This window comes from Tateyamaria sp., from assembly GCF_039940735.1.
In the GTDB taxonomy this organism is placed as follows: domain Bacteria; phylum Pseudomonadota; class Alphaproteobacteria; order Rhodobacterales; family Rhodobacteraceae; genus Tateyamaria.
In genome coordinates, this window is the sequence record NZ_JBDVGB010000004.1 from 1 (window position 1) to 55,904 (window position 55,904).

The following is a 55,904-nucleotide window of genomic DNA, read 5'->3' on the forward strand; positions in this document are numbered from 1 at the left end:
GGATTTCAACCTTGCCAAAGGGTCATTGCCAGTGCGCGGTGACGTTGATTTGTCGGCCGCAAATGGTTGCATGCAAAAAGGTTTGCAGATCTTGGCAGACGGCGGCGTGTTGCCATCGTCTGATCTGTCGTTCTCTCAGGATACCACGTTGCAGATCGAAGACCTGATGGCGCAGTTCTGGTCTGGCGATATGTCGGCGGCGGATGCGCAAGAATCTTATGCGCAGCTGATCGAAGACGCCGACTAAGCGCTCGGACGATACGGCCCGGCGGTGTGCTGCCGGGCCAACCTTTGCACAGAATTTCCCTGATTTGGAGCCTACACGATGACCGTGGCCTCAGACCATTTGCCAAAACACGGCAAACGCCCCAATCGCTTATTCAAGAACGTGATGGCCAAACTGGCGTCGATCCCGATGATCTTGACGGCGCTTGTGGTGTTTGTGGGTGGCACCGGTTGGACGGTTGTCTATTCTTTTACCGGATCGCGCATGTTGCCGCGTGAACGTTGGGTCGGGTTTGATCAATACGAACGTCTTTGGGATTCTGATCGCTGGATCATTTCGATAAAGAACCTTGGGATTTATGGGTTTTTCTGCATGATCCTGACGCTGGTGCTTGGTTTTGCGCTGGCCGCTTGCTTGGATCGTAAAATCCGTTTTGAAAGCGCGTTTCGCACGATTTTTCTGTATCCGTTTGCCTTGTCGTTTGTGGTCACGGGCCTTGCGTGGCAGTGGATTTTGAACCCTGACTTTGGGGTGCAAAGTGTCGTGCGTGGCTGGGGCTTTGAAACCTTTGAATTCAACCCTTTGAATGACCCTGATACCGTGCTTTTGGGCTTGCTGATCGCGGGTCTGTGGCAAGGCACTGGCCTGATTATGTGTATCATGCTGGCCGGTTTGCGCGGGATTGACGAAGACATCTGGAAAGCTGCCCGCGTTGACGGGATTGGCACCATCAAAACCTATGTTGTTGTGATTATCCCGATGATGCGCCCGGTGTTTGTGACGGCCCTTGTGCTGATCGCCGCAAGCATTATCAAACTTTACGATCTGGTTGTGGCGATGACAGGGGGCGGGCCGGGGCTTGCCTCGGAAGTGCCTGCAAAATACGTGATCGAGTTTATGTTCCGCGCTCAGAATTTGGGGCAGGGGTTTGCGGCCTCGACCATGATGCTGTGCTCGGTTGTGATCATTCTGATCCCTTGGGCGTTCCTTGAATTCGGAGGGCGCAAACGTGGTTGATATCATCACTAACCCAGATGCCGGGCCGCGTGGGCCCAAACCGAAAAAAGCGTTCTCGCGCAATAATATTTTCCTTTATGGCACGCTCATCGTGGTTTCCATGTATTACCTGCTGCCGCTTTACGTAATGATTGTGACGTCGCTGAAAGGCATGCCCGAAATCAGATTGGGCAATGTGTTTGGCCCACCGATGGAGGTCACGTTTCAGCCGTGGGTCAAAGCATGGGCCGAGGCCTGCACAGGAATCAATTGCGACGGGCTGTCGCGTGGTTTTGGCAATTCGGTGCGCATCCTAATCCCGTCGATTATCCTGTCGATCTTGATTGCGTCGATCAACGGCTATGCGCTGTCGAACTGGAAGTTCAAAGGATCCGAAACCTTCTTTACCATCCTGATCATCGGTGCGTTCATTCCTTATCAAACGATGCTTTATCCCATCGTGATCCTGCTGCGCGAGATTGGTTTGATGGGGTCAATTGGCGGCTTGGTGTTGGTGCATACAGTGTTCGGCATGCCAATTCTGACGCTGCTGTTTCGCAACTACTTTGCGTCAATCCCCGAAGAATTATTCAAAGCCGCACGCGTGGACGGCGCTGGGTTCTGGCAAATCTATTTCCAGATCATGGTGCCCATGGCGCTGCCGATCTTTGTGGTGGCGATCATCCTGCAAGTCACTGGAATCTGGAATGATTTCCTATTTGGCGTGATCTATACCAAGCCAGCGACGTACCCCATGACGGTGCAGCTGAATAACATCGTGAATTCGGTGCAAGGCGTCAAAGAATACAACGTCAATATGGCGGCCACTTTGCTGACCGGTCTGGTCCCTCTCATCATCTATTTTGCCTCTGGCAAACTCTTTGTGCGCGGCATTGCTGCGGGCGCAGTCAAGGGCTGATTACTTATGACACACTCTGTCGAAATCAAAAATCTGGACCTGAGCTTTGGCGCGGTGAACGTGCTTAAGAACCTCAACCTTGATATTGCCGAGGGCGAATTTTTGGTGTTGCTGGGGTCATCGGGCTGCGGCAAATCCACCTTGCTGAATTGCATCGCCGGGCTTTTGGAAGTGTCCGACGGGCAGATTTTTATCAAGGGTCAGAATGTCACTTGGGCCGAACCGTCTGAACGCGGCATTGGCATGGTGTTTCAATCCTACGCGCTTTATCCGCAGATGACCGTGCGCGGAAATCTGTCGTTTGGGTTGAAAAACGCCAAGGTGCCCAAGGCTGAAATTGCCGAACGTGTGAACCGCGCCGCTGAAATTTTGCAAATCACCAATCTGCTTGATCGCAAACCCGGTGCTTTGTCAGGCGGGCAGCGTCAACGCGTCGCCATTGGGCGTGCTTTGGTGCGCGATGTGGATGTGTTTTTGTTTGATGAACCGCTGTCGAACTTGGATGCCAAGCTGCGCACGGATCTGCGGGTGGAACTGAAACGTCTGCACAAGCAGTTAAAAAACACCATGATCTACGTGACCCACGATCAGGTCGAGGCCATGACATTGGCCGACCGGATTTCGATCATGAAAGACGGCATGATCCAGCAATTGGATACCCCCGAAGTGATCTATGCCAAACCGTGCAACAAGTACGTGGCTGATTTTATCGGCTCACCCGCGATGAACTTGTTTACGGGGCAGCTGGCGGGATCGCAGTTTTCTTGTGACGGCTTTGCATTGGATGTTGCGGGTTATGAATTTGCCCAACCGACGCGCCCGGACGGTGCCGCATGGCTGGGTATTCGCCCTGAACACATCTTGACGGGCGAGGCGGCCAATGGGGCCACTTATACCGGCACGGCGGAAATCGACATTGTTGAACCCATGGGCTCAGACACTTTGGTTTGGGTCAACTTTGCAGGCCAATCCGTACGGGTGCGCACGGCCGGGCAATCAGGCCTTGAATCTGGTGACACGCTCACCATCGGCTTTGATGCCACGCGGCTGCATCTGTTTGATGTCGCTAGTGAAATACGCCTTTAACTTCGAAAGAAAATGACATGACTTTGGCTCTGCAACTTTATTCGATGCGCGAATGCGCTGACCAAATCGGCCTTTTGGCGCAATTGCCCGGCATGGGGATCACCCAAGTTGAAGGGTATGGCGGTGTCTATGGCGATGTGGCTGCCTATCGCTCGGCAATGGATGCCAACGGGGTGTCGATGCCGACCGCTCACATGGCGCTGGCGGATATCGAGGCTGATTTTGATGGCACTATGACCATCATCAAAACCCTTGGGGTAAAACAAGTATTTGCTCCATATCTTGAGGAAAAAGACCGCCCGACAACCTCCGCTGGCTATGTCGAATTGGCTGGTCGCCTGAATGCCGCCGCCAAGGCCTATGCCGCGCATGGCATTCCATTTGGCTGGCACAACCATGACTTTGAATTTGTGGCACTGGCTGATGGCAGCACGCCCATGGATATCCTGTTAGACAATGCGCCCGACATCACGTGGGAGGCCGATCTGGCGTGGATCGTGCGCGGCGGGCGTGACCCGGCAGAGTATATCGAACGCTATGGCAACCGTCTGAGTGTTGTTCACGTCAAAGACATTGCCACCGCTGGCACCAACGAGCACGAGGACGGATGGGCTGATCTTGGGGCAGGGACCATGGATTGGGCTGCCCTGTTGCAAGCCTGCCGCAGCCAGTCTGCGAACCTGATCTATGCGCTGGAACACGACAAGCCCAGCGATCCTGTCGCCTATGCCCGCCATTCGGCTGCTGCGTTCAAAACCCTGTGGGAGAACACGCATGACTAAAGATTTGGGCGTTGGCATCATTGGGTGTGGCAATATCTCGGCAGCGTATTTGCAGCTGGCACCGATGTTCAAAGGCTACGACATCGTGGCAGTGGCCGACATCAACATGGACAACGCGAGTTCACGCGCATCAGAATTTAATGTACGCGCCGAAACGGTTGAGGGATTGCTGGCCGCGACGGACGTTGATCTTGTTATCAACCTCACCATTCCTGCGGCCCATGTCGAGGTGTCGCGCGCCATTCTGAACGCGGGCAAGCACGTCTATTCTGAAAAACCGTTTGTGCTAAGCTTGTCTGAGGCGCAAGAACTTGGCGATCTTGCGCGCTCCAAAGGGCTGCGCATCGGGTCTGCACCGGACACGTTTATGGGCGGCAGCCACCAGCTTGCGCGCGCACTGATCGATGCGGGCACCATTGGGGACGTCATGTCAGGCACCGCCGTGGTGATGGGCAGCGGCATGGAAGACTGGCACCCGAACCCCGATTTCTTTTTCCAAAAGGGCGGGGGGCCGATCCTTGATTTGGGCCCCTATTACATTTGTAATCTGGTGCAGATGCTTGGCCCCGTGTCTAAGGTCACCAGTTTCACCGGTATGGCACGCAAAGAACGCACCATCGCCAATGGTCCGCGCAATGGCGAAACCGTGCCGGTTGAAACGCCTACAACGATCCATTCGGTTCTGGCCTTTGAAAGTGGCGCGATCATCACGTTGCTGGCCAGTTGGGATGTGTGGGCCAACGATCACCCGATCATGGAACTTTACGGCACCGAAGGCACCATGAACGTGCCGGACCCCAACTTTTTTGGCGGAGAACTGACCGTCACGGATCGCGGTAGCGCGGCGGTCGAAAAGTCATGGGATCACCCATTCAACGTCCCAAACTTCGAAGAGGTCAAAGCCAACTATCGAGGCGCCGGCCTGTCCGATATGGCACTGTCGATCACCGCAGGGCGCGCGCATCGCTGTAATGACGCCTTCGCGACCCATGTGGTGGAAGTCATGACGGCCATTCTTGAGGCGGGCGAAACTGGGACAGTCATGAATATGAAGACCACCTGCTCGCGACCCGAAGTGCTTGATCCAGATCAAGCGCGCGATCTACTGGTCTGATATAAAAAGAAAGTTGTACACATGTCGTCTTCTATCAAAGGTCCCGCGCTGTTTCTTGCCCAATTCCTAAGCGATGAGGCCCCGTTTAACTCGCTGCCTACAATCGTGAAATGGGCGGCGGATTTGGGGTATAAAGGCGTGCAAATCCCAACATGGGACGCGCGGGTTTTTGATCTAGAAAAAGCGGCCAGCAGCCAGACCTATTGCGACGAGATCGTAGGCATCTGCGCTGAACACGGCGTTGCGATCACTGAACTGTCTTGCCATTTGCAAGGGCAGCTGGTGGCGGTGCATCCGGCCTATGACACGTCTTTTGACGGCTTTGCGCCCGCGCACGTGCATGGCAACCCTGCGGCACGTCAAGAATGGGCGGTGGATCAGGTGACCAAAGTGGCGAAGGCCTCAAAGAACCTTGGATTGACGGGCGCCGTTGGTTTTACCGGGTCTTTGGCGTTTCCCTATCTCTATCCATGGCCGCAGCGTCCGGCGGGCATGATTGACGAAGCATTCACAGAACTGGCCCGCCGTTGGAAGCCGATCTTGGATGTGTTTGACGAAAACGGTGTGGATATGGGTTTTGAAATCCACCCCGGAGAAGACGTGTTTGACGGCACCACCTTTGATCGATTTCTTACTGCTCTCGACAACCACTCACGGTGCACGATTACCTATGATCCCTCGCATTTTTTATTGCAACAGATGGATTATTTAGGCTTCATCGACGTCTATCACGACCGCATCAGCGCCTTTCACGTCAAGGATGCTGAATTTAATCCAACGGCCAAACAGGGGGTATATTCCGGCTATTCCGATTGGACAGACCGCGCAGCACGTTTCCGATCGCTTGGGGACGGGCAGGTTGATTTCAAAGGTATTTTTTCACGCCTGACCCAATATGGGTTTGACGGCTGGGCAGTGCTGGAATGGGAATGCTGCCTGAAACACCCTGAACAGGGCGCGGCCGAAGGGGCACCTTTCATCGCCGATCATCTGATCCGCCGAACCGAGACGGCCTTTGACGATTTTGCAGGCGGCGCGTCAGATCCGGCGGCGTTACGCAAGATGATGGGGTTTTAAGAAAACGCTGCGGTTTATTGAAAGGCTATGACAAGCGGGTATTTTTAGCCGATAGGTTTGATTGCTGGCCGTAAGCGAAAGGGTGCTTGTTTGCGGCAAGTTTGTATGCTGCTGGAAGGCGAATGGTGCCATTGAATCTAGATTAACCGATGCTGCAAGGTGAACGAAAATGAGCTTTGGCCAATCGAGTGTATCGAGTTAACGGTCGTTTACTTGATACACTTTAGGTAAAATTCGCCAAATACCAAACGTTCTGATAGGTAGGAACCATGAGAGCAATTAGATATTTAGCTTACTTCCTTTTTACCATTCTCGCCATGAAGGCAGGTGTTGCTGCTATGGGAGACAATCGCGGGTTCTTGCGTGATATTTTGCTGCTTGGTGTGCTTTTTTTAGCCGTTCCAATATCAAAAGCTATTGAAAATGAGTATTTTAGGAGGTCAGGTAAATAAACCTTATAGCTTATGGGCTTATTTCAGCGGCTTTCTAAAATTACATAATTTCGCCTATGTGATGTTGACCACACCCAAAAGCCGTCGTTGGCGCAACTGCAACGAATGGCGGCTTTGCCCGACACATCAATCACCAATGCCGTGTGCCATCGTCAACAGTCGTCTTTGATTGGAGCGGGTAACGAGAATCGAACTCGTAACTAAAGCTTGGGAAGCTGCCGTGATACCTTTTCACCATACCCGCCGCTGTCCCGTGAGATAGGGGCGAGGGCGCGTGGCGTCAAGCGGGTTTGCGTGCGCTATAGAGATTGATGCACGCCGGAATGCGCAGCCCTTGGGCCGTGTCATTGGCGGCAAATTGTGCGGCGATTGCGGCCTCAAGGTTGGCGCGATCCTGTGCGGTGGCATCGTGATGCTGCAATGCCGATTGCGCCGGGCCAATGTCGCAACACAAGCGCGCAAGAGTTGCCGCATCGCCCGCCGGGGTCAGCGCAAGATCGACGCTTTGCACTGCGACATCGGTCAAACCCGCGTCGCGCAGCATTGGCAGAATGCGGTCTGCGTCCTCAAATGCAAACGGGCCGGGCAGGGTGCGATCAACCGGCGGCAACGGCCCAAGCATCGTTTTGGCCACTGCCGCTGGTGTCATAAAAAATGGGTTCTTCGGCGCGGGCCCCCATGCGGCCATCGTCAGGCGCGCGCCTTTGCAAAGTCCGCGCGCCATGTTCGCAAAGGCGGCGGTCGTGTCGGAAAAGAACATAACGCCAAAGCGCGAAATTAGCGCGTCAAACTGTTCTAAATCAAAGGGATAAGTCTGGGCATCATTGTTTGCAAACGACACATTTGTTCTATTTGAAAAGGTACGTTCAGCTTGGCCCAGCATAGTTTGTGCGATGTCGATGCCCGTCACGTGACCCGACGCCCCAACACGATCTGCTGCTTGCGCGACGCTGGTGCCAGTTCCGCACCCGACGTCCAGTACACGCATGCCCGCTGTCAGATCGGCGCTGTCCAAGACCAAGTCCAAGACCGGTTGAAACAGGGCGTCCAGTTGACTTTGTCGTGCGATCCATGACGGGCCGGCCCGGTCGCTCCAAAATTCTTGCTGGTCTGTGTTGCTCATGGAATCCCGCGATCTAGAATGGTGGTGACACTTCCGCTTGGGCAGCAGCGAGAGTCGCCGTCCCGGTATTGATATTGGATCAAGAACGCGCCTTGTGGGTGGCTTTGAACCTCTTTGATCCCATTGCCGGGCAAGATAAACGTGTCACCCAAAATGGGCCCCAAGGGCGAGGGCGTCGCAATGCGGAATTCCAGAAACGTCGCATTTCCACCTGATGCATTGGCGTAACTGGTTTGCACCAGTAAATCCATTGGCGCTTGGCGATCCCAATCAAGCGGCCAAGTGACCACGCGGTCCACGATCAGGCCGGGCTGGTATAGTGCCGCGACAAGGGCTGGGTCACCTTGCGATTGCGAGATGATAGATTGCGCAGAGACCGCACTTGCGCAGATGGCAAAAAGAGAGGCGAGGAACCTCATCCGCGCCGCCTTCTGCGCCGCCCGCCTTTTTCGTCGCCGCCTGTGTTAAAGCTAACCTGCGGCAAGGTGACGATAGAATTCAAAATCGGAAACGGTTCGACCGCATTCGGAATGGCCGAGGCGTTTACAAAATGTTCTTGGAAACGCGGCTCAATCGCGGTTTCGATCTTGTGGATGCGGCGCACGGTTTCTTCGATCTCGCCGCGCGCGTCGCGGTTCAGCAATGCAATGCGCGCGCCCGTGCCAGCCGCATTGCCAGCAGAGGTGACCTTGTCCAACGGAGCATCTGGGATCATACCCAGCACCATGGCATGTTTGGGCGAGATATGCGCGCCAAACGCGCCGGCCAGCACCACGCGGTCAACACTTTCGACGCCGAACTTGTCCATCAGCAGACGGGCACCAGAATAAAGCGCGGCCTTGGCCATTTGGATCGCGCGGATATCGGGGTTGGTGATCGTAATTAGCGGCCCGCCATGTTCGGTGCCATCATGCAGGATATAGGAATGCGTCCGCCCGTCCAAAATGCAACGGTCTGTTCCGGTTTGCACAGCACTTCCGATCAAGCCGGATGGGTCAAGCAGGCCGGCCATGCGCATTTCTGCGATGGCTTCGATAATACCGGAACCACAGATACCTGTAATGCCTGATCCGGCAGCCGCCTCGGCAAAACCGTCTTCGTCAGACCATGCGTCAACGCCGATAATGCGGAAACGCGGTTCTTTGGTGGTTGGGTCGATTTCGACCCGCTCAATCGCACCCGGCGCGGCGCGTTGACCCGCTGTAATTTGCGCGCCTTCAAAGGCGGGGCCCGTGGGCGATGAACAGGCCAGTACTTTTTCGCGGTTGCCCAACAGGATTTCGGCATTGGTGCCCACATCGACAACCAACACGAGGTCTTCGGACTTGTCGGGCGCTTCGGACAGCGCCACGGCGGCGGCATCGGCACCCACGTGGCCCGCGATGCACGGCAACAGATAGACCCGCGCCGACGGGTGGATGCCCAGTTGCAGATCGTCTGCGCGCAGGCGCATCGCATTAGAGGTCGCCAGCGCAAAAGGCGCTTGCCCCAATTCGAACGGGTCTATGCCCAGAAACAGATGATGCATGACTGGGTTACAGACAAACACCGCATCCACGATCAACTGCTTGTCGATCTGTCCTTCAGAGGCAACTTGGGTGATCAACGCATTCATGCCTTCGCGCACCGCTTGGGTCATTTCTTGTGCGCCGCCGGTATTCATCATGCCATAGCTGACGCGGCTCATCAGATCTTCGCCAAAGCGGATCTGAGGATTCATGATGCCCGAAGACGCCACAACCTCGCCCGAAATTAGATCGCACAAGTGACCAGCAATGGTGGTCGACCCCAGATCGACGGCGATGCCATAAACGGTCCCGTCGTAATAACCCGGCCAGATGTGCATAATGCGCGGCGGGTTTTCTTCGTCTCCGAGGTGGACGGCGACGGTGACTTTCCATTCGCCCTTGCGCAGGACGGGCTGCATCACATGCAGGATGTGCAGATCTGCGTGAATATTTGTGATGCCCCATTCGGCTTCGATCGCGCGCGCGAGGCGCTCAAGATCGCCTGAAGGCTCGTGCATGTCCGGTTCTTGAACCTCGACATAACACAGTTTGGTTGAAGGGTTCACAGTGATGTCGCGTGCCTCGGCGCGCTTGCGCACGACTTGCTTGTGGACCTGACTTTCAGGGGGCACGTCAATGACCACATCGCCTTGCACGGTGGCCTGACAGCCTAAACGACGCCCCTCAATTAGACCGCGCTTTGATTTGTAACGTTCCTCGACACTATTCCATTCGGACAAAGCGTCAGGCGCGACGGATACACCGTGCTTGGCAAAGTCTCCCAAGCCGGGCGTGATTTGGCACTTGGAACAAATGCCGCGCCCACCGCAGACAGAATCAAGGTCCACACCAAGCTGGCGCGCAGCCGTTAGGATCGGCGTGCCTGTGGGGAAATGCCCGCGCTTGCCAGACGGGGTAAAGACGACAAGGGGATCGGTGCTCATTTGGACCTCGGATTTGTTGGTTGGAGGCAACATAGGGCGCAGACAAAAAAGGGAAAGCCGTCATGCGACAAAGAGCAACGCGAGCGCGTCAATTTTGATCGATGCGAGAGTGGAAAGCGACCCTTCGGGGAGAGTTTATTTAGCAAGATGAAGCAGGGGGGCCGATCCATCTTCATCTTGCAAGAAAAACTCCGGGGGGCCGAAGGCGGGGGCTGGCCCCCTCGGCACCTACTAATCACACACCACGTGCATGGAAAATGAACCCCAGCAGGTTCATCAATATTTGCGCTGCAAGAATGGCGGTGCTGCCGGTCTGATCGTAATCCGGCGCGACCTCGACCAGATCGACGCCGACAATGTCGTGCCGTTTGGCCGCTATCTGCAGTATTTCGAGTACGTCGTAATACAAAAAACCGCCATGGCTGGGTGTGCCCGTTCCAGGTGCGATGGAGGGGCAGAAGGCGTCGATGTCGATGGTGATATAGACGCGCGCACCTTTAGGAATGTGGTCGACCACGGCCTGCGGTCCCATGTCGCGGGCTTGGCGCACGGATATGATGTCCGACCCCATGGCGCGGGCATCTTCATAGCCTTCGCGCGCGGTTGAACTGACGTTTCTGATACCCACTTGGGTCAAGCCAGTCACATTGTCCTGCTCTGCCGCGCGTCGCATCGGGTTGCCGTGGCCGTGGCGCACGCCGTGTCGCTCATCCACAAAGTCGAGATGCGCGTCAATTTGCAAAATATGGATGTCGCCTTGACCATCAAAGGCGCGAATGCAGGGGATGTTGATCGAATGATCGCCGCCGATGGTGACGGGCAGTGCGCCCGCGCTCAAGGCGGCGCGTACGCCAGTTTCGATATTGCGGTGCGAGCCAATCGTGTCCGTGTGGATAATATCGGCATCCCCCATATCCACGATGCGCACGGTGTTTGGCAGGTAGGTCGCGTCGTCTTCGTGATCATAGGCGCCGCCGTGGCCAAAACTGAACAAGGTTGACGCCTCGCGCACTGCCCTTGGACCGAAACGTGCGCCTGATCGCCACTGTGTTCCGGCATCAAAGGGCGCGCCAAGGATCGCGACGTCGGCATCGAGTACCTTCCAATCGTCAACATAGGGGCGTTTGCCGAAGGTCGAAATCCCCACAAAAGGCAAGTTCAATCGGCCGGAATCGTAGGTGTTGCTCATGTGTCGTGGCCCCATCGCATTTGTGTCAAAACACTCGCAGTCGTGGCGCGGCGTTGCAAGTCCAACGGTTTGTCCCAAGATCGGCCAAATTGCCCCTTTTCATCCCAAAAGGGTCATGACATACGAAATCGTCAAACGAACCCTCCCAAGGAGACCCCCATGGAGATTCGCGAGGCGCTTACTTTTGATGATGTTTTGCTTGTTCCAGCCGCGTCCAACGTGCTGCCAAGTACAGCCGACACCCGCACGCATGTGACGCGGTCGATCGCGCTGAATATTCCACTTCTTAGTTCTGCTATGGATACTGTGACCGAAGCGCGGATGGCCATCGCCATGGCGCAGGCGGGTGGCATGGGGGTTGTACATCGCAATCTTGATCTGCTGGCCCAGGCCGAAGAAGTGCGCAGGGTCAAACGGTTCGAATCCGGCATTGTGTATAACCCGATCACGTTGCGGCCCGATCAGACACTTGCTGACGCTAAGGCCTTGCAAGACCATTACCGGGTTACCGGGTTTCCCGTCGTTGATGATCAGGGCCGCGTTGTCGGCATCGTCACCAATCGCGATATGCGTTTTGCCACCGATGATGACACGCCGGTGTCAGTGATGATGAGCACGGAAAACTTGGCCATTTTGACCGAACCTGCGGATCGCGACGAGGCGATTAGCCTTATGAAAGCGCGCCGGATCGAAAAACTGTTGGTGACCGACGGAAAGGGCAAGCTGACGGGCTTGCTGACCCTGAAAGACACCGAACAAGCCGTGCTTAACCCAACGGCCTGCAAGGACGGCTTGGGCCGATTGCGGGTGGCTGCAGCGTCAACCGTTGGCGATGCCGGTTTTGAGCGCTGCGAAGCACTTGTAGACGCCGGCGTCGATATGATCGTGATTGATACGGCTCATGGGCACTCCGAAGGGGTGGCGGCGGCTGTACGTCGCGCCAAATCGCTGTCCAACGAGGTTCAAATCGTGGCAGGCAACGTCGCGACCGGAGATGCGACACGTGCCTTGATCGATGCGGGTGCTGATTCAATCAAAGTGGGCATCGGCCCCGGTTCCATTTGCACGACGCGCATGGTTGCCGGTGTTGGTGTGCCGCAACTGACGGCCGTTATGGACTGCGCAGCTGCGGCGGGTGACGTGCCTGTGATCGCAGATGGTGGCATCAAGTTCTCGGGTGACTTTGTCAAAGCAATCGCTGCGGGCGCAAGCTGCGCGATGGTTGGGTCCATGATTGCAGGAACAGATGAATCCCCCGGTGAGGTTATTCTTTATCAAGGACGTAGCTTCAAAAGCTACCGCGGTATGGGCAGTCTTGGCGCCATGGCGCGCGGTTCTGCGGATCGGTATTTTCAAGCGGACGCAGCCAGCGACAAGTTGGTTCCCGAGGGGATTGAAGGGCAAGTGCCTTACAAAGGTTCCGCCGGGGCTGTCGTGCACCAAATGGTTGGCGGTTTGCGCGCGGCTATGGGGTATACCGGCTGTGCGACCGTGGATGAGATGCGCAAGAACTGTTCGTTCGTCAAGATTACGGGCGCTGGCCTAAAGGAAAGCCATGTGCATGACGTGCAGATCACACGCGAGTCTCCAAATTACAGAATTGGGTGATAGATTAGTATGTTGCGCTTCGTATTTAAAGTGATGTTCGCACAATGACACCTGGCGCCCGCGTTGCGGCGGCTATCGAGATCTTGGATAGCATCAACGATGGTCAACCGGCCGAAGCCGCCTTGACCCGTTGGGCGCGTGGCAGTCGGTTTGCGGGTTCTGGCGATCGTGCGGCAGTGCGGGACTTTGTGTATGACGCCTTGCGCCATTGGCGCAGTGACGCGGTGCGAGGCGGTGGCACGTCTGGCCGCACGCGCATGATTGGTCGTTTGCGCGGCGCTGATCTGGAGAGTGAAACGTTTTTTAACGGTGTCGGCCATGCGCCTGAACCGTTGAGCGAACAAGAAACATCGGCGGGCCAAACCCCTGAAACGATAGGTGATCTTTGGAACCTACCGGATTGGTTGGTCGAGACATTCAAATCCGGCCTTGGTGACGCCGCTGAAACGACGGCGCTGGCTTTGACCCAGCGTGCGCCTGTGACCTTGCGCGTGAACACGACCCGGACAGATCGCGACGCGGTTCAGGCCCAATTGCGCAGCGAAGGCGTCGAAACCGTGCCAAACCCGCGTGCGCCAACAGCTTTGACCGTCACCGAAGGCCCCCGGAGATTGCGCAATGCCTCCAGCTATTTGACCGGTTTGGTTGAGATGCAGGATGCATCTAGCCAAGCAGCGATTCTTGGCATTTCGGGCACGGGGCGTGCTTTGGATTATTGCGCCGGCGGTGGTGGAAAATCACTGGCATTGGCGGCCCTTGGTTGGGCCGTAACGGCGCACGACATCGATGAAGGTCGGATGCGTGATTTGCCGGTGCGTGCCACGCGTGGTGGGCATGATATTAAGCAATGTTCGCCGGACAATGTTGGCACCGCAGGGCTGTTTGATCTGGTGCTGTGCGATGCACCTTGTTCGGGCGCGGGCACTTGGCGGCGCGCCCCCGAGGCGAAATGGGCTTTGACCCCGGATCGGCTTGACGCATTGATTACGTTGCAGGCCGATGTTTTGGATGCGGCCATCAAACATGTCGAACCCGGTGGCCAGCTTATCTATGCCACGTGTTCGGTCTTGCCGCGCGAAAACATGGGGCAGGTCAATGCGTTTTTGACGCGCCACGATGGATGGCGACTTGTGCGCAGCGAAAGCTGGTCGGTCGATGCATCCGGTGATGGTTTCTTTGTTGCCGTGCTCTCGAAAACCTGAGTTGCCGCGCGTCACAACTTTAAGTTTAGATAAAATCGTTTGGGTTGTGCTAGGGTGGTAACGACCTAGGTGTAATTTTGCGTCGATTAAGGGCCGGTTAACCGTTCTTGCTGCAAAACAAGCGGAACGAATCGACAGGTATGAGGTGGCCGGTGACTGACAGCGCGCTTTCCCAAAGTAGGCTAACGTGGCTTTTACAAAACGGTGCGCGCCGTGCTCAGGGCGTATTGGCAGCGGCGGTTTTATTTGGCGTGATGGCTGCACTTGCACCAGAACCTTTGATTCAGTTGTGCTTGAGCGCAGTGGCTTTGGCCTTGATGGGGCTTGGGTTCGCCGTGACTTTGTCGACGCGTAAAATGCGATCTACTCAAGATCATGCAATGGCCGCGATCACCAGTTTCATTGAAAGGGATGTCTCGTCCAGTTTCGTTTGTACCGGGGATGGCGAAATCGTGTGTGCAAACGCCACCGCCCGCAAGGCGTTTGGAACCTGTGCAGGCGAAACGCTCGCGGGCACGTTGCGTAACACATTTGCCAATCCAGGCGGCATTATTTTCCGCCTAAAGGCCACTTCTGAAATGGAAAACGGCGCCGCGCGCGAAGATATTGTAACGCGAAAGGGCTATATGCGCCTCGCTGTTCATGCGCTGAATCCCGAACATTTTTTGTGGCGGTTGGAAGCAATTTCAGACACACGGCAGTCGCGCGGGTCTGATGGGCCGGGGTTGCCGATGGTGATGGTCGGTCGCACTGGTGCTGTGCTTTACATGAATGAAGGCGCGCGTTCACTGATCGGCACACGGTCAAAATCCTTGGACGCTATATTTGACGTCCTTCCTGTGCGGTCGGGCGAGATGAATTTTGTCACGACCTCGGATGGCAAAACACAGGTGCTGGCCAGCAAAGTGGACGCAGGGGCAGGGCGCTCGGCTATCTATTTATTGCCCCCTCCAAGCGACGCCGAAACCACTGGACCATCCAAACCAACATGGTCGTCGTTTCAAGATTTGCCAGTGCCTCTGATCCGGTTTTCGTCACAGGGCGAGGTGCGAAGCTTTAACCGAAAGGGGGCGGATCTTGTTGGCCCAGGGTTGGTTGAGGGGGTGCATATCTCGACGTTGATGGAAGGCCTTGGTCGTCCAATTGCGGACTGGATCGGAGAAACTATATCTGGGCGTGCGGTGCAGCAATCTGAATTCCTACGCCTGAAACGCACCGATAAAGAAATGTTTGTTCAGGTCGCGCTGAACCGTATGGGTGACCAGGATGAAACGTCTATTGTGGCAGTTTTAGCGGATGCGACAGAGTTGAAAACACTAGAAGCGCAGTTTGTCCAAAGCCAAAAAATGCAGGCAATTGGACAACTGGCAGGTGGTGTTGCGCATGATTTCAACAACTTGCTGACAGCGATTTCAGGACACTGCGATCTATTGTTGCTGCGTCATGATCAAGGTGACACGGATTATAGCGATCTCATGCAAATCAACCAAAATGCGAATCGAGCTGCGGCGCTTGTTGGCCAACTGCTCGCCTTTTCGCGCAAACAGATGTTACGTCCAGAGCAATTAGATTTGCGCGATACGATGGCTGACCTCACACATTTGTTGAACCGACTTGTCGGCGAAAAAGTTCGATTAAACCTATCTCATGACCCGGTGCTTAAACCGATCCGTGCCGATAAACGCCAGTTGGAGCAGGTCTTAATGAACCTTGTTGTCAATGCGCGAGATGCGATGCCCGATGGTGGCGAAATTCAAATCGAAACCGAATGTATCACCCTGGGTGATCCGTTGGAACGAGACAGGGTGAGTGTGCCTGTCGGAGATTATGTGTGTCTGCGGGTCATGGATGCCGGTGTGGGGATTCCGGCAGATAAGTTACAAAAGGTGTTTGAACCATTTTACACCACCAAGCGCACTGGTGAAGGGACAGGGCTCGGTTTGTCGACCGCATACGGCATTGTCAAACAAACTGGAGGCTTCATCTTTGTAGACAGCACATTGGGCCGTGGGACGTGTTTTTCCATCATGTTCCCTGTATTGGAATGCGCATCGCCCACACCTAAGAGAGTCCAGAAGGTGGAAACAAACGTTGAGCCTAAACATGGGGAAGGCGTCATTTTATTGGTCGAAGATGAAGCGCCGGTTCGGGCATTTGCGAGCCGGGCGCTGCGGTTAAGAGGCTACACCGTGCTTGAAGCTGATTCCGCAGAGGCAGCGTTGAAGACGTTAGAAGATGACGACCTAAGCGTGGATTTGTTCGTAACGGACGTCGTGATGCCGGGCAAAGACGGTCCAAGTTGGGTCCGCGAAGCGTTGAAAGAACGTCCAGAAGTGCGCGTCGTGTTTGTGTCAGGTTACGCCGAAGATCGGTTGAACGATCAACAGGAGAGCATTCCAAATTCAGTGTTTCTTCCCAAGCCGTTTTCTCTCAATGATTTAGCTGAAACCGTACATAATCAGCTGCATTAGAGCGACGTTATCATGAGGCTGGACTTGGAAAATCAATCATCAGAGATACTGTCATAAAGGTCAAACTCCTCTTTGAATTTGCGCCGGAACCGTTCCTCAACATCTGATGACAATGAAACGGGCACGCTAGGCGAGACATTTTCCCGTTCCAATTCAAAACTGACGCCCAAACGCTCTGTTAAAAAGCGTTGTATGCGCAGTTGATCTTCGTACCGAAAGAGATGAGAGACACTCGTTCCGTTCGGTTGGCCTTCAAGAAATTTGAACTGGCTTCCGACATCCGCAAAACTTGGTTTCTTCCCCTTCATATACGCAAGAACAAACTCGTCAAAACTAATGTCGTGAGTTGCATTCGCTTTACCCAGCATGAAATGCCTTTGGCGATAGCGCCACCAACTTCCCAGCCAACTGATAGGCTCACGCATCACGGCCATTATTTCAAGTTCGGTGTCACATACCTTTAAGAACATCGGGCGTACGAAACGATTATAGCGATAAACCGGTGCATGTTTTAGCATGGTTGGTTCCGAAATTACCAAATCTGCATGATCGCGCAGCGCTGCCTCATAGGCTGTTGTTCCGGTCTTTGGCACCGATAGAAAAGCAAGCTTTGCTTTGTAAAACACCAACATCTGACACGCCTCATCCATTTATTCGCCCAAGCGGCTTATGCGTAAACTACTCTTTAACGACTGTTGGCAAAAGATGGGTTCGTAGAAATTTATTGAAATGTTCTCCTTTTGATCGCATAAGGAACGCAAGGGGAACAAAAAGCAGATACACCAGCGATTGCTGCTCCTCAACGGGTATGACACAAAGGATCGAAACTCATGGCAACGGCAGACCTTTTGACAATGACAGATAAAAAAACAGCAGATAAACAAAAGGCGCTGGACAGTGCGCTGGCCCAAATCGAACGTCAGTTTGGTAAGGGATCGATCATGAAACTGGGCGACAAGGGCGCCGTCATGGACATCACGGCCAGTTCGACCGGTTCACTTGGTTTGGACATTGCTCTTGGCATTGGTGGTCTGCCTATGGGTCGTATTTGTGAGATCTATGGTCCTGAATCTTCGGGTAAAACTACGCTAACACTGCACTGTATTGCTGAGCAACAAAAGGCAGGGGGTGTGTGTGCGTTTGTAGATGCTGAACATGCGCTTGACCCACAATACGCGCGAAAGCTTGGCGTTAACCTTGACGAGTTGCTCATTTCACAGCCCGACACAGGCGAGCAGGCGTTGGAAATTACCGATACCCTCGTGCGTTCTGGGGCCGTAAATATGGTTGTTGTCGATTCGGTCGCTGCCTTGACGCCAAAATCCGAACTCGAAGGTGACATGGGCGACAGTAGCGTTGGCGTTCAAGCCCGTTTGATGAGCCAAGCGATGCGCAAATTGACAGGCTCGATCAGTCGCACAAACTGTATGGTGATTTTCATCAACCAGATTCGGATGAAAATTGGTGTGATGTTTGGTAGCCCTGAAACCACATCCGGTGGGAATGCGCTGAAATTCTATTCCTCGGTGCGTCTTGATATTCGCCGGATTGGGGCTTTGAAGGATCGTGACGAAATTGTTGGCAACGCGACCCGTGTAAAAGTTGTTAAAAACAAAGTTGCGCCGCCCTTTAAACAGGTGGAATTCGACATCATGTATGGTGAAGGCATTTCAAAAATGGGTGAGCTTCTAGACCTTGGTGTGAAGGCAGGCGTGGTCGACAAATCGGGATCGTGGTTCAGTTATGGCGACGAACGGATTGGGCAGGGGCGCGAAAATGCCAAGACCTTCCTGAAGGAAAATACACGCATGTCCCTTGAAATCGAAGACAAAATTCGTGCCGCACATGGTCTGGATTTCGATTTACCTGAGCATGAAAAAATCGCCAACGATGACGATATTTTGGAACCATGATCACGTGCCACTAGGGTCCGTTTGACCACCTCTGCATGTGGGTTCAGTTCGAATTTTTTATAACGGGGTGCCGCGATTGCGGCCCCCCGTTTCGTTTATGGACAGTACGCGCCTGCAACGTTATGTCAGTGTGATCCTTAATTCGCCCGGAAATAAAGCCATGCAATCGCTCAACGACATTCGATCGACTTTCCTGAATTACTTTGAAAAACAAGGGCATGCGATCGTTCCGTCTAGCCCGCTTGTGCCACGCAACGATCCTACTTTGATGTTTGTCAATTCAGGGATGGTTCAGTTTAAAAACCTGTTCACCGGGCTGGAAAAGCGTGACTACCAACGCGCAACAAGTTCCCAAAAATGTGTGCGCGCTGGCGGCAAACATAACGACTTGGATAATGTCGGCTATACGGCACGTCACCACACGTTTTTTGAAATGCTCGGGAACTTTAGCTTTGGTGATTATTTCAAAACCGAAGCGATCCCTTTCGCATGGAATCTGATCACACAAGAATTTGGCATCCCCAAAGACCGCCTGACCGTCACTGTTTATCACACAGATGACGAAGCCTATAACATCTGGAAAAAACTGGGTGTTCCGGAAGAACGTATTATCCGCATCGCCACCTCTGACAACTTTTGGCAGATGGGCCCGACGGGTCCGTGCGGCCCCTGTACTGAAATTTTCTATGATCATGGTGACCACATTTGGGGCGGTCCTCCCGGCAGCCCCGAGGAAGACGGCGACAGGTTTATCGAAATCTGGAATATCGTTTTCATGCAAAACGAACAGTTCGAAGATGGGTCGATGATTGATCTGTCTATGCAATCGATCGACACGGGCATGGGTTTGGAACGCATTGGCGCGCTTTTGCAAGGCAGTCACGATAACTATGATACCGACCTTTTCAAATCGCTGATTGAGGCGTCGGCGGATGCGACCAACGTCGATCCATACGGCGATCAGAATGTACACCATCGGGTGATTGCGGACCATTTGCGGTCGACCTCTTTTCTCATTGCTGATGGGGTGATGCCTTCCAATGATGGCCGTGGTTATGTGCTGCGCCGGATCATGCGCCGCGCCATGCGTCACGCGCATTTGCTTGGCGCCAAAGACCCGGTGATGCATCGCCTTGTGCCTGCCCTTGTTCGCCAAATGGGCGCGGCCTATCCGGAACTTGGCCAAGCCCAAGCGCTGATCACTGAGACGTTGGAAGCCGAAGAAACGCGCTTTAAGCAAACGCTGGACCGGGGTTTGAAATTGCTCGAGGACGAAGTGAGCAATTTGGCTGACGGCGTCGATTTGCCCGGTGATGCTGCCTTTAAGCTGTATGACACTTTCGGCTTTCCTCTAGATTTGACGCAAGATGCATTGCGAGAGCAGGGACGCGGGGTAGATACCGACGGTTTTGACGCTGCTATGGCCGAACAAAAAGCCAAGGCGCGCGCCGCTTGGTCCGGTTCTGGCGAAGCTGCCGATGCCACCGTGTGGTTCGATGTGGCCGAAGCATCAGGGCCGACGGATTTCTTGGGCTACGATACGGAAACGGCCGAGGGGCAGATTGTGGGTTTGGTTGTCGAGGGCGCTTTGGCTGACAAGGTCAGCGAAGGCACTGAAGTGCACATCGCTCTCAACCAATCGCCATTCTACGCCGAAAGCGGCGGGCAGGTCGGTGATAAAGGCGTCATTCGAACCGAAAATGGCACAGCCGAGGTGACGGATACGCGCAAGACTGCTGGTGTATTCATCCACATAGCAAAGATTACAAAAGGCAGTCTTTCCAATGGGGAAGCCGCCGTTCTTGAAGTTAACCACGCGCGCCGCAGCGCTATCCGCGCCAATCACTCGGCGACGCACTTGCTGCACGAAGCATTGCGCGATGCCTTGGGCGATCATGTGGCACAGCGCGGTTCGCTAAACGCGCCGGACCGGTTGCGGTTCGACTTTAGCCATGGAAAAGCGCTCAGCCTGACGGACATTGCGCAGGTTGAAACCGATGTGAACGCTTATATCCGCCAAAACGGCGCTGTTGAAACGCGTATCATGACACCTGACGACGCACGTGCCCTTGGCGCTCAGGCCTTGTTTGGTGAAAAATATGGTGACGAAGTGCGCGTCGTGTCGATGGGGCGTGCAACTGGTTCGGGCAAAGGCGCGGGCGGCGATACCTATTCTTTGGAACTTTGTGGTGGCACCCATGTGCGTCAAACCGGGGATATCGGCGCGTTCGTGGTTTTGGGCGACAGCGCGTCAAGTGCAGGCGTGCGCAGAATAGAGGCGCTCACGGGCCAGGCCGCGATGGACTATCTGCGCGCGCAGGAGGTCCTGTTGAACCAAGTTGCGAATGATCTCAAAACTCAAAGCCAAGACGTTCCTGCCCGCGTGAAAACCTTATTGGACGAACGCAAAGCGTTGACCAACGAAGTGGCGCAATTGCGTCGCGAACTCGCGATGTCCGGTGGCGGGCAGGCCGCTCCTGAGGCTGAAATCGTCAACGGTACTGCCTTTCTGGCGCAAGTATTGAATGGGGTCACGGGAAAAGACCTTCCTTCCCTAATCGATGAACATAAACAACGCCTTGGCAGCGGTGCCATTCTTTTGATCGCCGAAAGCGATGGTAAGGTTGCCGTGGCCGCCGGGGTTAGCGATGATAAATCATCAGCCATCAGTGCCGTCGATTTGGTCAAAGCAGCCGTCGCTGAACTTGGCGGTAAAGGTGGCGGAGGCCGACCTGATTTGGCGCAGGGCGGCGCAAAAGACATTAGCAATGCAGACGGCGCCATTACGGCCGCCAAAGCAGTTTTGGGAGGATAAGATGCCAGCACTTTGGATCGCACACGTTACAGTAACCGACGAAGAGGCCTACAAAAAATACGCTGTTGGCGCGACAGCGGCAATCGCTGAACATGGCGGTGAATTCATCGCGCGCGGCGGGCGTTATGTGCAGCTCGAAGGTAAAGATCGCCCGCGCAATGTGGTCGCTAAGTTTCCAGACGTCGAAACGGCGGAAAAATGCTACCATTCAGCGACCTATCAAGCGGCCCTTGAATATGCGCGAGGCGCGTCTGAGCGCGAACTGATGATTGTCGAAACGACCGACTAAACCCATCTTTGGGTCTTAAATACCTCGGGGGTCTGGGGGCTGGCCCCCAGTGCCGACCGTATCAACCAGCTTTAGACATCCGCTTACGCTCATGCGGGTCCAAATAGCGCTTGCGCAAACGGATCGCATTGGGCGTCACTTCGACCAATTCATCATCGTCGATATAGGCAATCGCCTCTTCCAGTGACAATGTGATCGGCGTGGTCAGTCGGACAGCTTCGTCCGTGCCGCTTGCGCGCACGTTGGTCAGCTTTTTACCCTTCAGCGGGTTCACTTCCAGATCGTTGTTGCGGCTGTGCTCGCCAATGATCATGCCAGTGTAAACGTCGGCTTGTGCACCGATAAACATGCGGCCGCGCTCTTCGAGGTTCCATAGGGCAAAGGCGACAGACTGACCATTTTCCATGGAAATCAATACACCTGCACGGCGTCCGGGAATGGCACCCTTGTGCGGTGCCCAAGCGTGGAACACTCGGTTCAAAACGCCTGTACCGCGCGTGTCGGTCAGGAACTCGCCATGATACCCGATCAGGCCACGTGATGGCACATGCGCGACGATGCGCGTTTTACCCGCACCCGCTGGTTTCATCTCGACCAACTCACCTTTACGCACGCCCGTGATCTTTTCGATCACCGCGCCGGAATATTCGTCGTCCACGTCGATTGTGGCTTCTTCAATCGGTTCATGGCGCACGCCATCGATGTCTTGAAACAGCACCTGAGGGCGCGAAATCGACAGCTCAAATCCTTCGCGGCGCATGTTTTCGATCAACACGCCCATCTGCAATTCGCCACGTCCCGCGACTTCAAAGGCGTCGCCGCCGGGCGTGTCAGAAATTTTGATCGCGACGTTGGATTCGGCTTCCTTCAACAAACGGTCGCGGATCACCCGCGATTGCACTTTTTTGCCGTCACGGCCGGCCAGAGGTGAATCGTTGATGCCAAAAGTTACCGTAATAGTCGGCGGATCAATGGGCTGCGCAGGGATGGCATCGACCACAGCTTGGTCCGCCAATGTGTCAGCCACGGTGGCTTTGTTCATGCCTGCGATGGATACGATGTCGCCAGCTTCGGCCACGTCGATGGCGGTTTGATCCAGGCCACGAAAGGCAAGGATCTTGGTGCAGCGGAAATTTTCGATCAGCGTGCCGTCGCGCGACATCGCTTTGATCGTCTGACCCGCTTTCAACGTACCACTTTCAACGCGGCCCGTCAGCAGACGGCCAAGGAACGGATCACCGCCAAGGGTGGTCGCCAACATGGTAAACGGCTTGTCGGTTTCAGTAACCTGCGCCGGGGCAGGGACGTGATCAAGGATCAGGTCAAACAGCGCATCGAGACCATTGCGTTTGCCATCCAATTCGTGATCCGCCCAGCCTGAACGCCCAGAGGCATACATGGTTGGGAAATCCAGTTGCTCGTCCGTTGCATCCAAGTTTGCAAACAAATCAAAGCACTCGTCCAGCGCACGATCAGGTTCGCCATCGGGCTTGTCGACTTTGTTCACCACAACGATAGGGCGCAGGCCCAGCTTCAACGCTTTGGAGGTCACAAATTTTGTCTGTGGCATCGGCCCTTCGGCGGCATCAACCAGCAAGACAACCCCGTCGACCATGGACAGGATGCGTTCGACCTCACCCCCGAAATCGGCGTGGCCAGGGGTGTCGACGATGTTGATGCGCGTGCCCTTCCATTCCACAGATGTGGGCTTGGCAAAGATGGTGATGCCGCGCTCTCGCTCAAGGTCGTTGCTGTCCATCGCCCGTTCGGTCGTGGCTTGGTTTTCGCGGTAGGTGCCCGACTGTTTCAGCAGCTCGTCCACCAGCGTGGTTTTGCCGTGGTCAACGTGAGCGATGATAGCGATGTTGCGCAGATCCATTTCGGGCCTCTTTATACGTACAAATCCCGGAGAATCCGAGCGTTTGGACGGGCCATATAGCGCTGCGACGCAGAAAGAAAGGTCTGTTGCGCCTTTAGTGCGTTGCGCTGCTCGAGAACATCTGAATGACCACAATTCCGCCGATAATCATGCTCAACCCAACAAGAGCGGCAATGTCCAACACTTGCCCAAATACCGCAAACCCAATCAGCGCAATCAAAACGATGCCCAACCCTGACCACAGCGCATATGCAATGCCGACCGGGATGTATTTCAACGCGATGCCAAGAAAGTAGAATGCAAACCCATAGGCGATCACCACCAGAACCGATGGCCAAACCCGCGTGAATTGATCACTGGCTTGTAACGCTGTTGTCCCGATGGTTTCAGCGATCACCGCGATAATGAGATAGATGTAATGCGCAGGCATGTGGAAATCCTTTCAAAGCGGCAGGGCTGTGGTGTCCTTGATTTCTTCCATCACAAAGCTAGCCGACACATCCGCGATAGGCACAAGGTGGATCAGCTGCTGATAAAGCGCGTCATACCCCGCCATATCCGCCACCCGCGCGCGGATCAGATAATCCAAATCGCCCGTCATGCGATACACGCTTAGGATGCCTGAAATCGTTTGTGTTGCGGTTCGGAATTTGGTTTGCCAATCCGGGTCATGGCTGTGGGTGCGGACTTGCATGAACACCATTAACCCCAGACCAACCGCGCTAGGATCAACCAACGCAACGCGCCCCGTGATGATCCCGGCCTCGTCCATGGCCCGCACACGCCGCCAGCACGCGTTGCGTGACAGTCCGATCGCATCTGCCAGTTGATCCAAAGACAAAGACGCATCTCGTTGCAATTCACGCAGAATTTTGGCGTCTTGATTGTCTAATTTTTCCATTTTACCGGAATATGCGGTATTTCATCCCATCACAAGCCGGATGGGATGTTGAAATAAAGATCGTATCCCAAACCAATGCCCTTAGGTTGGATGCACAAACAATGATCGGAGAACGACATGTTAAAACAGATTTTCCTGACGCACCCACACAGCGTTAACGAAAGCTACGGCGCACATGCCGTCTTTGCTGGGCGTTTTGCATTGCGACTGTTTGCGGCCGCTGGGGCGGCCACTGTGCACGCCATCATTCCCAGCCTGTTTGAAAAGACCGCTGGCAACTTGATCGCTGAAATGAATGCAGACATGCAAAACCGGGGGCATTAATAATGTGTCGTTGGGGAGCATATCTGGGCGCACCCGTCTTTCTATCGGACGAGGTCACAAGCCCATGCAATTCATTGATCCAGCAGGCAAGTGCCGCTGAACAAAGCATTTCAACCATCAATGCCGATGGCTTTGGGCTGGCATGGTATGATCACCGAAGCGAACCGGGGCACTACCGCGATGTGTATCCTGCGTGGTCGGATGCGAACCTTGCCTCGCTCACTCAGCAGGTGCGATCAGGTCTGTTTCTGGCGCATGTGCGTGCCTCAACCGGGACCGCGATCAGCCGCAACAACTGCCATCCCTTTGTGAGCGAAGACTGGTCATTTATGCACAATGGGCAGATTGGTGGTTATGAACGCTTTCGTAAAGCGGCTGACATGGCAATTCCCGATGCGCTTTATGCAAGTCGCAAAGGGGCGACTGACAGCGAGGCGATGTTTTTGATTGCCCTAGGTATGGGGTTAAAAACGGATCCACGTGGTGGGTTGCAACGTGCCACGGGGGCGATGATCGCCATGGGGCGCGAGGCCGAAGGGACGGATCCGCTGGTGCGCATGACGGTCGCGATGTCAGATGGCAAGCGGCTCTTTGCTGCGCGCTATGCGAACGACCCGAATGCGCCGTCCTTATATTACCGTTGGAGTGCGGCATCCAAGGGCTGGTCTGTGGTCAGCGAACCCTACAATCAGGACGAAGACTGGCAAGAAGTACCGTCAGGCAGCTTTTGCACCTTTGACGGCGAAGACTGCAAAATCGAACCCTTTGCCCCGGAATAAAAACGGCGGGCACAGGGCCCGCCGATTTGGTCACATGTAACCGAGGTTACCCGGCCAGTGCTTTGTTCAGGTTTTCGTCGATCTTTTCGAGGAAACCCATGGTGGTCAGCCAGCTTTGATCCGGCCCGACCAGCAGCGCGAGGTCTTTGGTCATGAAACCGCTTTCAACGGTGTCAACGATCACGCGTTCCAGCGTTTCGGCAAAGTTCGTTAGGGCAGCGTTGCTGTCCAACTTGGCGCGGTGCTTGAGGCCGCCGGTCCACGCAAAGATCGACGCGATCGAGTTGGTGGAAGTCTGTTCGCCTTTTTGGTGTTGGCGATAGTGGCGCGTGACAGTCCCGTGCGCGGCTTCGGATTCAACGATTTTGCCATCGGGCGTCATCAGTTGGCTTGTCATCAAACCGAGCGAGCCAAAGCCCTGCGCAACCGTGTCAGATTGCACATCACCGTCGTAGTTTTTACAGGCCCAGACATAGCCACCGGACCATTTCATGGCTGACGCCACCATGTCGTCGATCAGGCGGTGCTGATATTCAAGACCGGCTTCGTCAAACTTGGCTTTATATTCGTCATCAAAGATGCGCTGGAACGTCAGCATGAACTGGCCGTCATACTGTTTTAGGATCGTGTTTTTAGTGGACAGATAGACAGGGAAGTTGCGTTTGAGGCCATATTCAAAAGACGCGCGCGCGAAATCTTCGATAGACTTATCAAGGTTGTACATGCCCATGTAGACGCCGGATGAAGGCGCGTCGAACACCTCTTCTTCCATCACGGTGCCATCTTCGCCGACGAACTTCATGCTAAGTTTGCCCGGTCCGGGGAACTTCATGTCGCTGGCTTTGTATTGATCACCATATGCGTGACGTCCGATCACGATGGGCTGCGTCCAACCGGGCACAAGGCGGGGTACGTTTTTGCAGATGATCGGTTCGCGAAAAATCGTGCCGCCCAGAATGTTGCGGATTGTGCCGTTGGGCGACTTCCACATCTTTTTAAGGCCGAACTCTTCAACCCGACCTTCGTCTGGGGTGATGGTCGCACATTTGACAGCGACACCGATTTCCAGTGTCTTTTCAGCGGCATCGATGGTGATTTGGTCATCGGTCGCATCGCGGCTTTCCATACCAAGATCGTAATACAGCAGGTCAATATCAAGATACGGCAGGATCAGCTTTTTCTTGATAAAATCCCAGATAATCCGGGTCATTTCATCACCGTCCATTTCGACGATGGGGTTCTCCACCTTGATCTTGGTCATGGCAGCATCCTTTTTGGGCTGGGTGTCATGTTGGCACGCGCTTAGCGTGTCTGAGACGTTTTGGGAAGCGGTATACGACGGTATGCCGAAATTGCGGCGCCTTTATTCAGCAGCTTTTAGCCAATGCCTGCAAAAAAAGCCTTAATTCGAGCACGCGCATATTCCCAAAGCCCCGGTGCGCCGCGTGCGATCTTGGTGCCGACGCGGGCTGCGATCATGTCTTCGGTGACGTTGTAATCTGTCCAACTGCCGCCGCCCGACGCAAGGTTCAACATGGGGGGCTGAAAGCGATCAAGCGCCTTGGCGAATTGCGCTGACGGCGTTTCAGCAGCTTCGAATTCTTCCCAGATCGGGCGCAGGGATCCGGCAATGTCGTCGGGAAGCAGGCCAAAGATACGATCCGCCGCGATCTTTTCTTGGGCTTCCATCGCGGCTACATCCACATCGCCAAAGATAGGATTGTCGCCTGCATCGATTTCAACCAGATCATGCAGGATCAGCATTTTGATGACCAGATTGATGTCAACATCAGGGCCCGCTTGGTCCGAAAGGACCAGCGCATAAAGCGTCAAATGCCACGAATGTTCCGCACTGTTTTCAGCGCGGCTGTTGTCGGCCAGCGTGGTGGCGCGCAGGATCGATTTCAGCTTGTCCGCTTCGTTCAGAAACGCGATTTGCTGATCTAGACGGCTCACGCGGGTGGGTTCGCCGCCTGATGGGCCTTTAGTTTTTGCGCTAAAAAGCGACGGCCTGCATCATTGGCCATGCGCGTGCGAACGGCTGTCAAAAATGCTTCTTCCAAGGTTTGTGAGGACGCGCCAAGCACGTCGCCCACAGCCATGAACAAACGGTCATCACCCACTTGGCCTTGAACCGCGAGGCATTCTTCAGCCAGTTTGTTGGCCATTTCGATGACCGCTGGATCAGCCATTAGCGCGACGTCTCGGTGAGGCGGCGTTTAACGTAATCGGTGGTGTGTCCGATCAGCGTATCCATGTGCGGTTGCTCAAAGAAGTGGCCGGCACCTTCGACTTCGGTATGAGTAATGGTGATGCCTTTTTGCTCGTGCAGTTTGTTGACCAGCCCGACAGTGTCGGCCGGAGGTGCGACGCGGTCAGCTGTGCCGTTGATCATCAAACCCGAAGACGGGCAGGGGGCAAGGAAGGAAAAGTCATACATATTCGCCGGCGGCGAAACGCTGATGAACCCAGTGATTTCAGGGCGACGCATCAACAGTTGCATGCCGATCCAAGCACCAAACGAAAAACCAGCAACCCAGCAATGTTTGGAGTTGTTGTTCATCGATTGCAAATAATCGAGCGCGGACGCGGCATCAGACAATTCGCCGATGCCCTGATCATATTCGCCCTGAGAGCGTCCAACGCCGCGGAAGTTAAACCGCAGAACGGTAAAGCCCATGTTAAAGAACGCATAGTGCAGCGCGTGAACCACTTTGTGGTTCATTGTTCCGCCAAACTGCGGGTGCGGGTGCAACACGATCGCAATCGGTGCGTCACGTTCTTTTTGGGGGTGATAGCGGCCTTCGAGGCGGCCTTCGGGTCCGGGAAAAATGACCTCGGGCATGTGTGTCTCTGTCCTGCTTTTCGTCTTTTGGGTTATCCGAATTCTTGACGAATTTGATCGGACACCTTAGAACGGTTCTAATTCCTGTGGCGGGGCGATTGCCGTCGCGGTGCAAAAGCATGTATGGCCTTCGGGCGGTGGCGTCAATCGGGGGCGTTTTTATGAAACTGTCGACTAAAGGGCGTTACGCGATGGTGGCGCTGAGTGATATCGCGCTACAGCCTTCTGACAACTTGGTCAGTTTGGGTGATATTGCGGCACGCCAAGACATTTCGCTGCCTTATCTTGAGCAGTTGTTCGTGAAATTGCGGCGGGCCGAATTGGTCGCATCAGTGCGCGGGCCGGGTGGCGGCTATCGATTGACACGCTCGCCGTCAGATATTCGGGTGTCAGACATTTTGGCGGCCGTCGATGAAAAGGTTGACGCGATGCACAAAGGGGCCGGGGCGTCGGGTGCGGCGTCGGGGTCTAAGGCACAGTCATTGAACAATCGCTTGTGGGAAGGGCTGTCGGCGCATGTTTATGTGTTTTTACATCAGACGCGGTTGTCGGATGTGATCGACAATGAACTTGCCCCGTGTCCGGCTGTTCCGAACTTGATGGCTGTTGTCGATGAAGGGTGATGTTGAATGGGGGCCAGCCCCCGCCGCATGCGCGGCTCCCCCGGAGTTTATTTTGCAAGATGAAAGATGGATCAGGTGAACCGGGTCTATTTAGATCATAATGCGACGACGCCTTTGCGGGGTGAAGCGCGCGATGCGATGTTGGCTGCCATGGATTTGGTGGGCAATCCGTCTTCGGTGCACGCCGAGGGGCGTAGCGCCAAGATGGTGGTTGAGCGTGCGCGTGCGCAGGTGGCGGCGTTGGTGGGGTGTTTGTCGACGCAGGTTGTGTTTACGGGGTCTGCGACTGAGGCGGCTGCTTTGGCTGTGGCGCAGAAGGATCGGCATGGTGGGCGATTTGCTGCGTTTGGCACGGAACATGATTGTCTTGCCATCTGGAGTGATGTCGATTTACCCGCGCCGTATGGTCCGGATGGGGCCATGGAGGGGGGCGGCGCAAAGGGTCTTTTCGCTATGGCGGACTGGGTGATGCAGCCCGTAGAAAAGCAGTGGTCGGCAGATCGCACGGATCAAGCTCTTGTGGCTATGTCGGCAGCAAACAGTGAAACCGGGATCGTTTTTGGCAAAATTCCATCTGACACCAAGGTGAACGCCCTCATCGCGGGAACGATCCCTTTTGCGGTGGTTAGCGATATAACTCAGTTGGCGGGGAAAATGGCGATTGAATACGACGCCGACAAACGCCCTTCTTATGCAATCCTATCCGCTCACAAGCTGGGCGGCCCGAAAGGCGTTGGTGCGTTGATCAATTTCACGGCCGATGACCCTGAACCCATGTTGCGCGGTGGCGGGCAGGAAATGGGGCGGCGATCTGGTACTGAAAACGTTGTTGGAATCGCCGGATTTGGCGCCGCAGCCGCGGCGGCGCAGGCTGATGTCGAGGCAGGTAAATGGGACAAAATCGAGAAACTTAGAAATATTCTAGAAAGTGCTCTTGAGGCTGCTTCAAATACGACTATTTTTGTCGGGAAGGAGTCGCGTCGTCTGCCGAACACATCTTGCTTTGCCACGCCCGGTTGGAAGGGCGAAACGCAAGTGATGCAAATGGATCTGGCGGGGTTTGCGATTTCGGCGGGCTCTGCCTGTTCGTCCGGCAAGGTCAAAGCCAGTCGTGTGCTGAAGGCGATGGGTTTGGGGGACGTGGCAGGCGATGCGGTGCGCGTTTCGCTTGGGCTTGAGACGACAGAAGATGATGTGATGCGCTTTGCCGATATTTGGGCGCAAAAGTTGAAAAAACACGAGGCGCGGGCGGCGTAAGGCTGATCGCAACGAGAGGAATGTCTGAAATGGACAATGTTGTAGACGATGTACAAGTCAAAGAAGGCGTCGACCAAGAGACGGTTGATGCGGTGCGCGAGGTCGGTGGAGCGTACAAACACGGCTGGTCCACAGACATCGAAATGGAATACGCGCCTAAGGGCTTGTCGCCAGACATTGTCAAACTGATCTCTGAGAAAAACGAAGAACCTGAGTGGATGCTTGAGTGGCGTTTGGCCGCTTACGAGCGCTGGTTGCAAAAGGAAGAACCCGATTGGGCGATGGTCGATTATCCTGAAATCGATTTTCAGGATCAGTATTACTATGCCCGCCCCAAATCGATGGAGGTCAAGCCCAAGTCACTGGACGAGGTCGACCCCAAGCTTTTGGAAACATACGCCAAACTTGGCATTCCGCTGAAAGAGCAGATGATTTTGGCGGGCGTCGAGGGGGCCGAAGATTTAACCGATGCACCGCGCAAAGTCGCTGTGGATGCGGTGTTTGATTCTGTGTCTGTGGGTACGACGTTTAAAGCAGAACTGAAAAAGGCCGGCGTGATCTTTTGCTCAATCTCTGAGGCGATCAAGGATCACCCTGAGTTGGTTAAGAAATACCTTGGGTCAGTCGTGCCTGTATCAGACAACTATTATGCCACGCTGAATAGTGCTGTGTTTTCAGATGGTTCGTTTGTTTACATCCCGCCGGGTGTGCGTTGCCCGATGGAATTGTCGACCTATTTTCGCATCAACGCAGAGAACACGGGTCAATTTGAACGCACCCTGATCATCGCCGACAAAGGCAGCTATGTTTCCTACCTTGAAGGCTGCACAGCGCCGCAGCGTGACATCGCGCAGTTGCACGCGGCCGTCGTTGAAATCATCATCGAAGAAGATGCCGAGGTGAAATATTCGACCGTTCAAAACTGGTATCCCGGCGACGAAGACGGCAAGGGCGGCATCTATAACTTTGTGACCAAGCGCGCCGATTGCCGTGGTGATCGTGCCAAGGTGATGTGGACGCAGGTCGAAACCGGATCCGCTGTGACGTGGAAATACCCGTCCTGCATCTTGCGCGGCAATGAAAGCCAAGGCGAGTTCTATTCGATCGCTATTGCCAACAATATGCAGCAGGCCGACACGGGCACCAAGATGATCCACTTGGGCAAAAACACCAAGTCGCGGATTGTGTCCAAGGGCATCAGTGCGGGCAAAGCGCAAAACACTTATCGCGGCCTTGTGTCTATGCACCCCAAGGCGAAAAACTCGCGCAACTATACACAGTGCGACAGCCTGCTGATTGGTGGTAATTGCGGGGCGCATACGGTGCCGTACATCGAGGTCAAGAATAACAGCAGCCGTGTCGAACACGAAGCGACCACATCCAAAGTGGACGACGATCAGCTGTTCTATTGCCGTTCGCGCGGGATGGACGAGGAAGAGGCGGTGGCCTTGGTCGTCAACGGGTTCTGTAAGGACGTGTTGCAAGCATTGCCGATGGAATTTGCTATGGAGGCGCAAGCACTTGTGGCGATTTCTCTGGAAGGTTCGGTGGGCTAGTCCATGGCGGGCATTGAGGACAACAGCATGGTCGGGCGCACGTTTGCGCATCCCAAAGCGGATGCCGCAGCCACGCCTGCGCGCAGCCCGAAAGCGAGTGTCGCGGGCCGCATGTTCTTGGCCATAATTTGCGGTGCGTTTTTTGGCGCGTTGCTGAGCATAATACTCGCACCGGACTTGTTATTGGCCTTTGCTGTCGGCGGGGCGATGAGTTTCGGCGCCGGCACAGTGGCTATTTTTATGTTCAAACTCGACCAACCTGATGAATATTCTCAGGGTAAGTCCCGTACAGAAGAAGAGGTCCGTCAGGCCCTTGCAGACATCGAGAGGCAAGAAAAATGAACGACGCCTCAGATATCAGTTTGCGTTTGAACATGGACCATCGAAATACATGGATGGTGATGCGCGATGGATGATTTCAGTTCGCATACTGAAAGGCACGCCGAAAAGGGGCCTCGGGATCGTTGGGCGCAAAAACAGGCCGGCGGATTATATGGTGTCTTGATCCTTGGGATTTTGGGTGCGTTTGCGTTTGCCTATCTCGGGGGGCTTGTTGCCCCGAACTGGCGGGTGGAATTTTCATTTGTCGGCTTCATCTGTGGTGCGGTTGTTTATGGGCTTTTGGCTGCGCGTGTCGCCCGGTCGTCTAGCAAGGATGAATATGCACAGGGCAATTCCCGCACCGAAGAAGAGGTCCGCCAAGCCCTTGCAGATATCAAGGCGCGTGAAAAATGAACCACGCCTTATTTCCAGATGATGACCCGGCAGAGCGGCGAAAGATCAAGCGCCCTGTGATGTCGGATGCCGATGGCACACGCGAAGGCGGTTTGGTCTTTGTCATCGTGTTTATCGTGGGCTTTGTCGTTGCAAGCATGACGCATCCTGCTGCGGTCACGTCCTTTTGGGTGTGGTTTTTTCTGTTGGTCATGTGCATCGGCGTCGCTGTTGCAGTGCAAAAGGCAGCGGCGCATTTTTACGGCCACGTCGTAGACGGAGAAGGTGAAGACACATGATCGCATTCCTTGCCATCAAATCCGCAGGCATCGGCATCGGCACCTTTATCGGCGTCTGCATCGGCCTGTTTGCGCGTCGCCGTCGCGGCGCTGAACAGTGGTTGCTGGGGGGCTCGATCGTTCTGACAGCCCTTGCGGCGGCTGTGATCGCTTTGGTCATGGCGATGTTAGTGAATTACGTTATCGGAGGTTTCGCATGATTATGACCACAACGCCTTCCGTTGAGGGTCACAAAATCACGGCCTACAAAGGCATTGTCGTGGGCGAGGCGATCATGGGTGCCAATGTGGTGCGCGATTTCTTTGCCGGGATCACGGATATTATTGATGGGCGTTCAGGGGCATATGAATCCAAGCTTCAGGATGCCCGCGACACCGCAATGTATGAATTGGAACAACGCGCCGCCACTGCCGGGGCCAATGCCGTCGTTGGCATTGACCTGGATTACGAAGTGGTAGGCGACAGTATGTTGATGGTCAGTGTCTCGGGCACTGCCGTCGTTTTGGGATAAAGCCGCCCGTTAATGGCGCAATACGTTAAGGAAGAAAAAATGCTGACGATCAAAGACTTGCACGTAAAGCTGGAAGAAGAAGACAAGCAAATTCTGAAGGGTGTGAACCTTTCGGTTGAGGCGGGTAAAGTGCACGCCATCATGGGCCCCAACGGGTCGGGAAAATCGACGTTGTCTTATGTTCTGTCCGGCAAGGACGGCTACGAGGTCACGGGTGGTTCTGCTGCGTTGGGCGACGTTGATTTGCTTGACATCGACCCCGAAGAACGCGCGGCCGCTGGTCTGTTTTTGGCCTTTCAGTACCCTGTTGAAATCCCTGGCGTGGGCAACATGACCTTTTTGCGCACTGCCGTTAACGCGCAGCGCAAAGCGCGCGGCGAAGAAGAAATGTCAGCGGGCGAGTTCCTGAAAGTCGTGCGTGCGCGGGCCAAGGAATTGCACATTGATGCGGACATGTTGAAACGTCCCGTCAACGTTGGCTTCTCGGGCGGCGAGAAAAAGCGCAATGAAATCCTACAGATGGCGATGCTTGAACCAAAGATGTGCATTTTGGATGAAACCGATTCAGGTCTGGATGTGGATGCCATGAAATTGGTTGCAACCGGCGTGAATGCGCTGCGCTCCGAAGGGCGCGGGTTCTTGGTCATCACGCACTATCAGCGTCTGCTTGATCACATCAAACCGGATGTTGTGCACATCATGGCCGATGGTCGCATCGTGAAAACGGGTGGTCCGGAATTGGCACTAGAAGTTGAAAACAACGGTTACGCCGACATTCTGGCAGAGGTGGCGTAATGGCAGCCCCTGCACCACAAACCGACCTGACCGAGGCGCGGATTGCCGAGCTGACTTTGCCCAAAGCTGGCTGGTCTGACGCGGCGCGTAACGGTGCTTTGGCGCGTTTGCGCAGCACCGGATTGCCGCAGCGTCGCGACGAGTATTGGAAATTCACCCGTCCCGATGCGCTGACGCAGGTCGGCGCACAAGCCGCCGTGTTGGCACATGACGAAGCGCCATTGTTTGCCGATACAGACGCGCTGCGCATTGTCTTTGACGATGGTGTGTTCAATGCCGAGGCCTCGGACGATTTGGCGTTGGACCATGTCAGCATTGAACGGCTGGCGACGGCGGACGCTGATATTCATTGGGCGACAAGCGTATACGGCGTGTTGGAAACCGCAGGGCAAAATCCTGTCAAACGGCCGCTGGCTGCCTTGAACACGGCGTTTGCCAGCGATGGCCTGCTGATCCACGTGACAGGTGCCGCGCCCAAGCCGATCAATCTGGTTTATAACCACCGCGAAAGTACTTCGGACGCGATCCTGCACCATGTGATCAAGCTGGATGCAGGTGCGTCGTTAACCATTCTCGAAGACGGACCTGCTGCCGCGCGCTTTAACAATGTGATGGAGGTCGACATTGCCGATGGCGCGTCTTTCCACCACATTCGCGCGCAAGGGCGCGATCACGAACGACTTGCCGCAACGCATACTTTTGCACGTCTTGGCACGGAATCCACGTTCAAATCCTTTACGTTGACGGTGAATGGCCGGTTGACGCGCAATGATTGTGTGATCGAACTGACGGGCGATGATGCGATCGCGCATGTCGCAGGTGCTTGCGTCGGTGACGGCGATTTCCACCACGACGATACCGTATTCATCACCCACGACGCTGAGCGCTGCGAAAGCCGTCAGGTGTTCAAAAAAGTGCTGCGCAACGGTGCGGTTGGCGTGTTCCAAGGCAAGATTCTTGTTAAAAAGGATGCGCAGAAAACCGATGGGTATCAGATCAGCCAATCATTGCTTTTGGACGAAGACGCGCAATTCCTCGCCAAACCCGAACTGGAAATCTATGCGGATGACGTGATTTGTTCGCACGGTTCGACCTCAGGCGCGATCGACGAAGAGGCGCTGTTTTATCTGCGGTCGCGCGGTGTGCCGGCAGGACTTGCCACCGACCTTCTGACGCTTGCCTTTTTGGCCGAAGCGGTGGACGAGATCGAAGACGAGCCGTTGCGCGAAGTCTTGGTTGACCGTTTGCACGGCTGGCTGGAACGGCGTCGGGGATAAGCATCCATGGCCCTAACGCGCAACATTGCCGCGACCTATCGCGGCCCCGGACGGGTTGTGTCTGCGATCCTTAACGGAGAGGCGCGCGAGGATCGGCTACTTTACATCCTGTTGACGGCTTGCGCGGTGATCTTTGTTGCGCAAGCCCCTTATCAAGCCCGCGAGGCGCATTTGGATGAAACCGTGCCGTTACAAGCGCGGCTGTATTGGTCTGCGTTTTTGTGGATCTTTCTGTTCCCGTTGGTGATGTATGTAATTGCTGCATTCGTGTGGTTGGTGAACCGTGTGGTGCCAAGCCCACCTTCAGGTCATGACATCCGGGCCGTGCTGTTTTGGTCGCTCTTGGCCTCAAGCCCGATCATTTTGTTGCTGGGGCTGACGGCCGGGATGATTGGCCCCGGGCCAGCATTACAATCAATTGCCTTGCTGTGGTGTTTGGTGTTCGCGTGGTTTTGGATTGCGGGCACTTTGGCTGCGCGACGTATCAGAGGGCTGGTGACATGAATATCTGGCTAGAATTGGCGCTGGATACGCTGCGCGATCCCAAAGAGACGGCGCAAAAGATCATGGGTTGGAACCTTGATCGATTCACGCTTTATATGGCGCTGTTTGCCGTTGCTGCGATCAATGTGCTGTTGGCTTCGGCTCCGGTGATTTTGGCAACGGGCGAGGTTGACCCGGAACTGCGCGCGGCATTGCCGATCCTTGGATTGCTGGAACGTCCGCTGATCTTTTTCGCGTTGGTTGCAGGCACGTTGGTGGTGATGATCCAAGCGCTGTACTGGGCCGGGCGCGCCATGGGCGGGCAGGGCAGTCTGGGCGAGATGATGGCCCTGCTGATCTGGCTGCAAGCGATGCGGGCGATGGCGCAATTTATCATTTTGGCGCTGGGCTTGATCACACCAGCCTTGTCAATGCTGGCCGCCTTGGTTTTGCAAATTGTCGCGCTGTGGCTGTTCCTACACTTCTTAAGTGCGGCTTTGCGCTTTGACTCTTTGTTTCGCGCGTTCGGGTTGCTGATCGCTGTGGCGGCGGGCCTGGTTTTGGGGTTGATGCTGATCCTGTCCCTTATGGGCGTTTCAGCCGGAGGACTTACACATGTATGACGTCGAACGTATCCGCGCAGATTTTCCAATTTTGTCGCGCGAAGTGAACGGTAAGCCGTTGGTTTACCTTGATAACGGGGCATCTGCACAAAAACCGCAGGTGGTGATTGATGCGATCTCAAAGGCGTATGGCGAAGAATATGCCAACGTGCATCGCGGGCTGCACTTTCTGTCCAACCTTGCCACTGACAACTACGAATCTGTACGTGGCAAGATTGCGCGTTTCCTGAATGCGGGGGATGAGGACGAGATCATCTTTAACTCCGGCACCACCGAAGGCATCAACATGGTCGCCTATGGTTGGGCCATGCCACGCATGCAAGCCGGCGACGAGATCATCCTAAGCGTCATGGAACACCACGCCAACATTGTGCCTTGGCATTTCCTGCGCGAACGCATGGGCATTGTGCTCAAGTGGGTGGACGTGGACATGACAGGCGCGCTTGATCCGCAAGCGGTGATCGACGCGATCACGCCGCGCACCAAATTGGTGGCCGTGACGCATATGTCCAACGTTTTGGGAACCATAGTCGACGTCAAAGCAATCTGCGATGGGGCGCATGCCAAAGGCGTACCGGTACTGGTTGATGGCTCGCAAGCGGCGGTGCACTTGCCTGTTGATGTGCGCGATATTGGTGCTGATTTTTATGCGATCACAGGGCACAAACTGTACGGCCCGTCCGGATCTGGCGCGATCTATGTGCGCAAAGAACGGATGGCCGAAATGCGGCCCTTCATCGGCGGCGGCGACATGATCAAAGAGGTCGCCAAAGATGGCGTGATCTATAACGACGGTCCCATGCGGTTTGAGGCCGGCACCCCCGGCATCGTCCAGATGATTGGGCTTGGCGTTGGTATTGACTACATGATGAGCCACGGAATGGAGGCCATCGCAGCGCACGAAAATACGCTGCGCGACTATGCGGCCCAACGCCTTGCTGGCTTGAATTGGATACAAGTGCAAGGCACGACCGCAGACAAAGGCGCGATCTTTTCCTTTACGATGGACGGGGCAGGGCACCCGCACGACATTTCCACGATCCTTGATAAAAAAGGCGTCGCGGTGCGTGCTGGGCAGCATTGCACGGGGCCATTGATGGAACATTTAGGTCTGAACGCCACGTGCCGTGCGTCTTTTGCGATGTATAACACCAAGGCCGAAGTGGATGTGTTGATCGATGCGCTTGAATTGGCGCACGATCTATTCGCCTAAGCGTTTGTGTTACGACATTTGCAATTGCAGGGACGTGGGTCGCCCGCTATAGGCAATATCAGCGGGACCCTTAGCTCAGCTGGATAGAGCGCTGCCCTCCGAAGGCAGAGGCCAGAGGTTCGAATCCTCTAGGGTCCGCCACTACCACATTTTCGACGATTTGGTCTGGTCGCCTTGGGCGGCTTTTTCTCTCTGTATCGTTAGCTTTAACTCGTTTTGTCGGTTGTCTTAAGTTTCTTTTGTAAGAGCCTATATTCGTTCCTCGAGTGGTACGGAAAATGGTATTTTGAATGGGCCTACTCAACGTCGGTTTGACCGGACAATTAAAGTCACGCGATGAATGCAATAATTTGCGCTGCAGGCAATACCTTACCAAGAGTCTTGCAAGAGCTTGAAAACCTCAGATAGCACCGGGCTTTCCTTTCGGCGATCGAGCGCCACAAAGCAAAGACAAGCAGGCACAGACACGGCATTACAAACGGCGAGGCCGAAGGACTGTTTTTGGTGCAGCGCGATGGAGTCGCGGCAAAGGCTCAGGCCGATGCCAGATCGCACCATCTCAAGCATTGAGGCCTCTTGATCGACACGCGCAACGACCCCTGGACGGTCAGACGGGTTTGTATAGATTTTGGACAGCAGGCGATGGTGTACGGATCGTTCTGGCGTGCCGATCCAAGGCAGCTTTGCCAGTTCAGGCCAATCCGCATTTTCTATTTTGTGCTGCCAACCGACCGGACCGATCACGCGATAGCTGAAATCCGCAAGCTTCATCACATGGAGCGGGTCTTCGCTGTCTACCTCCATTGGTGCCAAATCGTCTGGCCCGCACAAGTAGAACCCTGCATCAATTTGGCCGCGTTTCAGCCATGTCAGGATATCGCCACTGACACCGTGGGTCAGTTCGGTTTCAATGTCAGGATGCTCCGCCCGCAGGCGCGCCAATATTCGTCCAAGCCGGATGAATTCAGGATCTACGATCGTCCCAATCCTAAACTTGCCGCTGATCCGTCCAGACCTTTGACGGGCGCTTCGTCGAAACTCGCTCATTGCCTCAAGAATATGTTCGGCCTTTGACAGCAACGCAGCGCCGTCATGGCTAATCTGTAACCCCTTTGGGGTTCGGTGAAACAGGACGATTCCTGTTTCCTCGCTCAGCCGTTTTAACTGGTGACTGACGGCGGGTTGGGTCAGGTTCAGCATATCAGCCGCGCGCGATACACTGCCTTCGCGGGCGACCGTCACAAATGCCAAGATGCTGTTAATATTCGAAAAACGATCCATATAAAAATACCTAATATTGCCCTTTGGCATTTGTCATTAGGTTTTTTCAACGTTGTCGCCCAAAGGTCAGTGCAATGTACGCTTCTGAAGGGAGAGTATGTCGATGATCCCGTTTTTCCTGCAAAGCCAAAATGCGGTGGGTCGGTCACACATCCCTTCCAAGGTTGCCAAGCACAGAACGAAAGATGGGTTAGGTTGTGAAATGTCCGATGCTTTGAACAAATTTGACTACATCGTCATTGGCGGCGGTTCCGCTGGATGCTTAATGGCCAATCGCCTGAGCGCCGATCCAGCCAACTCAGTTCTGCTTTTGGAAGCTGGCAAGTCGGACACCTATCCGTGGATTCATATCCCCGTCGGGTACTTATATTGCATTGGCAATCCGCGGACTGACTGGATGTATAAGACCGAAGCGGACAAAGGCCTGAACGGGCGAAGCCTGCTTTATCCGCGTGGCAAGGCGCTTGGTGGATGTTCATCGATCAACGGCATGATCTACATGCGCGGGCAAGCGCGTGATTATGACAATTGGGCGCAGCTAACAGGTGAGGATGCGTGGAATTGGGACAACTCCCTTGCCGATTTCAAAGGACACGAAGACCATTACAAGCTTGATGATGGCGCGGATCCCGTCACCGGCAGCAACAGCCGGTTTTCAGACATGCACGGGCACGGTGGCGAATGGCGGATTGAAAAACAGCGGTTGCGCTGGGATGTGTTGGACAGTTTTTCCGATGCCGCGGTGGAAACGGGCATCCAAAAGACCGATGATTTCAACAGCGGCGACAATGCGGGCGTTGGGTATTTCGATGTAAACCAACGATCCGGTTGGCGCTGGAACACCTCCAAAGCATTCCTTCGTCCTGCAAAACAGCGTGATAACCTTACGATCTGGACAGAAGCGCAGGTTGAAAAGCTGTTGTTCGAAACGGGGGCAGATGGCGCGCCCTGTTGCATCGGCGCAAGGGTGCACCGAGAGGGTAAGCCTGTGGATGTGACTGCCAGCAAAGAAGTTGTCCTTTCCGCAGGCGCCATAAACTCCCCGCAGATATTACAGTTATCTGGCATTGGCCCTTCCGCTTTGCTGAAAGAACACGGCATTGGGGTTGTGTTGGATCAACCGTTTGTTGGTGAAAACCTACAAGACCATTTGCAAATCCGCGCGGTGTTTAAGGTGAACGGGACACGCACCATGAACACGCTGGCCAATTCTATGGTCGGTAAGGCCAAGATTGGCCTAGAATATCTGTTCAAACGCTCTGGCCCAATGAGCATGTCGCCGAGCCAATTGGGTGCCTTTACGCGGTCAGACCCTAGCCGTAGCCATGCCAACCTTGAATACCACGTACAGCCCCTAAGCCTTGAGGCGTTCGGAGAAAACTTGCATGATTTTCCGGCGATGACGGTCAGCGTTTGTAACCTGAACCCAACCAGCCGTGGCCATGTGAAAATTGCGTCCAATGATTTTCGTGACGCCCCTAAGATTACGCCAAATTATCTGGACACAGCAGACGACCGCAAAGTCGCAGCCGATAGCCTGCGTCAGGTACGCGAAATCATGTCACAATCTGCAATGCAGCCTTACGAGCCAGAAGAATTCAAACCCGGTATACAGTATCAAAGCGACGACGATTTGGCGCGACTTGCAGGCGACATCGCGAGCACCATTTTCCACCCTGTCGGGACCGTCAAAATGGGCCGCATGGATGACAAAACCGCAGTTCTGGACCCACATCTTCGGTTAAAGGGCGTCGCGGGGCTGCGCGTTGTGGATGCATCGGTCATGCCGGCAATCACGAGCGGAAACACCAATTCACCCACCATCATGATTGCTGAAAAAGCTGCTGCTTGGATTTTGGCTGACCAATAGGCACGCATTGCAAGATATCGACGCAAGCGTGCTTTTAACTGGGTGCGTCGGCGACGTGATTTTTGATTTTGTCGGGATCACACCCGCCTTTTGGGCTGATCCAATTTGCGCAGGTGCGCCATTGCAGACGTACCGGGTATTGCGGAATTTGGTAGGCACAAGAATTGCACGAGCGCCAGGTTATGGAAAGTGCACGCTGGTATGAACTCATGACAGAAGACCCACGCATTGTTGAGCGAGGGTGGGTGGATTCTCAGCCTCGGTATGAAGAGGTCGAAAAGGCGAGAGCCGGAGCCTCACAATTCGCGCCCAGTTTCACTAATGCCATTCAGGCGGAGCTGAGGCTACGTGCGTTGGAACAGTATCCGGCACCATAGGCACACAACTGACTCGGCCATTTGCATGAAAAGCCGCCTAATGTAACTTTGCCCCACAGAGCGGAACTCAGCACACAAAAATTGCGGCGCCTTCAGCCCTTGCCTGCATTGGTGAAGCTACGCCGCAGCAGCGATGATCTGGATCAAGGCCCACAATTGGCGGCCCGCTACGTCTACGATGCCGGTTCATTCAAAAATCTCATTGTTTCGATGTCGTCTGATAGGATGTCATGCATGCGGCCTTGTTTTTCGCGAAGGGAACGTCGGCACCCATGTCTTTTCAAACAGCTTTGCTCTTCTGGGGACGGGCAATCGGGTGACAGGGTTGTCTGAATGGCAGCCAAAGTGATTTGGAATTCCGGTTGGGCTACCGCCGTAATCAAATTTCTTTCGATGATGACTGTTCAATCTCTGGCGAGGGCTTTCACATCGTTTTATACACGTAACCCTTCGCCATAAATTCCAAAAACCTTGGCTGCTTGCACGCTTTTGGTGTTGCGCTTTACCATCTGGCAATCCTGCCTGCCGTACGTTCCACCACTAAGCGGCAGATGGTGTGATAATGGATGCAACCATTTCAACCAATTTAATCTCAAATTACTTACAAACTAAACGGAACGACGATTTTCGAGGTCGGGTGATCAGGTCATGCGGTTGATCTAAGGTTGGCCAATTTTGCCCGCTTTGTCTGAGCTTCATTTCGTCGCCGCGATTGCCAGCCGCATGCTGATCTTTGTTGGCATGAATTCACATACGTGCGCACAACAAAAAAAGGGCGCCGATGGCGCCCAATGGTTTGCATGTGGAATTGCGGGGTAAGTTTAGCCGCCCCAAGTGCGAATGACGCCGCAATCCATGTGCACAAAATTCGATCCGGAATATTTACCGACACCGCCACCACGACAGGATTGCGCGGCACGCGCCATCTGGCCGACGGACCGGCTGGACAAACGCAAATCTGCGGCTTGGCCTTTCATGTGAAGGGAGTTCTTGGCCACGCCACCGCTGCGCGAACGTAGCATCGCGTTGGTTTTCGGGCTGCGATAGCCCGACAGCAACAAGTAAGGTTCGTTCACATCCATCAAGTTGTGGGCTGCGGCCATGATATCGACAGTGCGCAAATCCATTTGCACAGTCTGACCTGTACGCCAGTCGCGCATGAAATGGTTCACTTCTTGCACAGCGTCTTTGATGTATTTGCCTTCGATCCAATAGATCATGTCGATCCGTTCGCCCGTGCGACCGGAATACATCCGCAAGCGCCTGATATCGCCGGAGCCGCGCAACAAACCTGCGGCCTTGGAAAACGTTGGGGCGGCGGCAACTGTTGTTGCCGCAAATGCACCGAGCAAGGCTCGGCGACTCATGCCGGAAGAGGTGGATTCGTTCATTTTACTGCGTAGTCCCAATTGCCTAAGGCCCTCGATATTACGTGGGCTTTTCATCTCATCCCCAGATGCCTGGTTGTTATGGCATAGCACGATTCGTTTACCAAGAACTGAATCTGAGAGATGTACCTTCGCAAGTCTTATCGGCAAAAATTTGCGCAAATTATGACGGATTTAACGAGTCCCGCCGACAACGATGCAGTTGCGCATCACGCAAGTGCTGAATGCATGTCTCATGCCAATGTGAATGGACACGTCTGCGCAGCGTTTGAAATAAGGGAAACCAGCTAGCTAAACGTGTTTTGAAAGGTTGGATACAATGACCGCTGCGGTTTCCAGACGTTGGATTGTAATATTAACTATGGCCTTGGGCCTCATGCTGACAGGGCTGCCTCAAGCGGCGTCCGCTCAGGTAACGGCATTTAAGCAAGCCGTGGCCGAAGCGGCTGCGCGAGATGCCGACATTTCTGCTTTTTATAAAGCTAACGGGTACAAAAGCCTTTGGACGGGTCGCACGGGGCGCGACCGCCAGCGTCGTACGGCTTTGTTCAACGTATTGGCATCTGCCGGTGATCACGGGTTGCCAGTTGGGCGCTATGACGTGAACGGCCTGCAAGCCAAGATGAAGGCGGCCAAAAACGGTCGTGACCGTGGTTTGGTCGAAGTCGAACTAAGCCGTACCTTCTTGCAATATTCACGCGATCTGCAAACCGGCGTTTTGGTGCCCAGCCGCGTCAACAGCGCGATTGTACGCCAAGTTCCATACCGTGATCGCACATCTTATTTGGTGAACTTTTCCAAATCTTCGCCCGTAGGGTTTTTCAAGGCACTGGCCCCAAAAACCACAGAATATAACGCCCTCATGAAAGAAAAGCTGCGCATGGAGCGTATGCTGACCAAAGGCGGTTACGGTGCGCAAGTGCCCGGTAAAGCACTTAATCCCGGCCAATCCGGTGCTTCGGTTGTCGCTTTGCGCAACCGTTTGATCACGATGGGCTTTTTGAAGCGCACCAACAGCCAGACTTATGACGCGGCCATGCAATCGGCCGTTCAGCAGTTTCAAGCTGCCAACGGCCTTTCCGCGGATGGCGTGGCCGGTGCTGGTACGCTGACCGAAATCAACAAGTCCGTGCAGGTGCGGTTGCAATCCGTCATGGTCGCAATGGAGCGTGAGCGTTGGTTCAACCAAGAACGCGGTAAACGCCACGTCCTTGTGAACATTCCTGATTTCACAGCCAAGGTGATCGACAACGGTAAAACCACATTCTCGACTCGGTCGGTTGTGGGGGCCAATCAAGATGATCGCCCGACGCCTGAATTTTCTGATGTGATGGAATTCATGGTCATCAACCCAAGCTGGTACGTGCCACGTTCGATCGTAGTTGGCGAATATCTGCCGGCGTTGAAGCGCAACCGTAACGCGGTGCGCCACATCGAAATCACCGACAACAAGGGCCGTAAGGTGAACCGCAGCAATGTGAACTTCTCGAAGTACACGGAACGCACTTTCCCGTTTTCCATGCGCCAGCCTCCCAGCAAGGGCAACGCGCTGGGTCTGGTAAAGTTCATGTTCCCGAACCAGTACAACATCTATCTGCACGACACGCCCGCCAAGAACCTGTTTGGTCGCGAAGTCCGCGCCTATAGCCATGGTTGCGTACGTCTGGCTGACCCGTTTGATTTTGCCTATGCACTTTTGGCCAAACAAACGAGCGACCCTGAAGGTTTCTTTCAGGCCAAGCTGGCCACCGGTAAAGAAGCCCGTGTTAACCTGAAAAGCCCGGTACCTGTGCACATCATTTACCGCACAGCATTCACCACGCCTAAAGGTCACACACAGTTCCGTCGCGACATTTATGGTCGGGACGCGCAAGTCTGGAACGCACTGTCCAAAGCCGGGGTGGCTCTTCGCGCGGTTCAGGGGTAAATGATCCCCTGACGGCTTCTTGAGGCGCAGGGGAATTTACATGCAGTACACAGTTGGTGAAATCGCGACAGCAATCGGTTTAAAAGCCGTCGGAAACACATCACTGATTATCACCGCGTTGGCCGAGCCGGGCTCGGCCAACGATGGTGATCTGGCCCTAGCGGGCAATCCCAAATATGCAGAAGACCTAAGCAAAGGCGCCGCACGCGCTGCGTTCTTGTGGGACGATGCGGATTGGCAAAGTATGGGCCTAGAAGCGGCCATTCTTTCTGGACGCCCGCGCTTTTCCATGTCGCGCCTGACAGGATTGATGGACCCCGGTCAGGGTTACCCAAATGGCATCCATCCCAGTGCGATTGTTGATGAGACGGCCGAAATCGGGGACGATGTCTCGATCGGGCCGGGTGCGGTCATCGCGGCGGGCGCGCGTATTGGGGCAGGGTCGGTTATTGGGCCGATGGCTTATGTGGGCTGGAATGCATCGCTTGGTGCAAACGCCTATTTACGTGAACACGCCAGCATTGGTGCGTATGTTCGGATCGGCGATCGTTTTATGGCGCAACCCGGCGCGCGCATCGGCGGCGATGGGTTTTCTTATGTGACGCCAGAAAAAAGCAACGTTGAATCTGCCCGCGAAAGCCTAGGTGGTGAAAACGAAACCGAAGGACAAGCCTGGGCGCGCATCGCGAGCCTTGGGGCGGTTCTGATCGGGGACGACGTTGAAGTCGGATCAAACGCAACCATCGACAGCGGCACCATCCGCCCGACCCGCATCGGCGACCGCACCAAAATCGACAGTCTTGTTCACATTGGCCACAACTGCGTGCTGGGCACGGATGGGTTGATCTGTGGCATGGTCGGGCTGGCCGGATCCGTTACGATTGGCGATTTTGTTGTGCTGGCCGGAAAAGTAGGGGTGGCCGACAATCTGTCCATCGGGGACCGTGCCGTGTGCGGTGGGGCTAGCGTTATTTTATCCTCGGTGCGACCCGGCAAAGTCATGCTGGGCTATCCCGCGACCGAAATGAAATCGCAAATCGACAGCTACAAGGCATTGCGCCGCTTGCCGCGTTACATTTCGGACATCGCTGCCCTTAAGAAAGCTGTTTTCAAGTCGGGCGGCAGTGACTAAATCAAGCACAGACAAGTCCAACAGGCAGATGTCATGAGCGTCAAAGACAAGGTCATCGAAATCATCGCAGAACAAGCGGTTCTGGAACCCTCTGACGTGACGCTTGATAGCACGCTTGAGGATCTGGGGATCGACAGCTTAGGGCTGGTCGAAAGTATCTTTGCGATCGAGGAAGAATTCGACGTCTCTGTGCCTTTCAACGCCAATGCGCCCTCGGAAAGCGATTTTGATATCTCGAATGTGGCGTCCATCGTTGCAGGCATAGACAAGCTGATCGCGGATCAAAAAGGCTGATGCACAGGGTTGTCATCACGGGCGCGGGGACGGTTAACGCCCTTGGCCATGATGTTCCCGACACGCTTGACGCCATGCGCGCGGGGCGCTGCGCGATTTGTGCGTTGTCTTTTCAAGATGTTGAACGCCTGTCGATTCAAATTGGTGGGCAAGTGCGCGGATTTGAGGCCGAAGGACGGTATAATCGCCAACAAATAAGCCTATACGACCGTTTTACTCAATTCACCTTGGCAGCCGCCAAAGAAGCGATTGAACAGTCTGGCCTGTCTTTTACCGGCGAACTGGCTGCGAAATCCGGTGTGGTTCTTGGCACGGCCGGTGGCGGGGTTAGTACGTGGGACGCGAATTACCGTTCGGTCTATGAAGAAGGCAAAAACCGCGTTCACCCCTTTGTTGTGCCAAAGCTGATGAACAATGCCGCCGCCAGCCATGTGAGCATGGAACACAATCTAAAGGGGCCATCCTTTACGGTGTCGACGGCTTGTGCATCATCGAACCACGCCATGGCGCAGGCCTTTCAAATGGTGCGCACTGGCATGGCGCCCGCGATGGTCACCGGCGGGTCTGAATCGATGCTGTGCTTTGGTGGCGTAAAGGCCTGGGAAGGGCTGCGCGTCATGTCCAAAGACGCATGCCGCCCGTTTTCAGCCAACCGAAACGGCATGGTGCAGGGCGAAGGCGCAGGGGTCTTTGTCTTCGAAGACTATGAACATGCCCGCAAGCGCGGAGCTGACATCCTGTGCGAAGTTGTCGGTTTCGCCATGTCCTCGGATGCGAGCGATATCGTGACACCATCCAAGAATGGGGCAGCGCGCGCTATGGCCGGAGCGTTGGCAGATGCGCGGGTGAATGCGGATGAAATCGGTTACATCAATGCGCATGGAACAGGCACCGCTGCCAATGACAAAACGGAATGTGCGGCAGTCGCTGATGTGTTTGGCGCGCACGCAGACAAATTGATGATTTCAAGCACCAAGTCGATGCACGGCCACTTGATCGGCGGCACAGGTGCGGTCGAATTGTTGGCTTGCATCATGGCCCTGCGCGACGGCGTGATTGCACCGACCATTGGGTATGAAGAACCTGATCCAGAGTGCGCGCTTGATGTGGTTCCCAATACGGCGCGCGATGCAAAGGTCGATGTGGTGTTGTCCAATGCCTTTGCATTTGGCGGTATGAACGCGGTCTTGGCCTTGGCCAAGGTCTGAACATAAGAAAACCGCCCCCGAAAAAAGGGACGGTTTTCAAAGTCTCACAACATTTAATAAAGATCAGTTCGCGCTGACTGACGTCTTGTTGTAGCTGGCTGTGAAGCCAGTCAAAGACATAGTCAAATCAACCGTTTGATCTGGTGCCAATGCAGGCACGATCACGAGGTTGGCCGAGTTTCCGGCGCGAAAACCTGCGATTTCTTCGGCAACCAGACCAATACGGGCATAACACCCGATTGGGTTGCAAAAGGAGTAAGGATAGCGCCGTGCCGAACCACCGTCGACCTGCATGGTCAATTGTTGGGGCAGGGAGGTCTCAAGCGGAACGATGATCGTGGCACCGGCCACCGCTCGGCCACCTTCGGGCAGGCGGAAAATCGAAATCTCGGCCACAGGCGTGCCTTCGGAATCCGACATCAGCTGGTACATCTGACAGGGCTCGTCGGCCTCGACCTCGGCCTTGATGCAGCGCAGTTCCCAATCTCCATTGGTTTCGCGGGTATAGGTTTCGCCGGTCGTCGGCGCGCTAGCGTCTTCACCAAGGCTAAGCTGATCCGCGATACTGGGCGCGGCTGCGTCTTCTGTGGGTGTTTCAGTCTCGGCTGTCTGTGCAAGCAAGGCAGCAGGCATGAGGCAGCCAATGGTCAATGCAATCAAAGAGGTGCGCATGTTGGTTCCGTAGCAGTTGCGGTTGACTGTTTTGCTAACATGCAAACGCAGCGGTGTCAGCGCCAAAGCGCAAAGTTTTGATGACCCGAGTGCTATATGTGGGGTGAAACGACGGTTGACACACAAAAAAGGAGGCATAACTGCCTCCTTTTATGATCTTTTTTTGTCTCCCCGTCGGACTGGCCGACTTAATTGGATGTAACTTACGAAAGCATCACGATCCGGTCAACATTTATTTATTCGACAGCTATGATGCCATTTTACGTCAAATTTGATGCCGACAAAAAAAGGCCGCGCACAAGGCGCGGCCAGTCTGACAGGGAGGAAATTCCACACCAGGAGGACACGAGGTGGGAACAAAAACACTATGGCACCCAATGGTTAACTTTGTATGGTCATCCCGAGATAAGTTATGGACAGAAGGTTAACAAAATGACCGCGAATATTTTCATTGGTGGCGGCGGGGTGGATTACGCTGACCCCCAAGATTTGTCTTTGGGCTATGCCAACCGACACGGTCTAATTGCTGGTGCGACGGGCACAGGCAAAACTGTGACTTTGCAAATTCTGGCCGAAGGGTTTTCGAACGCTGGCGTTCCAGTCTTTCTATCCGACGTGAAGGGTGATTTGTCTGGCCTCGCCAAACCGGGCACACCAGATCACAAGCTGCATAGGCCGTTCACCGAACGCGCGACCAAGATCGGCTTTTCCGACTATACCTACCACGCCTGTCCCGTCACTTTTTGGGATCTGTTCGGTGAACAAGGCCACCCGGTGCGCACAACCGTTTCCGAAATGGGCCCATTGCTGTTGGCCAGCCTGTTAGAGCTGTCCGAAGCCCAAGAGGGCATTTTGAATATCGCCTTCCGCCTTGCCGACGAAGAAGGCATGCCGCTGCTTGACCTCAAAGACCTGCAAGCGCTGTTGGTCTGGATCGGTGAAAACGCTAAATCCCTGTCGTTGCGCTATGGCAATGTGTCCACAGCCTCGATCGGGGCGATCCAACGCCGTTTGCTTGTGCTGGAAAATCAAGGCGGGGCAGGGTTGTTTGGTGAGCCTGCGCTGGAATTGGCCGACCTGATGCGCACGGATGAAAACGGCAAGGGCCGTATCAATTTACTGGCCGCTGACAAGCTGATGAATTCGCCCGGCCTCTATGCGACCTTCTTGCTGTGGCTATTGTCCGAACTGTTCGAAGAACTGCCGGAGGTGGGCGATCCTGACAAACCCAAGTTGGTGTTCTTTTTCGACGAAGCACACCTGCTGTTTGACGACGCGCCCAAAGCCCTTGTGGACAAGGTTGAACAAGTCGCGCGCCTGATCCGATCCAAAGGGGTCGGCATCTATTTCATCACTCAAAACCCCGCAGACGTGCCCGAAGACATCCTTGGCCAACTTGGCAACCGGTTCCAACATGCCCTGCGCGCCTTTACGGCCAAAGACCGCAAACAGTTGCGTATGGCGGCCGAAACCTACCGCGAAAACCCGCGCTTTTCGACCGAAGAGGCCATTCGAGAAGTCGGCGTGGGCGAGGCCGTGACCTCAATGCTGTTGAAAAAGGGGATACCGGGCGTGGTTGAACGCACGTTGATCCGCCCGCCATCTTCGCAACTTGGGCCCATCACCAAGGCAGAGCGCGCAGCGTTCATGGCCGCCAGCGACATGGCCGGCAAATATGACGAAACACTGGATCGCAAATCCGCCTTTGAGATGCTGAAAGCACGCGCTGACAAAGCGGCGACCGAAGCCGCAGTGGCCGAGGAAAAAGCCGAAGAGGCCGACACACCGATGTTGCGTGAATTCAACGCAGCGCGGCGCTATTCCGGCAAAGGCGTCACACGTTCAACGTCGCGCGCAACCCGAAGTTCGGGTGGGTTTGGCGAAGCAATGACCAAGATGGTTGTAAAAGAACTGACAGGTGTGACCGGACGGCGCATGGTGCGCGGGATTTTGGGTGGGTTGTTTAAGGGACGGTGAGGGTGCCTGCTGTGTCGGGGCGGCCGTTTTTAAACTTGCATTTGAGCGGTAGGATCATCGCCACGTCCAAGTGACCTTTTGAAAAAAGGCTTCCCGTTTTGATGATGTCGCTCAATGACTTTTTTTTGCATTTTGCCCTTGGGTATGAACTGCGTCGTTTGCGCCCGAAAATCTGGTCGCAGAATGGAGGGGAAAATCTTACGCAACTCAGCCAAGCCGTCGGTGGTTATGGACTTGAGTGCTTGTTCCCCCAGATAAAGGCTTTCTGCGGGCGCGCCGTTGGCGCATAGGATTTCATGAGTTTCCAATAAAATGTGAAAATACTGGACGATTTTCACTGACGTATCGACAAATATTCCGGGAAGAGTGGTCAATTTGTTGGCCGCCACAAGAACTTGATCTTGTCCGAACATACGTTTTGAAATTTTGGAATTGGCCATCAACCGATGTTGGGGAGAAACGACAAGATCGGCATTTGGAAAACCATTCCCTAAGGCACCGCTTGTGATGCGTATAGGCAAAAGCTTTGGATGGTCCCGCAGTTCTGATTCAGATATGTCACGGACGCCAATCCATTTGATTTCCGCCATTTCACCGTCAAACGTTTTGACAAAATCCCCAATAACCAACGTTTCGATATTTCGTTCACCTTGGGGCGTTAAAATCCGCGTGCCTGCCGCAAAACACACCGCCGTGTCGCTATATTCGCGCGCCGATGCGCGTGTTGGGTTGATTTCATTGGTAACCGTCAGCACCGTGCCAGCCGGGGGGATATCTCCTTCCCAAAAAACGGCGTCTGGAATTTGACCATTTGTGTTCGCATCAAAGTTAAAGCTTGTCAGCGTATATGTGTTGCCGTCGGAACCCGTGAATTCGATGGTGTACGTCGGCGTCACGATCTGGCCGGTGGTGAAAGTTGTGCCTTCAAAAGTAACGTCACTTGCCAGCGTTTGATTGTTTAGCGCTTCGTCGAAGGTATCGTCCACATCATCGATCGAGACTACGACATTTTCTGCACCGCCAAGCCAAGTGATTTGTTGACCAACGTCTAGGTCTGACAAAAATGTCCCGTCTTCGCTTGGCAGGTTCCCCGGATTCTGCGGGTTATCCACGTTCGCGCCAGAGAATATCAAAATGTCAAAAACGGGCATTATGCAGAGTCCTCAGTTGGCGAAGTTCTGTATCCTGCATGTCACTAAAAAGTGGAGAAAATATGGCGTTCTACAACCTAGTTGGTAACAGTTCGTTTTTTTTGAATGTATCCATTTTTTTCCACATGCCTTTGTCGCAGCAAAGCATGAGCCATCTTTGACGCCCAAAGCGTGCGCCAAAGTGAGCGATGCGTAATGATGGAAAACAATAGCCGTTCACCCAGTTACGTCAGATTACCTTGAACCTGCGATTCCGGACCTCGTCGGCACCTTAACTAACCTTCGTCAGCGTATCCCAGTGCTTTTGCGCCAATGCGATCATGGCATCTTCGCCCTTGTCAAAATGCTTGCCGCCCACAGGGGCAAAAAACACATAAAGCTTGCCGTTGTGCAAGCGCCAGACTTCGGGGTCACCGGGGACTTCTTTGCGCAGTGACATGGCGCGGGTGCAGTAGCCGCCAAATTGCGGCTCGTATGCTTCTGGGTTGGCCTCGAACAAGGCGGCGTCTTGGGCCGTGGCAAAGCGCCATTTTGCGCCTTTGTACGTGACCGTCGTCGCGTCTGTTCCGTTGGCTGGTTTGCCAGCTTGGAAATAGGCGGTTGTGTCATAGCCCTTTAGCGCAAAGCCCGATTTTGACAGGCTAAAGCGGCTGATCGATTTGGCAAAGGCCGCGGTGGGCAGGGCCGCCAGCGCACCCAGCGCAAGCGTTGTATTCAGAAATCCGCGGCGGTTGATCTTTGCTGACATCACATGTGGTCCTTATTCTGGCTGCCGCACGTCCTATCAGCAAACGAAAGGCGCGCTAAATAACAATCTTGCGATACGCGCCTGCCTATTTTTCAGGGATCAACCCGCGCGGGCTGAACCGCAGCACCAGCAACAGCACCAGCCCCATGGTCAACAACCGCATATGTGCTGCGGATTCCAACAGATGCCCACGCAGCCAAGACCCATCCGGCATCCCAGCCGTGATCAGGTTCATGAGGCCCAAGCCCAGTGGCTCGACCATCACCCAAAGCCACCAAATCAGGAAACCACCCAGCACAGACCCAAGGTTGTTGCCAGACCCGCCCACGATCACCATGACCCAGATCAGGAAGGTAAAGCGCAGCGGTTGGTACGCGCCCGGCGTCAATTGCCCATCAAGCGTGGTCATCATCGCACCCGCAATGCCGCAAATGGCAGAGCCCAACACAAAGACCTGCAAATGGCGGGCGGTGACATCTTTGCCCATCGCCTCAGCCGCGACTTCGTTGTCACGGATCGCCCGCATCATGCGCCCCCAAGGGGATTTTAGCGCGCGCTGCAACAGCACGAACAACAGCAGCAACACGACAGCAAACAGGCCCGCATAGATCAGCTTGACCGACAAGGTCGAAGCCGTCACCGGATCAAACCCAAGTCCTGTGGCGCGTTCCACAAAGGCAGGGCTATTTTGCAGATCGATCTCGTAGGGGGTCGGGCGCGGCAGGCCCGTCACGTTCTTAACGCCGCGCGATAGCCAGTCTTCGTTTTTCATAATGGCGATCGTGATCTCGGCAATGCCAAGGGTTGCGATGGCCAAATAATCGCTGCGCAAACCCAATGCGGTTTTGCCAATGACCCACGCAGCACCCGCCGCCAGCAATCCGCCAACAGGCCAAGCCACGATGGTCATCCAACCCCAATCTTTGCCGCCGATGTTCAAACCGCCGATATTGCCAGCTTTCGCCGGATTAACTGCCTCGATTGCAGCGACACCACCGTCAAACACGCCGCGGAATACAAAAAATCCGACCACAAGAATGGCAATCATACCAAGTGCGCGCACACGTCCCTTTGGCAACGCGCCCCACGCAAGGATCGCACCAACAACCGTTGCCGCCCCGATAACCATCGCCAGCAGCACACGCAGGCCACCTGCGGCCATTGCCTCGGGCTCAGGCGGCATCGCGACCAGCACAGTGGCCAAACCACCCAGTGCGACAAAGCCCATGATGCCCACATTGAATAGGCCGGCATAGCCCCACTGCAAATTCACCCCTAAGGCCATGATCGCAGAAATCAGACTGAAGTTGAGGATTTGCAGAGCCAAGTCCCAGCTTTCCAGAAAACCAGTTCCAATGAACAGCGCGGCGACAATGATAAAGTACTGCGTATTGCGTAACGTATCGTTCATACCGATTTCCCCGCGAACAGGCCCGTGGGCTTAAACAAAAGCACAATCAGCAAGATCACAAAGCTAACGGCGAATTTATAGTCGGTGGATAAAAGTTGCGCGAGGCCATCCGGCGCGATGCTTTCGGGCAGTGCATAGTTGGCGACCTTTTTCCACGCATAGGTGATGGTAACTTCGGAAAAGGCGATCACAAATCCACCCGCAATCGCCCCAACCGGACTGCCAAGGCCACCAACAATGGCCGCCGCAAAGATCGGCAACAGCAGTTGGAAATAGACAAAGGGTTTGAATGACTTATCCAGCCCATAAAGCACGCCGGCAATGGTGGCGAGTGCCGCCACAAGCAGCCATGTCACCATCACCACACGTTCAGGGTTGATGCCCGACAGCAAGGCCAGATCTTCGTTGTCCGAATAGGCGCGCATCGATTTACCTGTGCGCGTGCGGTTCAGAAAATAGAACAACGCGGCGACAACGATAACAGCCGTAACAACCGTAATCCCTTGCGTGGTTTTGATCGCAAGACCTTCCTTTAGCCCAGTCAACGCTTTGAATTCGCGCACGGATATGATGAACCGCTCGCCATCTGAAAACCTCTGATCACCGACACCGATGATAAACCGTACCAAGCCATTCATGATAAACATCACACCAAGGCTGACGATGACAAAAATCACCGGCTTGGCTTTTTGCTGACGGTAAAATTTGTAAATCACGCGGTCCGTGAACAGCAAAAAACCGGCACAAACGGCAATCCCAAAGGGCAGGGCAAGCAGGGCGGTCGGCAAGGGCCCGGCGCTGATGCCGACGCTTTGAAAGCCCCACGTGATCAAGATGGTGGCCATCGTCCCGAAGGCCATCGTGTCACCATGGGCAAAGTTGGAAAACCGCAAGATGCTATAGATCAACGTGACCCCGAGTGCGCCAAGGGCAAGCTGGCTGCCATAAGCGATTCCGGGGACAAGAACGAAGTTGGAAAGCGCCACGATGGCGTTAAGGAGGTCCATTAATTTATGTCCTTGCAAGTGCCAGATGCAGAGGACCAAATTGCTCCTACTTGCAATAATCCTGTGTGGTAGGTGTAGACAGATGAATAGTCGTCGTGAACAGATAGAATGCTGACTGCGCCGCCTCCATCGGTCACTACGAAAGTACGAAATGGAAGGACACGATCTTCAATGATCTCGGCCGAAAATTCATTGCCATTTCCAACAATTTTTAAATTTCCACTGGCGGTGTCAGCTTTTACGTTCAGTTGCTCGTTGCCACACTCAACCGTAAGAGATGAACAGCGTGTAGTGAAAGTGCATTCTATAACAGACGCCTGCGCAGCGCTTGCTAGCAAGAGACACGGTAAAAAATGAAATGGTCTAAACATTTCTACCCTCCCAAGAAACTTTTGCGCACTTCGGGATCAGCCAACAATTCCTTGCCCGTTCCCGTAAATGCATTGCGCCCCTGCACCAGAACATACCCCTTGTCGGCAATCTCAAGCGCCTGGCGAGCGTTCTGTTCGACCATCAAGATCGGAATGCCCGTGCGGGCGACCTCTATGATGCGATCAAACAGTTCGTCCATCACGATGGGTGACACACCGGCGGTCGGTTCATCCAGCATCAACACCTTTGGTTGGGTCATCAACGCTCGGCCCACAGCCACCTGCTGACGCTGCCCGCCCGACAATTCGCCAGCCGCTTGCAGCCGCTTTTCTTTCAGGATCGGGAACAGATCATAGACCTGCGCCATCGTGTCGGAAAAATCATCCTGACGAATAAACGCACCCATCTCCAAATTCTCTTCGACCGTCATCGACGTAAAGATATTCGAGGTCTGCGGTACAAAACCCATGCCCTTGGCCACGCGATCCTGCGGCGACAACGACGTGATGTCTTCGCCGCCCAAACGCACCGACCCTTGGCGCACATCGAGCATGCCAAATACGGCCTTCATCGCCGTGGATTTGCCTGCGCCATTGGGGCCAACGATCACTGCAATCTCGCCGGGGTCCACTGCCACAGTGCAGTCGTGCAAAATGTCAGGGCCCGCGCCATAACCGCCGGTCATGGCGTCGCCGATCAAAAATGGTTCAGACATCAGCGGCCAATCCTATAATCTTGTAACGCAGCGGCGTGGGCCGCGCGATGGTCTTGGGTCACAGCGGCGACTTTGACGCTAGGGCGACCATCGCTTTCTTTGGCCAAGGTTTCCTGCACAGTAAAAACCATTAAGACAGAGTCAGCGCCGGGCAATGCGTCCACGATGTAAGCCCCAAGTGGGTCTCCGTTCCTATCGATCCCGACAAAATCGACCTGAAATGTCTCGCGTCCGTCGATCGAACTGTTGCGCGTTTCGATGTCATCGACCGCTACGAAAGGCGGTGTGCCACGGTTAAACTGATCAAAGACCATGTCGAGCAAGTCGTTTGCTGATCTCAGTGTGCGGTCAATCGGCATGACAACGATATTTGAAGATACCAATGGGTCGCGCTGCAATCTGTAAGTGGCCACGTGATCAGCATAGATCACCGAGCTGATACCACCGTGCCGGCGCTTGGCCTCGGTGCAGTATTCAACGCCATCGGTGATGATTTCGCAGACCGCCTGTGCGTGCAGCGGTGCGAACGGCCATCCCGCAAGTGCTGCGATAAGCGTTAAACCCTTCACGCGCCCACCTTG

The 55,904-nt window shown here is 54.7% G+C and carries 56 protein-coding genes, 2 tRNA genes and 1 pseudogene (1 of these 59 running past the window's edge); 36 read left to right on the forward strand and 23 right to left on the reverse strand.

The annotated features are described in order from the left end of the window. The 8 genes and pseudogenes from ABJF76_RS00610 to ABJF76_RS00645 all read left to right on the forward strand — a co-directional run. Window positions 1-247: pseudogene (locus tag ABJF76_RS00610) on the forward strand (carbohydrate ABC transporter substrate-binding protein); the annotation flags it as partial. 78 nt (window positions 248-325) lie between these two features. Continuing rightward, window positions 326-1,243, forward strand: coding sequence for a carbohydrate ABC transporter permease (locus ABJF76_RS00615; protein ID WP_413821524.1), 918 nt, complete (start codon window positions 326-328; stop codon window positions 1,241-1,243). Then, entirely contained in the window at window positions 1,236-2,141 is a 906-nt protein-coding gene (locus tag ABJF76_RS00620; protein WP_413821525.1) for a carbohydrate ABC transporter permease, read from the forward strand. Before ABJF76_RS00615 ends, ABJF76_RS00620 begins: the two co-directional genes overlap by 8 nt. Window positions 2,142-2,147: 6 nt before the next feature. After that, window positions 2,148-3,227 (forward strand): ABC transporter ATP-binding protein, encoded by a 1,080-nt coding sequence (locus ABJF76_RS00625; RefSeq protein ID WP_413821526.1) that lies wholly within the window; start codon window positions 2,148-2,150, stop codon window positions 3,225-3,227. A gap of 17 nt (window positions 3,228-3,244) precedes the next feature. Beyond that, window positions 3,245-4,009: a sugar phosphate isomerase/epimerase family protein gene (locus ABJF76_RS00630; RefSeq protein WP_413821527.1), complete on the forward strand. Its 765-nt coding sequence runs from the start codon at window positions 3,245-3,247 to the stop codon at window positions 4,007-4,009. Continuing rightward, window positions 4,002-5,123 (forward strand): Gfo/Idh/MocA family protein, encoded by a 1,122-nt coding sequence (locus ABJF76_RS00635; RefSeq protein WP_413821528.1) that lies wholly within the window; start codon window positions 4,002-4,004, stop codon window positions 5,121-5,123. Before ABJF76_RS00630 ends, ABJF76_RS00635 begins: the two co-directional genes overlap by 8 nt. A gap of 21 nt (window positions 5,124-5,144) precedes the next feature. Beyond that, window positions 5,145-6,200 carry a sugar phosphate isomerase/epimerase family protein gene (locus tag ABJF76_RS00640; RefSeq protein WP_413821529.1) on the forward strand — a complete coding sequence of 352 codons (1,056 nt, stop codon included), beginning with the start codon at window positions 5,145-5,147 and terminating at the stop codon, window positions 6,198-6,200. Between the two features lie 269 nt (window positions 6,201-6,469). Beyond that, a complete protein-coding gene (locus ABJF76_RS00645) occupies window positions 6,470-6,652 on the forward strand; it encodes a hypothetical protein (protein WP_413821530.1) in 183 nt (60 codons plus the stop codon). Window positions 6,653-6,822: 170 nt separating this feature from the next. Here the strand turns inward: ABJF76_RS00645 and ABJF76_RS00650 are convergent. From ABJF76_RS00650 to speB, 5 genes are all read right to left on the reverse strand, one after another. Further along, window positions 6,823-6,896: transfer RNA gene (locus ABJF76_RS00650), tRNA-Gly, on the reverse strand. A gap of 36 nt (window positions 6,897-6,932) precedes the next feature. Continuing rightward, on the reverse strand, window positions 6,933-7,775 hold the full coding sequence (locus ABJF76_RS00655; RefSeq protein WP_413821531.1) for a class I SAM-dependent methyltransferase: 843 nt from the start codon (window positions 7,773-7,775) through the stop codon (window positions 6,933-6,935). Then, window positions 7,772-8,194 (reverse strand): hypothetical protein, encoded by a 423-nt coding sequence (locus tag ABJF76_RS00660; RefSeq protein ID WP_413821532.1) that lies wholly within the window; start codon window positions 8,192-8,194, stop codon window positions 7,772-7,774. Before ABJF76_RS00660 ends, ABJF76_RS00655 begins: the two co-directional genes overlap by 4 nt. Beyond that, complete coding sequence (locus ABJF76_RS00665; protein ID WP_413821533.1) at window positions 8,191-10,227, reverse strand: ASKHA domain-containing protein; 2,037 nt, start codon at window positions 10,225-10,227, stop codon at window positions 8,191-8,193. The genes ABJF76_RS00660 and ABJF76_RS00665 overlap by 4 nt, the downstream gene beginning before the upstream one ends. Window positions 10,228-10,462: 235 nt before the next feature. After that, window positions 10,463-11,416 carry an agmatinase gene (speB, locus tag ABJF76_RS00670; RefSeq protein WP_413821534.1) on the reverse strand — a complete coding sequence of 318 codons (954 nt, stop codon included), beginning with the start codon at window positions 11,414-11,416 and terminating at the stop codon, window positions 10,463-10,465. A 159-nt stretch (window positions 11,417-11,575) separates the two neighbouring features. On the opposite strand from speB, the gene guaB reads away from it, so the two are divergent. From guaB to ABJF76_RS00685, 3 genes are all read left to right on the forward strand, one after another. Then, window positions 11,576-13,024, forward strand: coding sequence for an IMP dehydrogenase (guaB, locus tag ABJF76_RS00675; protein ID WP_413821535.1), 1,449 nt, complete (start codon window positions 11,576-11,578; stop codon window positions 13,022-13,024). Between the two features lie 44 nt (window positions 13,025-13,068). Continuing rightward, window positions 13,069-14,226, forward strand: coding sequence for an RsmB/NOP family class I SAM-dependent RNA methyltransferase (locus ABJF76_RS00680; protein WP_413821536.1), 1,158 nt, complete (start codon window positions 13,069-13,071; stop codon window positions 14,224-14,226). Between the two features lie 254 nt (window positions 14,227-14,480). Further along, the gene (locus ABJF76_RS00685; protein ID WP_413821606.1) at window positions 14,481-16,697 is read left to right on the forward strand and encodes an ATP-binding protein; all 2,217 of its coding nucleotides are present in this window, start codon (window positions 14,481-14,483) and stop codon (window positions 16,695-16,697) included. 32 nt (window positions 16,698-16,729) lie between these two features. Here the strand turns inward: ABJF76_RS00685 and ABJF76_RS00690 are convergent, their stop codons facing one another. Beyond that, window positions 16,730-17,329, reverse strand: coding sequence for a gamma-glutamyl kinase (locus tag ABJF76_RS00690; RefSeq protein ID WP_413821607.1), 600 nt, complete (start codon window positions 17,327-17,329; stop codon window positions 16,730-16,732). A gap of 198 nt (window positions 17,330-17,527) precedes the next feature. Here ABJF76_RS00690 and recA point away from each other — a divergent pair, with 198 nt between their 5' ends. The 3 genes from recA (at window position 17,528) to ABJF76_RS00705 (ending at window position 21,714) form a co-directional block, all read left to right on the forward strand. After that, window positions 17,528-18,610, forward strand: coding sequence for a recombinase RecA (gene recA, locus ABJF76_RS00695; protein WP_413821537.1), 1,083 nt, complete (start codon window positions 17,528-17,530; stop codon window positions 18,608-18,610). Window positions 18,611-18,770: 160 nt separating this feature from the next. Next, window positions 18,771-21,425: an alanine--tRNA ligase gene (gene alaS, locus ABJF76_RS00700; protein WP_413821538.1), complete on the forward strand. Its 2,655-nt coding sequence runs from the start codon at window positions 18,771-18,773 to the stop codon at window positions 21,423-21,425. A gap of 1 nt (window position 21,426) precedes the next feature. Beyond that, on the forward strand, window positions 21,427-21,714 hold the full coding sequence (locus ABJF76_RS00705; protein ID WP_413821539.1) for a DUF1330 domain-containing protein: 288 nt from the start codon (window positions 21,427-21,429) through the stop codon (window positions 21,712-21,714). Window positions 21,715-21,775: 61 nt separating this feature from the next. On the opposite strand, the gene typA is transcribed toward ABJF76_RS00705, so the two are convergent. The 3 genes from typA to ABJF76_RS00720 form a co-directional block, all read right to left on the reverse strand. Next, window positions 21,776-23,593, reverse strand: a complete 1,818-nt coding sequence (gene typA / locus ABJF76_RS00710) for a translational GTPase TypA (protein WP_413821540.1) — start codon at window positions 23,591-23,593, stop codon at window positions 21,776-21,778. Between the two features lie 94 nt (window positions 23,594-23,687). After that, a complete protein-coding gene (locus ABJF76_RS00715; protein WP_413821541.1) occupies window positions 23,688-24,023 on the reverse strand; it encodes a DMT family transporter in 336 nt (111 codons plus the stop codon). Between the two features lie 12 nt (window positions 24,024-24,035). Then, the gene (locus ABJF76_RS00720) at window positions 24,036-24,494 is read right to left on the reverse strand and encodes an Lrp/AsnC family transcriptional regulator (RefSeq protein WP_413821542.1); all 459 of its coding nucleotides are present in this window, start codon (window positions 24,492-24,494) and stop codon (window positions 24,036-24,038) included. Window positions 24,495-24,611: 117 nt separating this feature from the next. On the opposite strand from ABJF76_RS00720, the gene ABJF76_RS00725 reads away from it, so the two are divergent. Then, on the forward strand, window positions 24,612-24,818 hold the full coding sequence (locus ABJF76_RS00725) for a DUF6356 family protein (protein ID WP_413821543.1): 207 nt from the start codon (window positions 24,612-24,614) through the stop codon (window positions 24,816-24,818). Window positions 24,819-24,820: 2 nt separating this feature from the next. After that, entirely contained in the window at window positions 24,821-25,597 is a 777-nt protein-coding gene (locus tag ABJF76_RS00730) for a class II glutamine amidotransferase (protein WP_413821544.1), read from the forward strand. A 46-nt stretch (window positions 25,598-25,643) separates the two neighbouring features. On the opposite strand, the gene ABJF76_RS00735 is transcribed toward ABJF76_RS00730, so the two are convergent. The 4 genes from ABJF76_RS00735 to ABJF76_RS00750 all read right to left on the reverse strand — a co-directional run bounded on the left by ABJF76_RS00735 (window position 25,644) and on the right by ABJF76_RS00750 (window position 28,442). Beyond that, a complete protein-coding gene (locus tag ABJF76_RS00735; protein ID WP_413821545.1) occupies window positions 25,644-26,858 on the reverse strand; it encodes an NADP-dependent isocitrate dehydrogenase in 1,215 nt (404 codons plus the stop codon). 116 nt (window positions 26,859-26,974) lie between these two features. Continuing rightward, window positions 26,975-27,553, reverse strand: coding sequence for an HD domain-containing protein (locus ABJF76_RS00740; protein ID WP_413821546.1), 579 nt, complete (start codon window positions 27,551-27,553; stop codon window positions 26,975-26,977). Then, window positions 27,550-27,789, reverse strand: coding sequence for a hypothetical protein (locus ABJF76_RS00745; protein ID WP_413821547.1), 240 nt, complete (start codon window positions 27,787-27,789; stop codon window positions 27,550-27,552). Before ABJF76_RS00745 ends, ABJF76_RS00740 begins: the two co-directional genes overlap by 4 nt. Then, the gene (locus tag ABJF76_RS00750) at window positions 27,789-28,442 is read right to left on the reverse strand and encodes an alpha/beta hydrolase (RefSeq protein ID WP_413821548.1); all 654 of its coding nucleotides are present in this window, start codon (window positions 28,440-28,442) and stop codon (window positions 27,789-27,791) included. The genes ABJF76_RS00745 and ABJF76_RS00750 overlap by 1 nt, the downstream gene beginning before the upstream one ends. A gap of 161 nt (window positions 28,443-28,603) precedes the next feature. Between ABJF76_RS00750 and ABJF76_RS00755 the strand changes: the two genes are divergently transcribed. The 14 genes from ABJF76_RS00755 (at window position 28,604) to ABJF76_RS00820 (ending at window position 37,934) form a co-directional block, all read left to right on the forward strand. Beyond that, window positions 28,604-29,065, forward strand: a complete 462-nt coding sequence (locus ABJF76_RS00755) for an Rrf2 family transcriptional regulator (protein WP_413821549.1) — start codon at window positions 28,604-28,606, stop codon at window positions 29,063-29,065. A gap of 66 nt (window positions 29,066-29,131) precedes the next feature. Next, window positions 29,132-30,322, forward strand: a complete 1,191-nt coding sequence (locus tag ABJF76_RS00760; RefSeq protein WP_413821550.1) for a cysteine desulfurase family protein — start codon at window positions 29,132-29,134, stop codon at window positions 30,320-30,322. A 29-nt stretch (window positions 30,323-30,351) separates the two neighbouring features. Next, complete coding sequence (gene sufB, locus ABJF76_RS00765; protein ID WP_413821551.1) at window positions 30,352-31,878, forward strand: Fe-S cluster assembly protein SufB; 1,527 nt, start codon at window positions 30,352-30,354, stop codon at window positions 31,876-31,878. 3 nt (window positions 31,879-31,881) lie between these two features. Beyond that, window positions 31,882-32,220 carry a hypothetical protein gene (locus ABJF76_RS00770; protein ID WP_413821552.1) on the forward strand — a complete coding sequence of 113 codons (339 nt, stop codon included), beginning with the start codon at window positions 31,882-31,884 and terminating at the stop codon, window positions 32,218-32,220. 66 nt (window positions 32,221-32,286) lie between these two features. Next, the gene (locus ABJF76_RS00775) at window positions 32,287-32,613 is read left to right on the forward strand and encodes a GlsB/YeaQ/YmgE family stress response membrane protein (protein ID WP_413821553.1); all 327 of its coding nucleotides are present in this window, start codon (window positions 32,287-32,289) and stop codon (window positions 32,611-32,613) included. After that, entirely contained in the window at window positions 32,610-32,891 is a 282-nt protein-coding gene (locus ABJF76_RS00780) for a hypothetical protein (RefSeq protein ID WP_413821554.1), read from the forward strand. Before ABJF76_RS00775 ends, ABJF76_RS00780 begins: the two co-directional genes overlap by 4 nt. Beyond that, window positions 32,888-33,091 carry a hypothetical protein gene (locus ABJF76_RS00785; protein ID WP_413821555.1) on the forward strand — a complete coding sequence of 68 codons (204 nt, stop codon included), beginning with the start codon at window positions 32,888-32,890 and terminating at the stop codon, window positions 33,089-33,091. Before ABJF76_RS00780 ends, ABJF76_RS00785 begins: the two co-directional genes overlap by 4 nt. Further along, window positions 33,088-33,402, forward strand: a complete 315-nt coding sequence (locus ABJF76_RS00790; protein ID WP_413821556.1) for a heavy metal-binding domain-containing protein — start codon at window positions 33,088-33,090, stop codon at window positions 33,400-33,402. The genes ABJF76_RS00785 and ABJF76_RS00790 overlap by 4 nt, the downstream gene beginning before the upstream one ends. Before the next feature lie 39 nt (window positions 33,403-33,441). Then, window positions 33,442-34,197, forward strand: coding sequence for a Fe-S cluster assembly ATPase SufC (sufC, locus tag ABJF76_RS00795; RefSeq protein WP_413821557.1), 756 nt, complete (start codon window positions 33,442-33,444; stop codon window positions 34,195-34,197). Beyond that, window positions 34,197-35,474 (forward strand): Fe-S cluster assembly protein SufD, encoded by a 1,278-nt coding sequence (gene sufD, locus ABJF76_RS00800; protein WP_413821558.1) that lies wholly within the window; start codon window positions 34,197-34,199, stop codon window positions 35,472-35,474. Before sufC ends, sufD begins: the two co-directional genes overlap by 1 nt. Window positions 35,475-35,480: 6 nt before the next feature. Then, entirely contained in the window at window positions 35,481-35,978 is a 498-nt protein-coding gene (locus ABJF76_RS00805) for a YIP1 family protein (protein ID WP_413821559.1), read from the forward strand. Further along, the gene (locus ABJF76_RS00810; RefSeq protein ID WP_413821560.1) at window positions 35,975-36,580 is read left to right on the forward strand and encodes a Yip1 family protein; all 606 of its coding nucleotides are present in this window, start codon (window positions 35,975-35,977) and stop codon (window positions 36,578-36,580) included. Before ABJF76_RS00805 ends, ABJF76_RS00810 begins: the two co-directional genes overlap by 4 nt. Beyond that, complete coding sequence (locus ABJF76_RS00815) at window positions 36,573-37,793, forward strand: cysteine desulfurase (RefSeq protein WP_413821561.1); 1,221 nt, start codon at window positions 36,573-36,575, stop codon at window positions 37,791-37,793. The genes ABJF76_RS00810 and ABJF76_RS00815 overlap by 8 nt, the downstream gene beginning before the upstream one ends. Before the next feature lie 64 nt (window positions 37,794-37,857). Next, a tRNA-Arg gene (locus ABJF76_RS00820) sits at window positions 37,858-37,934 on the forward strand. 228 nt (window positions 37,935-38,162) lie between these two features. On the opposite strand, the gene ABJF76_RS00825 is transcribed toward ABJF76_RS00820, so the two are convergent. Further along, window positions 38,163-39,074 carry a LysR family transcriptional regulator gene (locus tag ABJF76_RS00825; protein WP_413821562.1) on the reverse strand — a complete coding sequence of 304 codons (912 nt, stop codon included), beginning with the start codon at window positions 39,072-39,074 and terminating at the stop codon, window positions 38,163-38,165. Window positions 39,075-39,276: 202 nt separating this feature from the next. On the opposite strand from ABJF76_RS00825, the gene ABJF76_RS00830 reads away from it, so the two are divergent. Beyond that, complete coding sequence (locus ABJF76_RS00830) at window positions 39,277-40,944, forward strand: GMC family oxidoreductase (RefSeq protein ID WP_413821563.1); 1,668 nt, start codon at window positions 39,277-39,279, stop codon at window positions 40,942-40,944. Window positions 40,945-42,142: 1,198 nt separating this feature from the next. Here ABJF76_RS00830 and ABJF76_RS00835 read toward each other — a convergent pair. Further along, window positions 42,143-42,712 carry a YcbK family protein gene (locus tag ABJF76_RS00835; RefSeq protein WP_413821564.1) on the reverse strand — a complete coding sequence of 190 codons (570 nt, stop codon included), beginning with the start codon at window positions 42,710-42,712 and terminating at the stop codon, window positions 42,143-42,145. Between the two features lie 316 nt (window positions 42,713-43,028). Here ABJF76_RS00835 and ABJF76_RS00840 point away from each other — a divergent pair, with 316 nt between their 5' ends. From ABJF76_RS00840 to ABJF76_RS00855, 4 genes are read left to right on the forward strand one after another with little or no spacing between them, the layout of a single operon-like run. After that, entirely contained in the window at window positions 43,029-44,636 is a 1,608-nt protein-coding gene (locus ABJF76_RS00840) for a L,D-transpeptidase family protein (protein WP_413821565.1), read from the forward strand. Window positions 44,637-44,676: 40 nt separating this feature from the next. Then, on the forward strand, window positions 44,677-45,768 hold the full coding sequence (locus tag ABJF76_RS00845) for a UDP-3-O-(3-hydroxymyristoyl)glucosamine N-acyltransferase (protein WP_413821566.1): 1,092 nt from the start codon (window positions 44,677-44,679) through the stop codon (window positions 45,766-45,768). Window positions 45,769-45,801: 33 nt separating this feature from the next. Then, the gene (locus tag ABJF76_RS00850) at window positions 45,802-46,062 is read left to right on the forward strand and encodes an acyl carrier protein (RefSeq protein WP_413821567.1); all 261 of its coding nucleotides are present in this window, start codon (window positions 45,802-45,804) and stop codon (window positions 46,060-46,062) included. Continuing rightward, the gene (locus ABJF76_RS00855) at window positions 46,062-47,270 is read left to right on the forward strand and encodes a beta-ketoacyl-[acyl-carrier-protein] synthase family protein (protein WP_413821568.1); all 1,209 of its coding nucleotides are present in this window, start codon (window positions 46,062-46,064) and stop codon (window positions 47,268-47,270) included. Before ABJF76_RS00850 ends, ABJF76_RS00855 begins: the two co-directional genes overlap by 1 nt. 63 nt (window positions 47,271-47,333) lie before the next feature. Here the strand turns inward: ABJF76_RS00855 and ABJF76_RS00860 are convergent, their stop codons facing one another. Then, entirely contained in the window at window positions 47,334-47,942 is a 609-nt protein-coding gene (locus ABJF76_RS00860; protein ID WP_413821569.1) for an invasion associated locus B family protein, read from the reverse strand. 432 nt (window positions 47,943-48,374) lie between these two features. On the opposite strand from ABJF76_RS00860, the gene ABJF76_RS00865 reads away from it, so the two are divergent. After that, window positions 48,375-49,919 carry a helicase HerA-like domain-containing protein gene (locus ABJF76_RS00865; protein ID WP_413821570.1) on the forward strand — a complete coding sequence of 515 codons (1,545 nt, stop codon included), beginning with the start codon at window positions 48,375-48,377 and terminating at the stop codon, window positions 49,917-49,919. A 29-nt stretch (window positions 49,920-49,948) separates the two neighbouring features. Here ABJF76_RS00865 and ABJF76_RS00870 read toward each other — a convergent pair whose 3' ends face one another. From ABJF76_RS00870 to ABJF76_RS00900, 7 genes are all read right to left on the reverse strand, one after another. Further along, the gene (locus ABJF76_RS00870) at window positions 49,949-50,674 is read right to left on the reverse strand and encodes a Hint domain-containing protein (protein WP_413821571.1); all 726 of its coding nucleotides are present in this window, start codon (window positions 50,672-50,674) and stop codon (window positions 49,949-49,951) included. Between the two features lie 667 nt (window positions 50,675-51,341). Continuing rightward, window positions 51,342-51,818 (reverse strand): YHS domain-containing (seleno)protein, encoded by a 477-nt coding sequence (locus ABJF76_RS00875; RefSeq protein ID WP_413821572.1) that lies wholly within the window; start codon window positions 51,816-51,818, stop codon window positions 51,342-51,344. A gap of 85 nt (window positions 51,819-51,903) precedes the next feature. Further along, on the reverse strand, window positions 51,904-53,229 hold the full coding sequence (locus ABJF76_RS00880; protein WP_413821573.1) for a branched-chain amino acid ABC transporter permease: 1,326 nt from the start codon (window positions 53,227-53,229) through the stop codon (window positions 51,904-51,906). Then, the gene (locus ABJF76_RS00885; protein WP_413821574.1) at window positions 53,226-54,236 is read right to left on the reverse strand and encodes a branched-chain amino acid ABC transporter permease; all 1,011 of its coding nucleotides are present in this window, start codon (window positions 54,234-54,236) and stop codon (window positions 53,226-53,228) included. Before ABJF76_RS00885 ends, ABJF76_RS00880 begins: the two co-directional genes overlap by 4 nt. 373 nt (window positions 54,237-54,609) lie before the next feature. Continuing rightward, a complete protein-coding gene (locus tag ABJF76_RS00890) occupies window positions 54,610-55,323 on the reverse strand; it encodes an ABC transporter ATP-binding protein (protein ID WP_413821575.1) in 714 nt (237 codons plus the stop codon). Continuing rightward, a complete protein-coding gene (locus tag ABJF76_RS00895) occupies window positions 55,323-55,892 on the reverse strand; it encodes a hypothetical protein (RefSeq protein ID WP_413821576.1) in 570 nt (189 codons plus the stop codon). The genes ABJF76_RS00890 and ABJF76_RS00895 overlap by 1 nt, the downstream gene beginning before the upstream one ends. Then, window positions 55,889-55,904: the 3' end of an ABC transporter ATP-binding protein gene (locus tag ABJF76_RS00900; RefSeq protein WP_413821577.1), read on the reverse strand. The gene runs 767 nt beyond the window's last position; only the last 16 of its 783 coding nucleotides appear in the window; the start codon falls outside the window, past its right edge; the stop codon is at window positions 55,889-55,891. Before ABJF76_RS00900 ends, ABJF76_RS00895 begins: the two co-directional genes overlap by 4 nt.

Excerpts from the sequence above, each read along its gene's own strand:
- ABJF76_RS00615 (WP_413821524.1), top strand. The coding sequence starts at position 326 with ATGACCGTGGCCTCAGACCATTTGCCAAAACACGGCAAACGCCCCAAT.
- ABJF76_RS00625 (WP_413821526.1), top strand. The coding sequence starts at position 2,148 with ATGACACACTCTGTCGAAATCAAAAATCTGGACCTGAGCTTTGGCGCG.
- ABJF76_RS00630 (WP_413821527.1), top strand. The coding sequence starts at position 3,245 with ATGACTTTGGCTCTGCAACTTTATTCGATGCGCGAATGCGCTGACCAA.
- ABJF76_RS00635 (WP_413821528.1), top strand. The coding sequence starts at position 4,002 with ATGACTAAAGATTTGGGCGTTGGCATCATTGGGTGTGGCAATATCTCG.
- ABJF76_RS00640 (WP_413821529.1), top strand. The coding sequence starts at position 5,145 with ATGTCGTCTTCTATCAAAGGTCCCGCGCTGTTTCTTGCCCAATTCCTA.
- ABJF76_RS00645 (WP_413821530.1), top strand. The coding sequence starts at position 6,470 with ATGAGAGCAATTAGATATTTAGCTTACTTCCTTTTTACCATTCTCGCC.
- ABJF76_RS00655 (WP_413821531.1), bottom strand. The coding sequence starts at position 7,775 with ATGAGCAACACAGACCAGCAAGAATTTTGGAGCGACCGGGCCGGCCCG.
- ABJF76_RS00660 (WP_413821532.1), bottom strand. The coding sequence starts at position 8,194 with ATGAGGTTCCTCGCCTCTCTTTTTGCCATCTGCGCAAGTGCGGTCTCT.
- ABJF76_RS00665 (WP_413821533.1), bottom strand. The coding sequence starts at position 10,227 with ATGAGCACCGATCCCCTTGTCGTCTTTACCCCGTCTGGCAAGCGCGGG.
- speB (WP_413821534.1), bottom strand. The coding sequence starts at position 11,416 with ATGAGCAACACCTACGATTCCGGCCGATTGAACTTGCCTTTTGTGGGG.
- guaB (WP_413821535.1), top strand. The coding sequence starts at position 11,576 with ATGGAGATTCGCGAGGCGCTTACTTTTGATGATGTTTTGCTTGTTCCA.
- ABJF76_RS00680 (WP_413821536.1), top strand. The coding sequence starts at position 13,069 with ATGACACCTGGCGCCCGCGTTGCGGCGGCTATCGAGATCTTGGATAGC.
- ABJF76_RS00685 (WP_413821606.1), top strand. The coding sequence starts at position 14,481 with ATGGCTGCACTTGCACCAGAACCTTTGATTCAGTTGTGCTTGAGCGCA.
- ABJF76_RS00690 (WP_413821607.1), bottom strand. The coding sequence starts at position 17,329 with ATGTTGGTGTTTTACAAAGCAAAGCTTGCTTTTCTATCGGTGCCAAAG.
- recA (WP_413821537.1), top strand. The coding sequence starts at position 17,528 with ATGGCAACGGCAGACCTTTTGACAATGACAGATAAAAAAACAGCAGAT.
- alaS (WP_413821538.1), top strand. The coding sequence starts at position 18,771 with ATGCAATCGCTCAACGACATTCGATCGACTTTCCTGAATTACTTTGAA.
- ABJF76_RS00705 (WP_413821539.1), top strand. The coding sequence starts at position 21,427 with ATGCCAGCACTTTGGATCGCACACGTTACAGTAACCGACGAAGAGGCC.
- typA (WP_413821540.1), bottom strand. The coding sequence starts at position 23,593 with ATGGATCTGCGCAACATCGCTATCATCGCTCACGTTGACCACGGCAAA.
- ABJF76_RS00715 (WP_413821541.1), bottom strand. The coding sequence starts at position 24,023 with ATGCCTGCGCATTACATCTATCTCATTATCGCGGTGATCGCTGAAACC.
- ABJF76_RS00720 (WP_413821542.1), bottom strand. The coding sequence starts at position 24,494 with ATGGAAAAATTAGACAATCAAGACGCCAAAATTCTGCGTGAATTGCAA.
- ABJF76_RS00725 (WP_413821543.1), top strand. The coding sequence starts at position 24,612 with ATGTTAAAACAGATTTTCCTGACGCACCCACACAGCGTTAACGAAAGC.
- ABJF76_RS00730 (WP_413821544.1), top strand. The coding sequence starts at position 24,821 with ATGTGTCGTTGGGGAGCATATCTGGGCGCACCCGTCTTTCTATCGGAC.
- ABJF76_RS00735 (WP_413821545.1), bottom strand. The coding sequence starts at position 26,858 with ATGACCAAGATCAAGGTGGAGAACCCCATCGTCGAAATGGACGGTGAT.
- ABJF76_RS00745 (WP_413821547.1), bottom strand. The coding sequence starts at position 27,789 with ATGGCTGATCCAGCGGTCATCGAAATGGCCAACAAACTGGCTGAAGAA.
- ABJF76_RS00750 (WP_413821548.1), bottom strand. The coding sequence starts at position 28,442 with ATGCCCGAGGTCATTTTTCCCGGACCCGAAGGCCGCCTCGAAGGCCGC.
- ABJF76_RS00755 (WP_413821549.1), top strand. The coding sequence starts at position 28,604 with ATGAAACTGTCGACTAAAGGGCGTTACGCGATGGTGGCGCTGAGTGAT.
- ABJF76_RS00760 (WP_413821550.1), top strand. The coding sequence starts at position 29,132 with ATGGATCAGGTGAACCGGGTCTATTTAGATCATAATGCGACGACGCCT.
- sufB (WP_413821551.1), top strand. The coding sequence starts at position 30,352 with ATGGACAATGTTGTAGACGATGTACAAGTCAAAGAAGGCGTCGACCAA.
- ABJF76_RS00770 (WP_413821552.1), top strand. The coding sequence starts at position 31,882 with ATGGCGGGCATTGAGGACAACAGCATGGTCGGGCGCACGTTTGCGCAT.
- ABJF76_RS00775 (WP_413821553.1), top strand. The coding sequence starts at position 32,287 with ATGGATGATTTCAGTTCGCATACTGAAAGGCACGCCGAAAAGGGGCCT.
- ABJF76_RS00780 (WP_413821554.1), top strand. The coding sequence starts at position 32,610 with ATGAACCACGCCTTATTTCCAGATGATGACCCGGCAGAGCGGCGAAAG.
- ABJF76_RS00785 (WP_413821555.1), top strand. The coding sequence starts at position 32,888 with ATGATCGCATTCCTTGCCATCAAATCCGCAGGCATCGGCATCGGCACC.
- ABJF76_RS00790 (WP_413821556.1), top strand. The coding sequence starts at position 33,088 with ATGATTATGACCACAACGCCTTCCGTTGAGGGTCACAAAATCACGGCC.
- sufC (WP_413821557.1), top strand. The coding sequence starts at position 33,442 with ATGCTGACGATCAAAGACTTGCACGTAAAGCTGGAAGAAGAAGACAAG.
- sufD (WP_413821558.1), top strand. The coding sequence starts at position 34,197 with ATGGCAGCCCCTGCACCACAAACCGACCTGACCGAGGCGCGGATTGCC.
- ABJF76_RS00805 (WP_413821559.1), top strand. The coding sequence starts at position 35,481 with ATGGCCCTAACGCGCAACATTGCCGCGACCTATCGCGGCCCCGGACGG.
- ABJF76_RS00810 (WP_413821560.1), top strand. The coding sequence starts at position 35,975 with ATGAATATCTGGCTAGAATTGGCGCTGGATACGCTGCGCGATCCCAAA.
- ABJF76_RS00815 (WP_413821561.1), top strand. The coding sequence starts at position 36,573 with ATGTATGACGTCGAACGTATCCGCGCAGATTTTCCAATTTTGTCGCGC.
- ABJF76_RS00825 (WP_413821562.1), bottom strand. The coding sequence starts at position 39,074 with ATGGATCGTTTTTCGAATATTAACAGCATCTTGGCATTTGTGACGGTC.
- ABJF76_RS00830 (WP_413821563.1), top strand. The coding sequence starts at position 39,277 with ATGTCCGATGCTTTGAACAAATTTGACTACATCGTCATTGGCGGCGGT.
- ABJF76_RS00835 (WP_413821564.1), bottom strand. The coding sequence starts at position 42,712 with ATGAACGAATCCACCTCTTCCGGCATGAGTCGCCGAGCCTTGCTCGGT.
- ABJF76_RS00840 (WP_413821565.1), top strand. The coding sequence starts at position 43,029 with ATGACCGCTGCGGTTTCCAGACGTTGGATTGTAATATTAACTATGGCC.
- ABJF76_RS00845 (WP_413821566.1), top strand. The coding sequence starts at position 44,677 with ATGCAGTACACAGTTGGTGAAATCGCGACAGCAATCGGTTTAAAAGCC.
- ABJF76_RS00850 (WP_413821567.1), top strand. The coding sequence starts at position 45,802 with ATGAGCGTCAAAGACAAGGTCATCGAAATCATCGCAGAACAAGCGGTT.
- ABJF76_RS00855 (WP_413821568.1), top strand. The coding sequence starts at position 46,062 with ATGCACAGGGTTGTCATCACGGGCGCGGGGACGGTTAACGCCCTTGGC.
- ABJF76_RS00860 (WP_413821569.1), bottom strand. The coding sequence starts at position 47,942 with ATGCGCACCTCTTTGATTGCATTGACCATTGGCTGCCTCATGCCTGCT.
- ABJF76_RS00865 (WP_413821570.1), top strand. The coding sequence starts at position 48,375 with ATGACCGCGAATATTTTCATTGGTGGCGGCGGGGTGGATTACGCTGAC.
- ABJF76_RS00875 (WP_413821572.1), bottom strand. The coding sequence starts at position 51,818 with ATGTCAGCAAAGATCAACCGCCGCGGATTTCTGAATACAACGCTTGCG.
- ABJF76_RS00880 (WP_413821573.1), bottom strand. The coding sequence starts at position 53,229 with ATGAACGATACGTTACGCAATACGCAGTACTTTATCATTGTCGCCGCG.
- ABJF76_RS00885 (WP_413821574.1), bottom strand. The coding sequence starts at position 54,236 with ATGGACCTCCTTAACGCCATCGTGGCGCTTTCCAACTTCGTTCTTGTC.
- ABJF76_RS00890 (WP_413821575.1), bottom strand. The coding sequence starts at position 55,323 with ATGTCTGAACCATTTTTGATCGGCGACGCCATGACCGGCGGTTATGGC.